Genomic DNA, 57,671 nt, shown 5'->3' with positions numbered 1-57,671 from the left:
GCGCAGGAGCGGAGACAAACCCATTGGCGGCTCCACGGATTTACAGCTATGGCCACCGAAACGTGCAGGGACTGGCGCTACGGCCAGGCACCAGCCAGATGTGGGCGGTGGAGCACGGACCAAGAGTGGACGACGAGATCAACCTGCTGGTTGCCGGCGGCAATTACGGCTGGGATCCGGTGCCCGGCTACAACGAATCCGTACCCATGACCGACCGGGTGAAGTTCCCCCGCGCCGTTGAGGCCAAGTGGTCCTCAGGATCGCCGACGCTGGCCGTGAGCGGCGGCATTTTTCTTGAGGGCAAACAGTGGGGTGTCTGGGAGGGCCGGTTGGCGGTGGCCACGCTCAGAGACAGCCGGCTGCGCCTGTTCGAGTTCACCTCGGAGGGCGCTTTCGTCGGTCAGGTCATCGTCTCCGAGCTGGACCGCTCCTACGGCCGGCTCCGGACTCCGATGATGGGCCCCGACGGGGCGCTGTATGTGACGACTTCGAACGGCGGTGGCAGAGACCTGATCCTCAGGGTCGCCTCGGCGGAATCCACGGAAGAAGTGGTAGATGATCCGGCGGAACTTACCGAGGCCGACCTGGAGGACAGACGGCTGACCTTGAACGTGGCAGGTGAAGGCGGGGCGGCCAGAACCCTCGAGCTACGGTTCGGAGAGGGCAACCGCTTCGAGCAGACCGAGTCGGGAGCCGCCTCCCGATCAGGGACCATTACCTATGAGAAGACGGGCCCGCGCATGGGAACGGTGAGGCTGGACTACGATGACGGGACCTCCTGCGAGCTTCGTTTGAGCTTTAGCGAGTCGGGAGAGGGGACGTTCGCCTATGACTGCGGCGACGGGAGCCCGGACGTGGGAAGCTTCCGGTTGACAACAGGTTCTCTGTTCGTCCCGGTGATCCTCTCCTCGGCGGGCCTGAGACAGTCTTTCTTCACCTCGGAGCTGACGCTCACCAACCGGGGAGAGAAGGAGGTAGAGCTCGACTATACCTACTCGTCCAGGGACGAGCCTGAAAGGAGAAGCGGGAGAGCGTCGGACGTTCTTCCCGCCGGCAGGCAGAAGATCGAAACCAACGCCCTCACTTACCTGGCGGGCCTTGGGATACCGATCCCCGAAGCGGGGAACCAGTTGGGGACGCTGCGGGTGGAGGCGCCGCCGGGTTCCGAGGTGGAGGCGGTGGTGCGGACCACGACGATAGTACCTGACGGGAGAGCGGGACTGGCCTACCCGGGAGTGGCTGAGGAGGAGGGCTTCAGTGAGCCGGTCTACCTGTGCGGGCTCAGGCAGAACAGCCAGGACCGCTCCAACGTGGCCTTCCAGAACATGGGGGCTCCGGGGGAGGGGGCGATCACCCTCAAGACCAGCGTGTATTCGGGGGAGGCGTCCGACACGAGTCCCCGGGAGCTTGACGACATAACGCTGGGGCCAGGAGGGTTTTACCAGTACTCGGGGCTTCTGGGCGGAGTGGAAAACGGCTACGTGAAGGTGGAGCGGGTGGAAGGAGAGGCTTCCTTCTACGCCTATGGGGTGATCAACGACCAGGCCAACTCGGACGGGTCATTCATTTTCCCGGTGACGGCGAGTTCGCTGGAGGGAAAGAGAAGGCAGACCCTGCCGGTGATCGTGGAGACGCGGGACTTCACCAGCGAGCTGACGGTGACGAACTTCTCCGAAGAGCCCAGCACGCTGAACTTCGAGTTTGTGTCGGAGCAAATCCAGGGAGATGATAAGACGGTGGGCTTTCAGATGGAGCTGAAAGCCGGGGAGCAGCAGATTGTTGCCGAATTGGTGGAGGCTTTGCGCCGAGAGGAGATGGCGGGACTGGGAGAGAGACGGGGCTTCTACCTGGGAGCGTTGTTCGTCACGGCGGAAGAAGGCGACCTGAGCGGGGTGGTGATCGGTGCCAGAACGAGCTCGCAGGGAGGGGGAGGACAGTACGGCGTCTTCTACAACGCAGTGCCGGAAGGAGAGGGCTTCGCCAAGGAAGCCTGGGTGGAGGGGCTGCAGCAGAACGCGGAGAACCGCAGCAACCTGGCGCTGGTCAACACGGGAGAAGTCGATGGCAGCCCGAGCGTCTTCCACCTGGAGATCTACAACGGGGAGACGGGGGTGCTGGAGGAGACGGTGGTGACCAAGCCGATCCCGGCCCGGGGCTGGCATCAGATCGACCGGATCCTGCTGAGAGCCAACCCGGAGACCCGGCAGGGGTACGTTCGAATCGAGAAGATGTCGGGGCAGAACCCGTTCCTGGCCTACGGCGTGATCAACGACGGCGGGGCGCCGGGGCAACGTAGTGGCGACGGTGCCTACCTGCCGGCGAGGGAGTAGGAGAAATTTGGGATCGGACCCGAGACATGAGTAATCCAAGAAGGAATCCGCGAAGATCCGCCACGCCGTAAAAAGAGTTATCCACGAAGGGCCACCAAGCGAGACGGATCCGATTCAACGCGCACACAGCCAATTAGTGGATTGAGCTTTTTGCAAAATTCACAGCGGGTCAGGTCATCTTGCCGGCAAACCTGCGGTTCTGCCCTTTGCAATATCCGGTGCGACCTGGTGAAAATGCTGTCTAACCTCAAGAGGCACCCATTGTGTTTTTGTGCCTTTTGTGGCCATTTCCGGTAAACGTCTCGCTGCGGAATTTTGAAAAAGAGTCGATTATTAACATCGATGCACAGGATTACCAACCTTTGGTCTGGGCTGCATGATCCGAGATGGGAGTCTTCATCCCGTTGGGTTCAACCATCGCTTGTTCTTTGACGAGGATTTCTGAGACCGGATTCCAATTGCATCAATCCCTTCACACCCGCCCCCGATCATTGAGCAAGTCCGCTTCCTGTGGAGGAGCTTTTCACCCTGTTAATCCTGTCTATCCTGTGTATCGATGTTTCCTGGTGCAGCCAACCGATTTTCCGTACACCGTTCCTGCTCTCGCCAGGGCATGAACTTCCGATGTTTCACTTTCGCATAATCCAAACGCCAGGGCGGGGAACCGGCTCGCCTGTAGCGGGACGCGATTCACCGGACGGAAATGCAGCTTCACGTACCCCGGTTGCGCGTCCGGCCCAAACCCCGGTTTTTGCCGGGGCGCAAGGCATTTTGGAGTAGGATATCCGCAGCCGCGCCCGGTGAAATTTGAAGCGCGCGGATCCCCTTTCACCAAGTTCGGTTGAAGATCGGAAAGGCCATGGAATCGGTTCCAATCTCAGATCGGCGCAACCTCAGCCGGCGGCAGTTCCTGGCCGGTTCGGCGGTGGCCGCCTGGACGGCCCTGCAGATGGGTGCCTGCGGGCCAGCCGAGAGACCTGACAGGGCCGCGGCCGTGCGGACGGTACTCGGTCGGGTCGCCCCCCAAGGCCTGGGCGCGACACTCATGCACGAACATGCGCCCACGGTGGATTGGTCCGAGCTTTACGCGACCCCGGCGGCTCCCCTGGACTCTCTGCGGGAAAGAATGCTGACTGAGACCTCGGGGATGTTGAACGCCTTTCACCGATCGCTCTCCGCCGAAGACGGCCCCGGAGCCATCGTGGAATGCACTCCCATCCGGGTAGGCCGCTATCCGCAACTGCTGTTGGATCTGGCCAGGCGGACAAAGGTCCATATCATTGCTTCCACCGGATTCTGGTGCGAGGCCCTGGCGCCCCAGCATCCCTGGGCCGTACGGATGGGGATCGAACCCGACGGCGCCGCCAGGATGGCCGACTTGTTTGCACGGGAGATCTCCGAGGGGATGGAAGATCCTCACGGCGGCAGGGGAGAGCGTTTCACCACGATCCGGGCGGGAGCCATCAAGATCGGGACGAGTGCGTTGATGCGCCCCAGCGAGAAGGCGGTTCATATTGCCGCGGCCATGGCCAGCCGGCAAACCGGCTGTCCCGTGACCACCCACACCACCAACGGGGGCGGGCTGGAGCAGGCCAGGCTGCTGCTGGAATCGGGCGCCGATCCCGGCCGGGTGATCATCGGGCACCAGGGCCACATGGACGACGGCAGGAACGCCGAGGCCGGAGACTATCACCTGGAAATTGCAAGGCTGGGCTGCTACCTGCAGTTCGATCGGGTCGGTGCCGGGAATTACGACTGCGACAAGCAGGCCCGCCTGATCCAAAACCTGGTCGCGGGCGGATTCGAGCGGCAAATTCTGGTCAGCCACGATCATGTTCCCTACTTTTACCGGGCGTTTTCGGCGGAAACCAAGGACAGCCAGGGCTGGAGAGAGAATCGGGCGGACTTCACCATCGTGACCACCAAGCTGGCGGCTTCGCTGGAACAACTGGGCGTTTCCCAGGCCCGGATCCGAACCATCCTGGTCGAGAATCCCGGCAGGGTTCTGGCGTTTTAGCCGGTTCCGGCCGCGCTGCCCTGCGGATCATTCGAGGAAGAATGGCAGATCGTTTTGTGAGTTGAACCACGAATGGGCATGAATGAACACGAATAGACAACGAAATGTTTGAACTCAAGACCGTGAAACCCGTCGCTCAGAGAAACCTGTTCAACCTGTCCATCCATGTAAGAAAACCATCGACTCACGCTTGACTTTGAACCGGTTTCCGGCCACCCGGCGCTGGCAATCACTCGTACATTCCCAGGAGGAAAACCATGATACAGGGCATTACGCGACGGAGTTTGCTGCAATCCCTCGCCGGCGGACTGGCCGGCGGGACGCTCACCGCGGGACTGGCGGCCGAGAGTCTGGCCGGTGCGTTGCCGGCGCCATCCGGTTCAGCGTCCCGAAGTGCGCCCATGGAGCGGCTGAGGCGCAGCATCGATCCCGACCGGGTCCTGCTGTGGGAAAACACTCGCAAGGAGATCCGGGAACTGCTGGATAGCGGACTGCTCAAGGCGGCCATCCTGCCGGCGGGTTCCATAGAGCAGCACAACGAGCACATCGCCCTGGTGGAAGATACCGCCCATGCCACCTTCTACGCCAAGCAGATTGCCCTGGAGCTCTACCCGCGGGTCATTGTGGCTCCGCCCAGCTTTTGTGGCTACGCTCCCTACTGGATGTCACGGAAAGGCAGCATCACCCTGCGCCGCAAGACCTTTCAGGACTACATCTTCGACGTGCTCCACTCCTTGAAGACCAACGGGATCCATACCCTGCTGGTGCTCAACGGCCACGGAGGGAACCAGCAGCCGCTCAAGGAAATGGAAGAGACCTGGCGCAGCAAGCTCGGGGTGACCATGGAGGTCGACTCCGTTTGGGCGCCGACCCCACCGGATTTCGTCAAGACGGTCCTGGAAAGCAAGAAGCGTCTGTCGCATGCCGAGGAGTACGAGACTTCCATTGCTTTGGCCGCCCATCCCCACCGGGTACGCCGGGTCAGCATGAAGGAGTACGACGACGCCAATCTCAACTACGAGTCGGGATTCTCCCCCGAAGTGGAGCACTTCCTGCGCATCGACGGGCGCACCTTCATCGACGGCCGCATCAACGAGGAAGGCGAGAATGCCACCGATCGAGCCCGCCAAGAGCAATCGCTGCTGGCTACGGCAGCCAAAGGGGAAAAGCTGATCGCCCGGGTGGTCGAATATTACGTGGAGAAGCTGCAGAAGATGATTGCCGCCACCGAAACAGGTCAGCCCTGGCCTCCCGCCTGAGGGTCGGGCTAGCCCGCATTTCTCACCAGGCCGCTCGATTCATAGAGGAAAGTCCATCTATTTTCAGCACCTCATGGGTCTGATTGGTACGTCTTGCGGTTACACAGGGCGCTGGGCGTGCCCTGGCTTGTCCTTTTTCCCTCAGCGCATCCATGCTCGCTCGACCGTAGTGACGGCTACGCTCTTCGCTCCCGAGCACGCGCTGAGGGGAAAATGCCTGCGCCATGATCACGCCCCCTGGCGAGAAATGCGGGCTAGCGGTTCTCCAGGTGCCAGAACACACCGGTCAAACGCCGGTCGCCGCTTCTGAATCGTCGCAGGGTCAGGAAACGGTTCGGCGACACTTCGATGGTGGCCGAGACGCAGTGGCTGGCCGGGTCGTCGGGGACTATGGTGAATTCCCGAGCCCGGTTGACCTTGGGGGTTCCGTTGGCGGTGCCGTCCGCCCACGTCCGGCCGCCGTCCAGACTGATGCGCACGACTTTGCTGTCGTCGAAGGTGGACTCTCCAATTTCCTGCCCGCCGTTACTGCTGAGCAGGACGACGTCGTTCTCCGTCCAGACGACGCTCCATCGATAGGCTCCGAAGCCCAGCAACCCGCCGGAAACTTCCTCGAAAGTCCGGCCGCCGTCCATCGATTCCAAGATCAGGCCGTTCTTGTAGCACCAGGGAATGTTGGGTGGATAGGGCACCCCGGTGAGGTTTTTCTTGATGGCTTCAGGGTCTTCTCCCGGCAACGCGTGGCGCTGAATTCGGGTGGCCGCCAGGATGTGGTTCGGTTGCTTGGGGTTCAGGGCGTAGGCCGTTTCGGTGGCATGGGGATGAACGATGGTTGGATCGCCCCAGGTTAAGCCGTCGTCGGTGGTACGGACCATCACGTCCCTGATTCCCGGGCGGGACTGGTCCGGTTGCCGGTAGTCCTCCCAGTCCGGGTAGCGCATGCTGCAGGAGAACATGACGGTTCCATCAGGCCTCTCAATGAAGTTGGGATGACACCAGGCGACATCCACTTTGGTGTAGGGGTCCCGGGGCGCCCGGGGGGCGAAACGGCCGAAGTCCAACCTGGTGCTGGTCCAGGTGGCTCCGTGGTCTCGAGAAACGGAGACAAAGGCATCCCGGGGATAGGGTGTGTCTCCTGATCGGTCGGGGGGTTCCTGATGGATGATCCAGAGCGTCCCCGACCGGGTTACGGTGAACCCGGCGACATGTTGGGGCGTCTCGATGTCCTCGAGTCGGATGGGAACCGAACTCCAGGTCTTGCCCCGGTCGCTGCTCTTGAACAATCCGGGATGGGTGGTGGTCGAGTTGATCCAGATGGCGCCGTCCGGTCCTCGCACCATGTTGTTGGCGGAGGCCTGACCGGAAGGGTCAATGACCACCTCCTCGTCCAGGATCAGTTCCAGGTCGACGTAGTGCAGTGGTTGGTCGCCGCATCCAGGAGCAAGGATGCCGCAGGCCAGGGCGAACGCCAGGAGTCCTAGAATCCTTGGCGTCCAGTGGGTTCGAGTCGCTTTTGCCATCGACCCTTGGGGAGCATCAAGCTGAAGCACGGCTGCGATTACGAGGAGTTCCGGTGCCCCGTCTCTGTTGATTGTATAACGAGCGAATTATACTATCGATTCCTGTCGTTGGTTCGGTTCAGCTGGGGGATCCATGGATCTGGGATTGAAGGGCAAGCGAGCCATCGTTACCGGGGGCAGCCGCGGCATCGGCCGCTGTTGCGCTGTGGGGCTGGCCCGGGAGGGCGCCCGGGTCTGCGTGACGGCTCGCACGCAAACCCTGCTGGAGGAGGTCAGGGCGGAGATCGACCGGGCCGGCGGCGAGGGGTGGACGGTCGCCACCGACCTGACCGAGCGGGAGGGATGCAGCCGGGTGGTGGATGAGACGGTGGCACGGTGGTCCGGAGTCGACATCCTGGTGAACTGCGCCGGTGCGGCCAGGATGGCCGATATCCTGGAGCTCTCGACCGAAGTCATCGACGAGGGGCTGGGACTCAAAAGCTACGGCTATCTGCGCATGGCCCAACTGGTCATTCCGCACATGAAGCGGAACCGGTGGGGGCGGATCGTCAACATCGCCGGAGGAGCGGGAGCCAGCCCGACACGAGTCAACATACCGCTGAGCGTGTCCAATATCGCCGTCTTGAACATGACCCGCGCCCTCTCCGACGCAGTCTCCGGGGATGGGATCCTGGTCAACACCATCTGTCCGGGACTGACCAAGACCCAGCGCGCCAGGGATCTGCAGCGCGACAAGGCCGCGGACGAAGGTCGAAGCGTGGACGAGATTCTGGCGGAGATCGGACGGAAGCTGCCGGCGGGGCGTTTAGCCGAACCGGAAGAGATCGCCGGCATGGTGGTTTTCCTGGCTTCGGAACCCTGTTCCTACCTCTTCGGCAGTTCCCTCTACATGGACGGGGGCGATAGACGGGGGATTCCTTGAGGCGGTCCCCTCTCGCCCTCCCCGAGGACGGCGGTCCAGGGTTGAGCTTCTACGGCTCATTGCATTATTCTTTGGTATTCCGATGCAGTCCCGGATGGGTCCCGCGCGGCCTGCGGGAGGCGTCGGATAACCAGCTGACAGAATTGGCGTGAGGTGACCGCATGTTCAACGGCGGCAAGCTGCAGCGCAAGCTTCGGGAAGGCCAGGCAGCCGTGGGCACCATCGCCTACTTCGGGTCTCCGGCCTTTGTGGAGATGGCCGCCGCCGCCGGATACGATTGGCTGTTCCTGGATACCGAGCACGGCCATCTGACCTCCAGCGATCTGCTGCCCCTGCTTCTGGCAGCCAAGGGGACCCCGATCGACGTCATCGTTCGGGTCCCTGGCCTGATAGAGGCTGAGATCAAGCGGGCCCTGGACTGGGGAGCCAACGGCATCGTGGTCCCCATGGTGGAAAATGCCGAACAGGCGGCCCTGGCGGTAAAGTGGTCCAAGTACGCTCCCTTGGGAAGACGGGGTTGCGGACCGCTGCGGGCCGAGTACACCCATCGGACCAACGAGTACTTTGCCCGGGCCAACGACTGGGTCACTGTGGTCGCTCAGATGGAGAGCCTGGAGTCGGTGAGAAATATCGAGGAGATTGTGCGCGTTCCCGGGCTGGACGCCGTCTTTATGGGGATGGACGACCTGCGGCAATCCATGGGATTGCTGGGGGTTCGCGATCACCCCGAGCTGGACGGCAAGGTCGACGAGATCTTTCGAGCCGCCCGGCAAGCCGGTATGCCTTTCGGCACCTTCGTGGGCAGCGCCGAGACCTGCCGGTCCTGGATCGATCGGGGCGCTCTGCTCATGACGGTGGGCTCGGACCTGGAATTCTGGGTGAACGGCCTGGACCGGGAAATGGAACGCTTGAAGGGAGAGGATCGGTCCGGCCGGGAGTCCTGACTCCATTCCACGGCGCCCCAAGATTTTGCCTCAACTGAACCCACTGATCAGGGAATTGCCCATGAATACCAGAACCATTCAGGCGACATCGCAAATCTTTCAGTCCTACATTGATGCCACTCCCATCTCGGCGGAGCTCTACAGGAGGGCGCAGCAGGTCTTTCCCTGCGGCGTCACCCACCAGTCCCGGGTCCTGGAGCCGCATCCCGTTTTTGTCTCCCGGGCTCAGGGATCCCGCAAGTGGGACGTGGACGGGCGTGAGTACGTGGACTATTTCGGCGGCCACGGGGCTCTTATGCTCGGGCATAACCATCCCGTAGTCCAGGAGGCGGTGCGGGAACAGATATCCCGAGGGACCCACTACGGATCTTCCCATCAATTGGAGCTGGAGTGGGCGGAACTGATCCGGTCCCTCGTTCCCAGCGCCGAGCGGGTCCGTTTTACGGTCAGTGGGACCGAGGCGACCCATTTGGCTCTGAGAGTGGCCAGGGCCTATTCCGGCAAGCCCAAACTGGTGCGCTTTGCCACCCACTTCCACGGATGGCACGACCACGTGGCCTTCGGCAAGGAATCCGTCGGGCCCAAGCCGCCGGCGGGCATCCTGCAGGAAATCGTGGACAACGTGCTGGTGTGCCCGCCGGGGGACCTGTCCTTGCTGGACGAGCTCTGCCGGGACCGGGACGACGTGGCCGCGGTGATTCTGGAACCGACCGGGGCCACGTTCGGCAAGGTGCCCCTCGATCCCGCTTTCCTTCCGGAGCTGCGGCAGTGGACCGCCCGGCGGGGAATCCTGCTGATCTTCGACGAGGTCGTGTCGGGGTTCCGTTGTTCCCTGGGCGGGGCTCAGGGTTACTACGGCGTGACACCCGATCTGACCACCCTGGCCAAGATCGTGGGCGGCGGCTACCCGGGCGCCGCCCTGGTCGGCCGGGCCGAGGTGATGCAGGTCATGGACCCCCAGGAGGGGGACAACGGGCCGGCCCCACCCCTGGTGGTGCACTACGGAACCTACAATGCGGCGCCGGTCACCGCCAGCGCCGGCATTGCCACCTTGAAAATCCTGCAGTCCACCGATCTGATCGCCCGGGCCAATGCCAGTGGAGCCAGCCTGCGCCGGGAAATGAACTCGGTCGCCCAACGCCTGGGCTGCGACTGGTGTGTCTACGGCGACTTCTCCGCCTTCCACATCTTTCCCAATCCCGACCACGATCCGGTAAGCCCTGCCGATATCATGGGCGGTCGGGTGGATTCCTGGAAGCTCCGGGGAGCGGCTTCCGCCCAGCTTCAGCACAAGGCCCGGGCGGGGTTCCTCTGCAACGGAGTGGACGTCCTGCCCTGGCCCGGGGGCCTGATCTCGGGAGTGCATACCGACGAGGACCTGCAGCGGACGGTGGATGCCTTCGAGGGTCTTCTGAAGATGCTGGACCGGGAGGGCGAGCTGAAGTAGGGAAGTCCAGGTGGTGCGGCTGTGCCTCAGACCGACACGCCGGGAAAAAAGAAATCCACGAAGGGCCACGATGAACGACGTAAGGAATACGGAGCGAGACGGAGCTGCTTCAACGGAACGCACCGCCCCAAAAGAGTTTCCCCCCGGGAGCGCGGGCGTCCCGCCCGCACCTTGTTTCTTTGGCCTGTGCTGACTTCCGTGCGGTGCTGCAGCCCACCACCCTGTCGGCGTGAACCTCAGCGGCCAGACCGAAGGAGATCCCCGGCGCATGGCCGCGTCCCCCACCGCACTGATCCCTACTCCCGCCAACTTTCGGAAAACTGTTCCCGAGTTCTCAATAGAATGTTGATTTTGTGCATTATAAATGCATAATATCGACTTTTAAACGGTCGAGATCTTCATTACGCAGTGACAAACTCCGCTATTGCATCGGCGACCTGCTCATTCGGAGGCTGCGAACTTGGCAGCGTCATCAGCGATTTGTTCCGTTTCTAGCGGGCAAGACTCGATCCGTGGACATTGATTGCGCCTCTGTAACCAGCCGGAGTACGGGATGCAACATTACATTGAACGGTCGCTGGAGCCGATCCTCGAGAAGGCGGCCGCCGAGTTTCCAGCCGTCGTGCTGACCGGACCCCGGCAATCGGGCAAGACGACCCTTCTGCAACGCCTCTTTGGCAAGCATTGCCGCTATGTTTCTCTGGAGCCGCCGGACGTTCGCGCAATTGCTCTGCAAGATCCTCGCGGCTTCCTGGAAATGCACCGTCCTCCCGTGATCTTCGATGAGGTTCAGTACGCATCCGGCCTGCTGCCTTACGTCAAGGAAAGGATCGATGCCGACCGCAGCCGGAAGGGGCAATATCTCCTCACCGGCTCACAGAATCTCTTGCTCTCGGAGAAGGTGACCGAGTCGTTGGCGGGCAGGACGGCGGTACTGCGCCTGTTGCCACTCTCCGGACGGGAAGCGGAGGGAAGGCCGCACAGGGCCCTTCCGTGGGAACGCAAAGTCGAGTCGTCTTGGAAATCGTCCCGTCTCTTCGACAAGGTGTGGAAGGAATTCCTTCGAGGGGGGTATCCAGAACTTGCAACCCAACCCGGCCGGGGTGTATCGCTCTGGCATTCCGGCTACGTACAGACTTATCTCGAACGGGATGTGAGAATGCTGCGCCAGGTCGGGGACCTGGTTCAGTATCAGAATTTTCTTCGGGTCCTGGCGGCTCGAAGCGCCCAGCTCCTGAATCTGACCGATATCGCCAGGGACCTGGGCGTCGCGGTCAACACCGTCAAGGCATGGCTCTCTCTGCTCGAAGCCACCCACCAAGTGATGGTGCTGCGTCCCTACTTCGCCAATGTCGGGAAACGGTTCGTCAAGACCCCGAAAGTGTATTTCACGGACGTGGGAACTCTTTGCTACCTTGCCGGCCTCAAAGACCCCCTACACGCCGCCTCAGGACCAATGGGAGGCGCCATCATGGAAACGGCGGTGCTCTCAGAGATCGTCAAGACCCTGACGCATCGGGGCCTCGACCCTCGGGTCTATTTCTGGAGGACCGTGGTGGGAACGGAAGTGGACTTCGTGGTCGAGACCGACGGGAGGTTCGTGCCGATAGAGGTGAAGCTGTCCGCGACGCCGCGCCCGGCCATGGCCAACACCATCAGGAGATTCCAAAGCGACATGGCGGGCGCTGCGATGCCCGGGTACGTCGTGCATCCGGGTGACCTGCGCCTGCCTCTCGGTTCCCAAGTGACGGCTCTGCCCTTCGCCGAACTGTAGCGGGCATTCGAGGGTGAAGCAACGGACCCATGGGGCCTTGTGAACAGGACGAGAAGCCGGTGCGCAGCAAGTGGATGTCCACCCGGGGGCGCGGGCGTCCCGCCCGCACAGGTCCTGGCACAGCTTCGGCTATCTCCTCCACTCGGTCGACCGGCAACGGCGCCGGGACTCTGCTTCGGCCGGACCCATGCCGTTCCCGCCGGCAGGGTGGCCGGGTGCCGCATCGCAGGGAAACTGAGCGGCACCGAACGGCAGTGCATGCGGGCGGGACGCCCGCGCTCCCGGGTGGCTCCTCTTCCAATCACACTTGCTCCTCGAAGGGGAGCGCACCCGCTTGCCGCGCCGCAGCCCTGCCAGTGCGGCAGAGCCGTCACGCTTGGTGGCCCTTCGTGAATCTTCGTGTGTCTTCGTGGATAACTCTTTTTTTCTTTTGTTTCAGGCAAGGCCCGCCACTTCCCCCACGATCCCCAGCTTCTCGTCGCTCAGGTGGCCGTAGCGGTTGATCCAGAACCCGTGCCGGCTGGCGCTCCGGGCCGTCCGGAGGCGGCTTCGAAAGTCCGCGGTGGGACCGTAGGCATGCGCCAGGGTGCAAACCGGGGTATTGCCGGCTTGCAGTTGGGCCTGGGCGATCTTGCGGTGCTGGGCGGCCTCTCCCACCGGATGGGGTTCTTCGGGTGTGGGATAGCGGAAGTCCTCCAACCGGGTCGGAGCCGGCTCCTGGCCGGTGTCGAACAGGTGGGCCAGCGCTCTCACCAGAAGCCGTTCGGACACTCCCGGATTGGTCTGGCGCAGGCGCTCCGCGTAGAAACGGAGCATCATGGGCCAGTGCATGGTGTAGAGCTTGACCGAAAGGGCCGAGCTGTACCGGCTTACCCGGCTATAGTCCAGGCCCGAGAGGATATTCCAGGGCGGTGGAAAGGCGTTGGGCCGCAACTGCATGTGTTCGCCGCCGGCTTCGTTCATGGCCTGGCGAAAACCGGCGTGCAGGGACTCGACCAGGCCGGCCTTGAACTGCAACCATTCCTCCAGTCCGGAGGCCGCCGGCAACAGCCGCCGGCGAATCTCGTCCAGGCTGTCGGACTCGGCACAGATCCTCAGGTCTCCGTCCGTGAGCTCCCCGTGGAGGCGGCGGTAGAGAGCGGCGGCGGCGCTTTGCATCCGGTTGAAATCGAATCCCATCCGCCGGGCTTGCCCGCGGGCGTGATCGCCGAAGTCGAGAAATATGGAATCCAGCAGATAGGGTGGATATTCCGGCCAGTCCAGGCGCAGGCCGTCCACGGTCGGATACTGGCGGCAGAGGTCCCTGAGGAGCGCCAGGGCGTAGTCGCGGATGTGGGGGCTGGCCAGGCTGCCGTTGGTCGAAAGTCGGCGCCCTGGAATACTGCCGTCGGGAAGTCGGGGACAGTCGTCGGGTTCCGGCTGACCGAACTGAACCCGGTAGCCGGGCGGAATGGCTGCCTGAACCTGCAGGTAAACCTTCAATCCGCGGGACTGCGCATTGCGGATGAACTCCCCCACCAGGGGACCTTGTTCCCGGGTCAGATCGTCCGCCGCCGGCGGCTGGTAGCGCAACCCCCGATAGAGATCGAGGTCCGGGCGAAAACTGGGGGCCGTGCGCGCCCACAGCTCACGCTTGCCCCACAGGGTCCGGTCGAGCAGCCGGACCTTGCCGGCGCCGGCGTCGATGGGCGGTTCCCGGAAACCGGTCTGCCGGTCTGCCGGCGCCATCACGTAGGGAGAAGTGGTCACCGCGGTGACCCCGGCCAGCCTCTCCAGCCTGTCGAGCACGCCGTTGACCGACTCGCTCTGAAAATATTCCGGCATCACCGTGATGCCAACCAGCATGGGATCTCCTTACCGCTAACCGAACTGCTGGGGAATGATGCCCCCGGTGGCGTTGTCGTCCACGGGCAGCCAGCGAGCCTGGTAGAGGGAAGTCTCGGCATCGAAGATTCGTCCGTCCGGCAACCGGTACTGGTTGGGAGTGGTGGGCTGGATGCCGGAGACAAGTTCCGGGACCCGGTCGCGGTCGGCCCGCAGTTGAGCCATGGCCTCCTCCCAGCCAAAGCCCTGAAAGAGTTGCTGCCGCAGCATGCTGCATCGTTCCGCATGCTCGGGACGTTCGGCCAGGTTGGTCATCTCTTGGGGATCGTTGACCATGTCGAACAGCAGCGGGTTTCCGCCGTGAACATCCACGAATTTCCAGTCGCGGGTGCGGATGGCCCTCCAGGCGCGGGTCGCCTGCCCGATGGGAAGGGCCTGGGTCTTGATTCGGGTTCCCCACTGGCAGTACTGGCTGGGCGCAAACTCGCGAGGGGATTCCCCCCGGACCGGATCCCTCAAGAGCGGACCGAAATCCATCCCGTCCAGCCCCGGGGGAATGGGCAGACCGGCCAGGCTGCAGCAGGTCGGAAAGAGGTCCATCAGGGAGATTACCTCGGACAGTCGGGCGTGACCCGGCTGGACCCCGGGGCCGCTGATGAGAAGGGGAACCCCCATGGATTCTTCGTAGTAGACCGACTTCTGCCATAGTCCGTGAGCCCCTCCCATCTCCCCGTGGTCGCTGGTGTAGATGACCAGGGTATTTTCGAGCAGACCGTTTTGCCGGAGCGTGCCCAGCAGTTCTCCAATGCAATCATCCACATAGTCGACACAGGCGTAGTAGGCTTCCCGTCCTCTCCGAATCTGTTCCTCGGTCAAATGGGAATTAAGCCTGTCGTAGAGGCGGCGGGCGTAGGGTTCCAGGCGGTCCGCGCAGTCAGCGGGTTGCTGCAGGGGCGGAATCCGGTCCCGGTAGCGGCGGATGTAACGGCCCGGCGCGGTGAAGGGGGCGTGGGGCCTGCCGTAGCCGGCGCAGAGGAACCAGGGTTGGTTCGGGTTCCGGTCCTGGTGTTCCAGAATGAAGGCCTGGGCTTCGCGAGTGACAATGACGTCCTGAATCAGGCTTTCGGGGATTTCGGTGACTCCCGCGCTCTCGGCGCCGTGGTAGCTGGGGAAAAAGCTCAGCGGCTCCGGCTGATGGGAAAGACCGTGGTGGAAATCCCCGTAGGGTCGGTTTTGAAACCCGTGCAGCTGATCCTTGCCCCCGAAGTGCATCTTGCCCACCAGGCAGGTGGCATAGCCGTGCTCGGCGAAGTGCCCGGGCCAGGTCACCTGCTCGGGGAAGATGATCCAGTGGTTGGCCCAGGCCGCGCAGCGGTGCGGTTCCATGGCGGTCAGCAGGCACATCCGCGAAGGAGTGCAGGCCGGTGAGGCGCAACTGGCGGTTTCGAACTGCAGCGACCGCGAGGCCAGGTTGTCCAGGTGGGGGGTACAAACCACGGGGTCGCCGGCAAACCCGGCTACCCGGGGTGTGTGCTGGTCGGTCAGGATGAAGAGGATATTGGGCTTGGAACTCATGAAAGCACCTCGGGGTGAATGATGCAGCTTTGGGGCGGGCGGGGATGACCTACCTGTCTATCCGGCTCAGGATATCGACCAGCAGGGCATCGTCGGCAGGGAAGACGGTTCTCAGATCCAGCAGGACGGCTTCCCGGTCCAGCCGCGCCAGCACGGGCGGGTCCGAACGCCTCAACCGTGACTCCAGCCCGGCAGCCGAGGTTCCGGGTGTACGCAGCCGGAGCAGCCAGGTTGGCAGGCTCTGGGAGGGTGTGGACCCTCCTCCGATAACGGAGACGCCCTCGACCGCCTCCACTGTCAGGTCGGTTCGAAGCCCGGACAGGCGAACCGCCAGGTCGCTCGCCCGCTCCCGCAGACGGCCGGCATCCGTCCGAATCATCCGCACCACTGGGATCTCCAACTCCTCCCGGCGGGTCAGGTAGGCAATCAATGTGGACTCCAGGACCGCCAGGGCCAGCTTGTCCACACGCAGGGCCCTGAAGAGGGGATTTTGCCGGATTCTCTGCACATGGCGGGAGCTTCCGGCGATGATGCCGGCCTGGGAACCACCCAGCAGCTTGTCTCCGCTGAAGCAGACCACATCGGCACCTCGGGAGAGGCTCTCCCGAGGATGGGGCTCGGCCTCGATCCGCTCGGCCTCGAGGTCGATCAGGCAGCCGCTGCCGAGGTCCTCCACCAGAGGCACGGACCTGGAGGCGCAGAGGGCTGACAGCTCCTCCAGGCTCGGTTTGGAGGTGAAGCCCGAGATCTTGAAGTTGCTGGGATGCACCCGGAGAACCAGCCTGGTCTTGTCGCTGAAACCCTGCCGGTAGTCGCCGAGATGGGTCTTATTGGTGGTGCCGACCTCCTTCAGTCGGGCGCCGCTCTTGCGCAGGATGTCGGGAACCCGGAAGGAATCGCCGATCTCGATCATCTCCCCCCGGGAAATCAGGACCTCGCCCCCCTCGGCCAGGGAGTTGAGAATGAGAAACACGGCCGCCGCGTTGTTGTTGACCACCAGTGCCCGAGGGCAATTCAGAATCGTTTCCAGGAGACGGCCGGCAATGACGTCTCGCTTGCCTCGGCTGCCGCGGGCCAGGTCGAATTCAAGGTTGGAGTAGTTGGAGGCGACTTCTTCCAGTTGCCTGCGGGCGGCATCTCCCACCGGCGCCCGTCCCAGGTTGGTGTGCAGAATAACGCCGGTGGCGTTGATGACCTTCTTCAGGCTGGGGCAGGCCCAGGCGCGAAACTCCTGATACAGGGTCTCCTGGATGCGTTTCTCCAGTTCCGGGGCCGGCCACTCCCTTTCGGGACTCTCCGCCAGATCCCGGCGCAGGTTCTCCAGGACCCTGCGGACCAGGAAGGTGACGAAGGGGCGGCTGGTGCGGCTGACGAGGTCCGCTGCCTGGGGACTGTCGACAATCCTGTCCACTGCCGGAATCAGGCGGTATACGGGCGAAGAGGTTCGAGCCATGACTGGTCTAGGATACCTAGTGAAGTTTGAAGTGTGAAGTTTGAAGGAGGAAGTTTGAAGGATGAAGGATGAAGTTCGAAGGATGAAGGAGGAAGTTTGAAGTGTGAAGGAGGAAGGGTGGAGGGTGGAGAGCGATCCGGTTTACGGGTTTGCAATTGTCCATCGATTTATGGCGGGCGAACAATATCCAGTATGAGCCATAAGACAGCATTCGGTGCTTTCTTGCTCCCAAGACTCTCTACCAACCACACTTCACTTCGAGCAGTGAGGGTGATTTTGTTAACGCATTGAGCATAGTGTTGATCGTGGTGCAAACGTTCAACGAGTTCTCTGAAGTCTCAGAGATGATTGCTTCCAGCCTGGCGCAGAGCCCGTAAATCGACTCCAAAACCCTTCCCCCTTCAAACTTCACCCTTCATCCTTCAAACTTCACCCTTCATCCTTCAAACTTCACCCTTCATCCTTCAAACTTCCTCCTTCAAACTTCATCCTTCATCATCCTTGCGGACCGGTGGCTTCCAGACTATGATGGCGCTTCTTGTGGACAATTGAACCAAGGGGAGGGTCTGACTTGAGTCGCCGAGTGCTTGTGAGCGTCTCCGACAAGGAGGGTCTGGAGGACTTCGTCAAGGGTCTGTTGCGCCTGGACTACGAAATTGTCTCTACGGGAGGAACGGCCCGGTTTCTGCGGGAGAGCGGGGCGCGGGTCACCGAGGTGTCCGAAGTGACGGGATTCCCGGAGATCCTGGGGGGGCGAGTCAAGACGCTGCACCCCAAGATCCACGGGGGCCTGCTGGGGATCAGGCAAGACCAGGAGCACCGGCGGCAGATGCGGGAGCAGGCCATCCATCCCATCGACATGCTCGTGGTCAACCTCTATCCCTTCCAGCAGACCGTCGCCAAGCCTGGAGTTACTCTGGAGGAGGCTATCGAACAGATCGACATCGGCGGGCCCGCCATGGTGCGCTCGGCAGCCAAGAACTTCAGGGACGTGGCCGTGGTGGTTCGAAAAGAGGACTACGGCTGGATTCTTCAGGAGCTCGAGGCCCAAGGAGGAGCGCTGACCCTGGAGTCCAGGTTCCGTCTGGCCCAGCAGGCCTTCAGCCTGACCGCCCGTTACGACACGGCAATCTCGAGCCATCTCTCGCGCATGGAAGCCTCTGACGGAGCCATTCAACCAGGTCCGGGCACGTTTCCGAGCCGGTTGAGCATTGACCTGGAAAAGGTGATGGACCTGCGCTACGGCGAGAATCCCCATCAGCAGGCGGCCTTCTATCGAGAGCTGGCTGGTGGGGCCAATCTGCTGCCCGACAGCGTCCAGTTGCAGGGCAAGGAGCTGTCGTTCAACAACCTGCTGGATCTCAACGCGGCCTACCAGTTGTCGGCTGAATTCGCGCTCGCCTGCGCGGTCATCATCAAGCACAACAACCCCTGCGGCGTGGCCGTATCCCGGGTCGGCCAGGCCGACGCCTATCTCAAGGCCCGCCAATGCGATCCCGTATCGGCATTCGGCTCTGTCCTGGGATTCAATCGGACGGTCGACTCCGAGACGGCCCAGGCTATCGCCTCGACCTTTGTGGAAGCGGTGATCGCTCCGGGCTACCAACCCGAGGCCCTCGAGCGGCTGAGCGCCAGGAAGAACCTGCGGCTGCTTCGACATGGGGCAGAGAGGAACTCTGCTTCACGCTGGGACTACAAGAGAGTTGAAGGCGGCCTGCTGGTGCAGGAAGTGGATCGAGCGACGGAGGATGAGGAGGGATGGAAGGTGGCTACCGACCGCTCCCCCGCGCCCGAGGAGTGGGAGGCCCTCCGATTTGCCTGGATCGTAGGCAAGCACATCAAGTCCAACGCGATCGTCTATACCAGCTCCGATCGGACCGTGGGGATCGGCGTGGGACAGATGAGTCGGGTGGATTCCGCCCGGTTGGCCATTTCCAAGGCACTGTCGCCCCTGGAGGGCTGTGTCATGGCCTCCGACGCCTTTTTCCCCTTTCGGGACGGGATCGACATTGCAGCCGAGGCCGGCATCCGGGCCGTCATCCAGCCCGGCGGATCGGTCAGAGACGGCGAAGTCATCCAGGCAGCCAATGAGAACCGGATGGCCATGGTATTGACCGGGAGGCGCCACTTCCGCCATTAGACCGACACGGGAATCCCTCACGGAATTCCCTGAGAATTACCGGGTATTTCGGTGAACCGGTCGCTCCCGCCAACGGCGGCGGGAGTTTGACGGGGTCCATGCCGCATGAGATAATTCCGAAGGGTTAGGAAGTCGAGGAAACGGATGAACCATTCAAGGCCGGGTTTCATGAAGAAGAGCCTGCTGACCGCACTGGCGGTCTTCTGGGCGGCTGCGGCTCAGGCCCAGGGGGACACCACACCGGTCGGCCAGGCGGAAGCGCAGCCGGTGAATCGATCGGCCGCCTACTACCACTTCAGCCTGGGGCGTCTCCTCGAGGAAAGCGGGAGCTTCTTCAAGGCCGAGGCGGAGTATCTGAAAGCGCTGCGCCACGATCCTCAATCCTCCCAGCTCCATACGGAAGTTGCCAGCGCCTACCTTAGAAACAACCGTATCCTGGAAGCCATTCAGCAATTCGAAACGGCAGCCCGCATCGACCCGGACAACTTGCGCGCCCGCAAGCGCCTGGGAGCCATCTATTACGAGCTGCTGGCCAGCGAAAGAAGGGGTCACCGAATCTCCTCCGGCGACACCTTGAGCAAGGCAATCCGCGAGTATGAGGCCATTGGGCGACTGGACCCTCAGGACGGCGACTCGCTGCTGGTGCTGGGTCGCCTCTACGGTCAGTCCGGGCGCTCCCGGGAAGCCATCGCCACCCTGGAGAAGCATCTGGAAGCGGCTCCCTCCTCCGAAGAGGCCCTGAGCATGCTCGCCGAGCTCTATCGCAGCCAGGACGAGCTCAAGAAAGCCGTCGAATATCAGGAACGAGCCGTCGGGATCAACTCCGGTTCTCCCGTGCTACTTCGAGGATTGGGATTGGTTTATGAGCAATCCGGTAATTTCAAGAAGGCGGCCGAGACCTATCGCAAAGGCATGAACGTCGAGGCCGCCAATGTGACCCTGGTGACCCTGCTGCGCAGGGACCTTGCTCGCGCCCTGATCCTCGACGGACAGATCGACCCCGCCGAGAAGGAATACCGCAAGATCCTGGAAGTCGATCCGGACGATGGGGAGGCTCACCTGGGTCTTGGGAGGGTCAGTCGCACCCGCCACCGCTACCAGGAGGCCCTGGAGCATCTGAAGAAAGCCGATGCCTCGCTCCAGAACAACGTGGAAGTCATCTTCGAATTGGCCAGGCTTTACAACGATCTGGGCCGGTTTGAGGAAGCGGAGGCGGGTTTTGAAAAGATGCTGAGTCTGTTCCGAGATCCGGGCGACAACTTCGGTGCCGTGCGCAACCGCAGCATCTCGCTGACCCATCTCGGCCTGGCGGCTCAGGAGTTGGGAAATTTCGACAAGGCAGCCGGTCATTTTCAGGAGTTGCAACGGCTTGGGGAAACCTATATCGGCCATGATCGGGAAAACCTGAAGGTGCTGGGCAAGGAAAACAGGCACCGGGCCAGGGTCTTGCTGATTGGACTCCATCGAGCAGCCAGGCAGGTTCCGCGAGCTCTGGCCGTCTGCACGGCCGCCAAGGAGCAGAGCGCGAATCGAGCCGTCAGTGCCCTTTGCGCCGACGTGCTGGCGGAGAGTGGAGAACCCGAACAGGCTTTGCGGAAACTGGAAGAGATGCTCAAGGGTAACAAGGAAGACCTGGAGATATACCACTACATCCTGCAGGTCTACCAGAGAGAAAAGCGATTCAAGGAAGCCGAAAAAAGGCTCTACGAAGCCGAAAAATATTTCGAGCACGAAAAGTCCTTTTACTTCATGCTGGGAGCCCTGCAGGAGCGTCAGAAGGAATACGACAAGGCGGCGGCGACTTTCAGAAAGGTCATCGCCCTGGACCCGAAGCATGCGTCCGCCTTGAATTACCTGGGCTATATGTGGGCCGACCTGGGCGTCAACCTGAACGAGGCGCTGGAACTGATCAAGCAGGCGGTGGCCTTGGATCCCAACAACGGCGCCTATCTGGATAGCCTGGGTTGGGTCTATTTCAAAATGGACCGCATCGAGGAGGCGGAGCGCTACCTGGTGAGCGCCTTGGATCGGGTTCGCCGGGATCCCACTATTCACGACCACATGGGAGACCTGTACTACCGGAAAGGGAAATACCGGCAAGCTCGCTCGTCCTGGCAGCACTCGGTGGCCTACGGGCAGGACGAGGAGGAGACCCGGAAGGTCAGGAAGAAGATGGCGGATCTGGACACCAAGCTGGCCTTGTCCGCCGAAGATGAGTAGGCGGCGGATTCGACCCAGAAAGCCCAATCTCGACGGATTGGGCTTTTTTGTGTCCGTGCTGTTGGAAACTCAACCATGAAACCGGAGCGAATCAAGCTGCGCAGCTACGCCAAGGTGAACCTGGGACTCCATATCCTGGGAAAACGAGAGGACGGCTATCATGAGATTCGCACCATCCTTCAAACCGTCGGTCTGCATGACACGCTGGAAATTCGTCGCACCCAAGGTCAAGGAGTATCCTTCCATTGCGACCGGGACGAGTTGAACACTGGTGACAATCTGGTGGTTCGAGCCATGGAAGCCGTTTGCCGCCATGCGGGGCTGGAGGCGGGGCTGGAGGCTCGCCTGGAAAAGAGGATTCCCCTGGGCGCCGGCCTCGGCGGGGGAAGCAGCAATGCCGCCGCTGCCGTTATGGGATTGGACGAGCTGCTGGGGTTGAGGATGTCCCGCCAGGATCGGTTTGAGATCGGGGGTGCATTGGGGTCGGACGTCCCCTTCTTCTTTGTGGGTGGACAGGCGCTCGGAGTGGGCCGAGGCTCCGAAGTCTATCCGTTGGAGGACACGGTTCCCTGCCACGTTCTGATCGTCGTCCCGCCCCGGCCGATGCATACCGCCGATGCCTATCGGAGGGCGAGTTTGCGGTTGACAACCCCTGTGAACAAAAGTAAGATTCCGCTCTTCTGTCCAGCCTATTTGGACGCGTTGGAGTCAGGGGATGGGCTGGAGAACCACTTCGAAACGGTGGTTTTCAGGGATCAGCCTGACCTGAAGCGCCTGAAGCAGAGGCTCCTCCAGTGGGGCGCCAGGAAAGCCGGCCTCACCGGGAGCGGTTCGGCGCTGGTAGGCCTATTTGACGAAAAAGGAGCACTGACACAAGCTCATGCAGCCCTCCGGGCCGTGAATGTTCGCATCCTGGCGACTCGAACCCTGCCCCGGGACCAATATCGGCACTCCCTTGTCGAATGTCTCCAGCGGGCCATCGGATAATGGGGCGTCGTCAAGTGGTAAGACACGGGTCTTTGGAACCCGCATTCGGAGGTTCGAATCCTCCCGCCCCAGCCAACTGTTTCCCCGATACATCGACTATTGACGGGCCCCTGAAATTCAAGATTCAGAGGTGAAGGTCTCTTGACTAACGGCATGAAGATCTTTACGGGAACCGCCCATCGGGCCTTGGCCGAAGAGATCTGTCAATCGCTGAATGTCCCCTTGGGCGAGGCATCCGTTTCCAGATTCAGCGACGGTGAGGGGTACTTTCAGATTCTGGAGAACGTGCGGGGCGAAGACGTCTTCGTGATTCAGCCGACCTGTCGTCCGGTAGACCGGAGCCTGATGGAGTTGCTGCTGATGATCGATGCCTTCAAGAGAGCCTCCGCCAGGCGGATCACGGCGGTCCTGCCCTATTTCGGGTATGCCCGCCAGGACCGAAAGGACAAGCCGCGAGTTCCCATTTCAGCCAAGCTGGTGGCCGACCTTCTGTCGACAGCCGGGGCCAGTCGGGCTCTTACCATGGATCTGCACGTGCCTCAGATTCAGGGGTTTTTCGACATTCCGGTGGATCACCTCTACGCTGCGCCGGTAATGATGGGGTACTTTCAGAAGTTGCACCTGCCCGACCTGGTGGTGGTCTCTCCGGATGCCGGGGGCACGGAAAGAGCCCGGGCTTACGCCAAGAAGCTGCACGCCAGTCTGGCCGTCATCGACAAGCGCCGCGTCAAGCCCAACGAGGCGGCAGTGGTCAATATCGTCGGCGAGGTGGAGGGCAGGACGGCGCTCATCGTGGATGATCTGGTGGATACGGCCGGCACCCTGGTCAAGTCGGCCGAGGCGCTGGCCAAGCAGGGAGCCACCCGGGTCTACGCCTGCTGCACCCACCCGGTCCTCTCCGGTCCGGCCACCCAGAGAATCGCCGGGTCCAGCTTGACCGAGTTGGTAGTGACCAATACGATCCCCTTGTCGCCCGGGGCCTCCCAGTGCCGGGACATTCGAGTCCTGAGCGTAGCCGGCCTTTTGGGCAAGGCCATCCAGTCCATTCATGAAGAGAGTTCCGTCAGTTCGCTGTTCATCTAGCGAAGCGGTGCCTCGAACTGACAAGCAGGAAAAAGGTTCCCGACAAGGGGCACGAAGAATCATGAAGAGACCGATTATAGAGAGTTACCGATGAAATCAATCCAAGTGTCAGCCGAAGTCCGATCCAGTTTTGGAAAGAACGCCGCGCGCCAGGTGCGAATGCGGGGCAGGATTCCTGCCGTGCTCTACGGCCAGCAGGAAGCGGCGCTCTCCTTGACTGTGGATCCCAAGGATCTTTTGGCCATCCTGCACTCGGCAGCGGGACACAATACAATCCTGTCGCTTGACGTCAAGGATCAGGGATCAACCAGCGTCATCCTGAAAGAGTGGCAGTTGGATCCAATCAAGGAGACCCTGCTGCACGCCGACTTTTTGCGAATCGCGATGGACAACGCCTTGCAGGTCAGTGTGCCGGTACTGCCGTTGGGTATGGCCAAGGGGGTCAAGGATCAGGGAGGCATCTTCGAGTTTGTCCTCAGGCAGCTTGAAGTGGAGTGCCTGCCGGCGGACATCCCGGAGCACATCACGGCCGATATCTCCGATCTCGAGATCGGCTCCAACCTGAGAGTGGCCGACCTGACCGTGAGTCCCAAGGTGAAGGTCTTGTCCGATCTCGATCTGGTGGTGGCGCACGTGGTTACGCCGAAGGAAGAGGCGGTCGAGGCCGAAGAGGTCGCCGAGCCGGGACTTGAGGAGGAAGAGGAACCGGAAGTGATCCGGAAGGGCAAGGGCGAGTCGGAAGAGGGTAGTGAAGGGTGAAGTTTGAAGTGAGAAATTTGAAGTTTGAAGGAGGAAGTTTGAAGTTTGAAGGAGGAAGTTTGAAGTGTGAAGGATGAAGGGTGAAGTTTGAAGGAGGAAGGGTTTTGGAGATGATTTCCATGCTCTGGGCCAAGTTGGAAGTAATCATCTCTGAGACTTCAGAGAACTCGTTGAACGTTAGCACCGCGATCAGCACTATGCTCAATGCATCAACAAAATCACTCTCACTGCTCGAAGCGAAGGGTGGTTGGTGGAGAGTTTTGGGAGCAAGAAAGCACCGAATGCTTTCCTAAGGCTCGTACCGGAAATTGATCGCCTGCCATAAATCGATGGACAATTCCAAACCCGTAAACCGAATCACTCTCCACACTTCTCACTTCAAACTTCCTCCTTCAAACTTCAAACTTCTCACTTCAAACTTCACACTTCAACCATGAAGCTCGTGGTCGGTCTCGGCAATCCCGGGCCGCGTTATGCTCACACGCCCCACAACGCGGGTTTCGCCGTGGTCGACCAGCTTGCCTCGCAGGGAGGCGGTGGCTGGAAGCCCGACCCCTGTCTGGCTCGGGTGGCCACCTTCGGTTTGTCCGGGACTTCCCTATTGCTGGCCAAGCCCCAGACCTACATGAACCTGAGCGGCCGCGCGGTCAGCCTGCTTCTGTCCGAGTATCGGCTGTCCCTTGACGACCTGATCGTAATCTGCGATGATTTGGCGCTCGCCCTTGGGCGGATTCGGATTCGAGCCAGGGGCGGTGACGGAGGCCACAACGGCCTCAAGTCCATCATGGAGGTCCTGGGCACACGCGAATTTACCAGGCTTCGCTTGGGTGTGGCTCCGGAGGCGGAGATTGCGGATGCCGCTGAATTTGTTTTGACTCCGGTGCCTCCGGACCGTGCCGCGGCGTTTCGGCAGATGATTCGGAAGGGTGCCGAGGCCGTGGAGGCGATCTGCCTGGCCGGGGTTGACGATGCCATGAACCGGTATAACCCGGGGGAGGGCTAGCCGTTCCCAGCCGAGTGTTTTCGGCGGTAGGGATGGCGGAGATTATTGGGAACAGGGATTCATGAGACGTTACGAAGTCATGTTCATCGTGCACCCTTCCTCCAATGAGGAAGGGATCGACCGGATCACGGGCCAGATGGAGGAAGTGGTCCGGAGCTACGACGGCGAGGTGCACGCTGTCGACCGATTGGGCAAGAAGAAGCTGGCCTATGAGATTCAGGATCTGCACGAAGGAATCTACATGCTGCTCACCATTGGCGCCGGCGGGGATTGTATCAAGGAGTTGGAGCGGCGCTTGAGGGTCAACGACCGGGTCTTGCGCTATATCACGGTGAGAGTGGATGAACATCTGAAGAAGGCGGAAAAGGTCAAGGCGGCCCGCCTCGCGAAGAAGGCCCGCCGCAATCGTGGAACCGAGCCCGAGGCGGTTGCTCCCGCCATTTAGCCGGCAAACAGCAATCCGCCCCCTCGGACATACATCAAGGAGCCGTTGCAATGCCCCCAAGTCGGAGTTCCGGACGCTCGGGCGCAAAGCCGAGAAGAGGCCGCAGGCGACACTTCGTCCGGCGGAAAAAGGTGTGTCGGTTTTGCGCCGAGAAGATCGACTATATCGACTACAAGGACACCCGTTTGCTTTCCGCCTTCATCCCGGAACGGGGCAAGATCCTGCCCCGGAGAATTTCCGGAACCTGCGCGCCCTGCCAACGTAAGCTCATGGAGGCTCTCAAGCGAGCCCGCAATATTGCCCTGCTTCCCTTTGCCGCTGGGTAGGCAGAAAACTTGAAGGGGTTTTTGCCTCTTCTCACCGGCCGGCTCGATCGCCCGGAGTTAGCACGCCATGGACGTGGTCCTGAGAGAACGAATCGAGAAGCTCGGAGATCGCGGCGAGGTAGTCGCCGTCAAGCCCGGCTATGCTCGCAACTACCTGTTGCCCAAGCGAAAGGCTGTTCTGGCCACCCCCCACAACGTACGCCAGGTGGAACAGGAAAAGGCCGCGGCCGTCCGCCGCGAAGCCATCGAGAAGAACGAGTCCGAGATGCTGGCACAGCAAATTGCCGAGGTTTCTCTCCAGTTTACCCGCAAGGTCGGAGAGCAGGACGTTCTCTACGGCTCGGTGACTTCGCTGGAAATCGCCGAGTCGCTGCACGAAAGAGGCTTTGAGATCGACCGCCGCAAGATCGACCTGGAGGAGCCCCTCAAGTCTCTGGGCGGGCACAACGTGCCCATCAAACTCCACAGAGAAGTGACTGCAGTCGTCAGCGTCGAAGTGCTCCGGGAAGAGTAGTCTATCCGCCTGCCCGGCACATTGTTCCGACCGCGTTCCTGCCCGGGAATCCTCCCCGGAAGGCCATCCCCGTTTATCCGCGAGCCGTACCCATGCCTGCCGACGCCGTGCCGGAAAAAGGACTTCCCCAGAATATCGAGGCCGAGCGCTGTGTTCTGGGAGCCATCCTGCTGGACAACCAACTCGTCAACCAGGCAGTCGAACTTCTGAGTCACGAGGACTTTTATCTCAGCAGCCACCGGGTTCTCTTTCAGCAAATGGAGTCGCTGCTCGAGAGCTCCAAGGCTATTGACCTGGTAACCCTGGCCAATGCCGTTGACGGTGTCGGACAGTTGGAAGCCATTGGCGGTCGTTCCTTCATATCTTCCCTGATTGACGAAGTCCCCCGCCTGACCAACCTGGAGCATTACGCCCGCATCGTGCAGGAGAAATCCACCCTGCGCAGCCTGATCAAGCGGTCCAACGAGATCATCTCCACCTGCTACGAACAGCAGGATCAGGTGGAGAACGTGCTCGACAACGCCGAGAAGGCGATCTTCGAAATCGCCGAATCGAGGATTGGGACCGGCTTTGTCAGTCTGGGCCAACTGGCCAAGACCAGCTTCCAGAAGATCGAAGCCGCCGCCGGTCAACGCCAGATGGTGACCGGAATCGCCTCGGGTTTCACCCGGCTCGACGAGCTGACCTCCGGATTCCAGTCCTCCGATCTGGTGGTATTGGCGGCCAGGCCTGCCATGGGCAAGACGTCTCTGGCCCTCAACATTGCCAGCCACGCTGCCCTGAAATCCGAGAAAAGCGTCGGGATATTCAGCCTGGAGATGGCGGCCGATCAATTGCTGTTGCGAATTCTCTGCTCGGAAGCCCGAATCGATGCCCATAAGCTGCGCACCGGATTCCTGACCAAGGAAGATTGGGACAAGATTGCCGGCACGATGGGTGAATTTTCCTCATCTCGAATCTTTATCGATGACACCGCGAGCATCGGCCTGCTGGAGATGGGGGCCAAGGCCCGGCGTCTCCAGGCCGAGAGGGGGTTGGACCTGCTGATCGTGGACTATCTGCAGTTGGTTTCGGGAGGCGGAGGGCGAAATGACAATCGCCAACAGGAAATCTCGAACATCTCGCGGGGTCTGAAGGCACTGGCCAAGGAGCTGAACATTCCGGTGATCGCCCTCTCCCAGCTCAGCCGCGCCCCGGAGCAGCGAACCGAGAGCCACGAACCGAGGCTCTCGGACTTGAGAGAATCGGGCTCCATCGAGCAGGACGCCGACCTGGTGACCTTCATATTCCGCGAGGAAATGTACAAGCAGACCGATCAAAACAAGGGGGTTGCCGATTTGATCATCGGCAAGCAACGCAACGGTCCCACCGGAAGGCTGAAACTGGCCTTTCTGCGAGAATTCACCCGCTTCGAAAACCTTTGGGAGGAGTAGTCCGGGGACAATCCCGCGCTCCCCCACCGTAGGGGCAACCCTTGTGGTTGCCCTCTGTTCGCGTTCGCCCGGTTACCCCCGAATTGGGCACCCACAAGGGGTGCCCCTACGGTCCCACATGGAATCCGGGCGTGATTCGGGCACCGTGACGCCAATGAATCGAACGGGCAGACCTACCTGGGTAGAGGTCGACCTGGCGGCCGTCCGGGCCAACCTCCGGGCCCTGAGCGATTTTCTTGGCGAGGGCGTTGGCGTCATTGCCGTGGTGAAAGCCGACGCCTACGGTCACGGGGCGGTGCCGGTGGCGCGCTGTCTGGAAGAGACGGGGGCCGACGCCCTGGCCGTGGCCATTCTGGAGGAGGCCCTGGAGTTGAGGCGGGCGGGTATCGGACTGCCCATCCTCATCCTGAACGGGTTCTGGCCGGGAGAGGAGGCCGAGATCATACGCCGGGACCTGACGCCGGCGGTTTATGACGAAGGCATGGTGGTGCGCCTGGCCCTTGAGGCTCGCCGCCTGAAGACCCCGGCTGGCTACGCCGTCAAGATCGATACCGGGATGACCCGCCTGGGTATTCCCTTCGAGCAGGCGGGCGAGGTGGTTCGCCGCTGCCTGGATAGGGAGTGGGTCCGCTGCCAGGGTCTCTACACCCATTTCAGTTCGGCCGATGAGCCCGGCCGTCCGGCCACTCGTCGACAGATCGGCCGGTTCAGCCAGGTGCTGGCGGAGCTGCCCTCCCAGAAAGCGGCGGGATTCCGCAATCACATGGCAAACAGCGCCGGCATTCTCGGTTTTCGCGAGGCCTGGTGCGATGCGGTCCGTCCCGGGCTGATGCTCTATGGGATCAATCCATTGAGTCGGCCGGCTCCACTGACCTTGAGTCCGGCGCTGAGCTTCAAGACCTCGATCGTCCAGATCAAGACGGTGAAGGCCGGGGCCGAGGTCGGATATGGCGGCGACTACGTGGTTTCGAGAAGCACCCGGATCGGCATCCTCCCAGTGGGCTATGCGGATGGAGTCAACCGGCTGCTGGCCCCCAACGGGAGGGTCCTGCTGCGCGGCCGCCGTATTCCCTTTGCGGGCAGGATCAGCATGGATCTTACAGCGGTGGATATCGGGTCGGCTCCGGAGGCCGGCGTGGGAGATGAGGTCTGCCTGATCGGTCGCCAGGGAAGCGAGGAGATCACAGTCGGGGAGTTCGCCGCCGCCTGCTCCACCATCCCCTACGAGGCGCTGTGCCGGATCGGTCCAAGGGTTCCGAGGATCTACCGGTAGCCGTCTTCCCGGGCCCTCCGGGGAGAAGTTTGGATTGTCATTGCCCGGGTGGCGTCCCATAATTGTGGCCTTTGGCTTCGGCTGGCGGCCGGATCACGATGGCAGCCGATCCAGACCGGCATCGGTTGGGCGCCGGCCGGAATTCAGGAGGTGTCATGTCTGAAAATCCTTCTCCCCGTCCCCGGGAGTCGGGCTGGGTGGCGGCCAGCTCCAAGTTGACTTCGGCGGCCGTCATTGCGTTCACCGAGGGCCCGGCCGCGGATGCCGAGGGCAACGTCTTCTTCAGCGATATCGCCAACAACCGCATCATGAAGCTTTCCGCCGCCGGGGTTCTCTCGGTCTTTCGGGAGGACAGCGGTCGCACCAACGGCAACATGTTCGATCGGCAGGGCCGCCTGGTGAGCTGCGAAGGGAGTGAATCAGGCCCGGGGGGACGGCGGCGGTTGGTGCGGACGGATATGGAAAGCGGCGAGATCGAGGTGTTGACCGACCGCTTCGAGGGTCGGCGTTACAACAGTCCCAACGACCTCGTGATTGACGGTCGGGGCCGGATCTACTTTACCGATCCCTGCTATGGCGACCGATCCATCATGGAGATGCAGGAAGAAGGGGTCTATCGGATCGACCTCGACGGCTCAGTGGCTCGGGTGCTGCAGCAACCGGCCATACAGCGTCCCAACGGAATCACCCTCTCACCTGACGATGGGACGCTCTACGTGGTGGACAGCAACCATCAGCCCGGCGGCAACCGCAAGATCTGGGCCTTCGACATTCAGGACGACGATGGGCTGGCCAATCAGAGGGTGGTCTACGATTTCTCCCCGGGTCGGGGCGCGGACGGGGTTCGCGTGGATGCCCAGGGGAATCTCTGGGCCGCGGCCGGGATCAAGATGCCCAGGGGGGTGGGAGAAACCGGCTTGAATCCGCCAGGGATCTATGTGGTGAGCCCGACGGGTGAGCTGCTCGGCTTTATCGACGTTCCCGAAGACCTCATCACCAACATCACCTTTGGCGGCCCCGGCAAGCGCACAGCCTATATTACCGCTGGAAAGACGCTGTTCAAGATCGATCTCAGCGTCGCCGGCCATACGGTTTACCCCTGACCGGGCTGCAGATGGAGCGGGAGGAAAGCAGTGAGCAAGATCAAGGTGGGCGCGGCCCAGATTCCCCAGACCACCGACGTGGAGGTCAATACGGCCAAGGCGCTTGAGACCATGGAGAAGGCTGCTCGGGAAGGGGTGGATCTGCTCTGTCTCCCCGAGACGCATCTCTCCGGTTACCGGGTGGGTCTTCTGGCTTCCGAAGCCGCCTGTCCCGCCCAGGCTCTGGAAAAGGCGCTGGAGAAGATTGCCGGAGGTTGCCGCCGACTGAACATGGGCGTGATCGTGGGCACCGAGACGCCCAACGGGTCCGCCAAGCCCTTCAACAGCGCCGTGATCCTGGACCGGGAGGGGAAGACCCTGGCGGTCCATCACAAGAGCCGGCTAACCCCCAAGGACGCCGAAGGCTACTCCCCCGGGACAGGCCCCACCCTGTTTTATTTTGACGACATCTGCATGGGGATCGTCATCTGCTTCGAAGGCTTCCGGTTCCCCGAAAACGTTCGGGAGCTGGCCAAGGCCGGCGCCACCGTCGTATTTCACCCTCAGTTCAACCACCTGTACAGCGACATGGCCTGGAAACGGCCCATTCAGGAGGCCCTGCTGATGGCCCGAGCCGGCGAGAACACCATCTACTTCGTTTCCGCCAACATGTGCCATGCCAACAATAACTGCCGCTCCTTTATCATCGGACCTGACGGGCTGGTGATTCAAGCCTCGGAGCTGGGCCAAGAAGTGCTGCTGGCGGCCGAGTTGGATACCGATCGCGCCACCCACGCCTTCCTCAAGCAGGATCCCGTCACCATGATGAAAGCCCTGGCCGAGATGTAGCCGGGCTCACCGCTTGCCGAACCCGTATTCCTCCAGCAACTCGCTCACCTTTTGGCGCTTGGCCCGGGGACTGAGGTCGGCCTGGCGCATGAAGCGGTGGGCATCCTGCTCGAAGGATCGCATCCGGATGGCCATGGCCGGGAGCCGGTCCAGGCAGGCGGAGGGGATTCGAATCACGCCCTCATCGTTGGCGTGGAGGACGTCGCCGGTGCGGATGGCGATGCCTCCGACCTCTATGGGCTGGTTGATGCGGCCGTAGTTGAGGGCGCAGTGGTGGATGGTCCTGCCCTTGCAGTAGGCGGCGAATGGGATGCTCATCAGTCCGGCCACGTCCCTGACGCCGCCGTCGGTGACCGCCCCGATGCAGCCGGCGGCGGCCAGCGTCTTGGCCATCCCGTCTCCCAGCACGCATTCATGGTCGGGTCGGGAGCCCACCGTCTTTACCACCCAGATCACCGGCTCAGCGATCTGGCAGATCTGGTCCAGTTGACGCAGGTAGGGCTCGGGCGTTGCCTGGTTGTGGGGGGTGCTGCTGTCGAGCTCGCAGGTCACGGCAACACCCACCGTCGGTCCGAGGGAGGGCGTGACCGACTGGATGGAGCCGCCCATGTAGTACTCGTGGGGTGGAGTGGGATCGATGTAGCCGATGGTGTTGGCGATCAGGGCGGTGTCGAATTCACAGAGTTCATGCAGCAAGCTGGTCAAGGACATGAGTAGTGTTCCGGTTTCCGAATATGACACTCCGCCGGCTGGCAGGCCGCGGTCCCGGACAGTCGTCCCGGAGATAGTGAATCTACTCTCAAAATGGAGGTGGCGCAAGGACGGTTCTGCCGTCCCTGCAGTGACCTGCCAGGAACCGGTCCTGCTGCAGGCGAAATTGAAATTGACATTCAAATTCTTTTAAGTGTAATGTTTTCAACAATTTAGGGGTTGACATCCCATGGTATTCCGGATAGGCTGAACTCGACTGGCGGCAGATCCGGTTAACCCTAGAACCCAGGCTGCACATCTCACGACCGACTCGAAGCCGTCGAGGCAACCGGAAGCCCAACTGCAGCCGGGCAGTCCGGAAATCCAATGAGAGGGACCTCAACCATGGCAAATCACCACAAACTGATCGAAATCCTCAACCAGGCCGTTTCGCTGGAGTACACGGCCATAGTCCAATACAACCAGCACAGCATGCTCCTGACGGGACCGGACAAGGAGGTGTTCGAAGAGCTTTTCTCCAAGCAGGCGGAGGAAGCCCTCACCCATGCCAAGACCTGGGGGGAGAAGATCGTCTATCTGGGCGGTGTCCCGACCGTCGAGTTGGGAGAGATCCACCAGTCCACCGACCTGACCGAGATGCTGGAGATGGACCTGGAGCTGGAAACCCGAGCCGTGGAAGCCTACAGCCTGGCCAGGGACGTCTGTGACCACGTGCCCACGGCCTACCTGCTGGAAGACCAGATCATTGCCGAGCAGGACGACGTGGAGCGGCTGGCCAAGATTCTGGGCCAGGTCAGGGTTGCCCGGGGTGGGGTGAGGGCTCCATCGGCACAGGCGGTTTGACCGGCCGGATCGGAATGCAAGATTTACACCAACCGACGCTTTTCCGCTTCCGGTCGCGACTTTGCCCGGTGCCGACCTTCCTGCAGGCCATGGCCCTCAACCGGTCGTGGCCGCCCCCGGGGCCTGCTACGGGTTGAGGCTCGCCCTTCCCGGCCTTGCCGATAAGTTGGGCGAAGACCCCGTCCCTTCTACCTCCCTACGCGGCAGGAGAGCCCGATGATTCAGCATGTGATCTACCTCTATAAATTCAATCTCGGCGTGTCCGCCAGGCTGGTCGGGGATCTGACCCCGCGGCAGATGGTGGAGCAGCCGGCCGGTGTGGTCAACCATCCCGCCTGGTCGCTCGGCCACTTGGCCATGACCGCCAACCGCCTGGCAGGAATGTTCGGCCTCGAGTCACAGGCTCCCGAGGGATGGCCGCAGATCTTCGCCACCGGCGGAGTTCCCTCGGGAGACCCCTCCCTCTATCCCTCCAAGGAGGAGCTGCTTTCCTTCCTAACCGCGCAGCATGAGCGCGTTAGCGCCGCCGTGCTCAAAGCCGACCCGGACTGGTTTACCACCCCACTTGCCGACGAACGACGACGCAAATTCTTCCCCACGGTAGGCGACATGGTGACGATGATGATGACCTCGCACGAGATGAACCACCTGGGACAGATATCGGCCTGGCGCCGAGCCATGGGGCTGGGACCACCCCCCAGGCCGTAGCTGCACCCCACATTCTCGACGTGGTGTTCGCCCCCTCCGCCTCGACTGCGGGCTGAGACTCCTAAGTGGCGACCCTGCTAATTCCGTCCCCCCCACCGGTTCGACTGCGGGCACGCCCTTGTCTCACCGACTCCCCCTCCAGGGGGGAGTGCTTGAGGCCTGCCACAACCTCCCTGCCCAATGCCCGGGCGAGAGTAGGGGACCTTGTCCAATGGGCTGACGCCCACGGCTCGACTGGAATCTCCGAACTGCCACCCGGGGAATGATTCCAATAAATAAGCACGCTTCCCCTTGCAGTGTTGTGGGTTTGGGGAGAGCTGCGAATGCTGCGGTTGACGTGGGTTACCCGGCGAGACGCCACCTACGGACCATCCTTATAGAGCTGCGTAGCTGCGGCTCAGGGTCGCCTGCGGGGTGAGCCCGGAGAATCCTGGAGAGGTCGCGTTTGGCAGCGAAATCGGCGTTCTCCTTGCGGCGGAGGCGGCAGCCCGGGGTCGTTTCGGTTCTGCGCCAACCTAGCCGCGAATGCGGCGAATAGAAAGCACCCGTCCCCGAACGCAATGCCTCTGTAAGAAAAAACTCTAAACCCCTGCACTGACGCAGCCGAGTAGGCGGCGATTTGGTCGCATCCTCCCGAAACGCATAACCCGTCCAAACTGGTACCAAGCACGTACCAGCCGAAAGCCCGTCGAGAGTCGTGGTTTGCAAAACCACGGTGAAGCGTGGGGGAAACGCTTTTCGGTGTAGAATGGCCCTGGCTTGCCGGACGGATCCTGGCGCCAGCGGCGCCGGGCAGGTTGCAATTCCCGGGAGTCAGGGCACAGCTATACTGGGTACGGTTGAGGTTGACGAGAGAAATGCCGGATAGGAGACTTTCAGACTTAAGGCAGGGAGATGAAGGCGTTCTGGATCGCCTGGAGGTCGCGGCGGATGTGGCGCAGCGGCTGATGGAACTGGGGTTTCTGGCCGGCGTTCGGGTGAGCGCCGCGCGGCCGGCGCCCGGCGGAGACCCCATGATCTTCCGGGTCGACGGCTCGGAGGTCGCACTCAGACGCGCTACAGCTCAGTGCTTGATATTGAGCGATTCCGATCAGGCAGAAAAGGGGGACAGTGTCTGATCTTCAGGCCGCTTCGGCTGCCAAATCTCCATCCGCCGAACCTGAGTCCTCCGGCCTCTATTCCCTGGTCGCTGTGGTCGGCGCTCCCAATTCCGGAAAGACCACGCTCTTCAACCGGCTCACCGGACTCCGACAGAAGGTGGCCAACTATCCGGGAGTCACGGTAGAAAAGCGGTTGGGCAAGGTCAGGATGGACGAAGGCCGGGAGATCACCCTGGTGGATCTGCCGGGCATATACAGCCTCGCGGCCAGATCGGAAGACGAACGGGTGGCCCGAGGGATGTTGCTTGGCGAGATACCGGGCCTGCCGGCTCCCGACGCCATCCTGCTGGTGGTCGATTCCACCAATCTGAATCGCAACCTGAGCCTGGCAGCCCCCATCCTGGCTCTGGGACTCCCCACTCTGATCGTCCTGAACATGTCCGACGACCTGCGCAGCCGGGGCGGCCGGGTGGACGGGGAGCGCCTGTCCGAGCGTTTGGGGGTTCCGGTGGCCCAGATCAGCGCCGCCAAAGGGGAAGGGTTGGAGGGCGTCCAAGCCTTTCTGTCCGGTCACTCCGACGCCCCCCGGCGGCTGGAGTTGCCGGTAATTCAGGATATCGGGAGCTGCCGCAGTTGGGCGGCCCAGGCCGCCGGCCAGTCGGGTTATCACGCGCCCGCCGCCGCCGTCTGGACCCGGCGCCTCGACTCGGTGCTTCTGCACCCCTTGGCGGGGCCGCTGATTTTTCTGGTGGTAGTGGTGGCCGTTTTTCAAAGCCTCTTCACGCTTGCGGAGCCCCTGATGGACGGCACCGAGGAGGTCATAGCCGTCTCGGGTCAGTGGATGGGAAACCTGCTGCCCGATTCCTGGTTCCGCGACCTGGTCCTGGAGGGGGTTTGGGCCGGGGTCGGCTCCGTCCTGGTGTTCCTCCCCCAGATCCTTTTTCTGTTTCTTCTGATCGGCCTCATGGAGGATTCAGGCTACCTGGCTCGGGCTGCCGTGATCGCCGACCGCACCATGGCTCGGGTCGGCCTGCAGGGCAAGGCCTTCATCCCCCTGCTGTCCGCATACGCCTGCGCCATCCCGGCCATCATGTCCACTCGCACCATCGAGAGCCGGCGGGAGAGGCTGGCCACCATACTGATCGCCCCTTTCATGACCTGCTCGGCCAGGCTGCCGGTCTATGTCCTGGTGATCGCTGCCTTCCTGCCCGAAAAACCCCTGCTGGGGCCCTTGCTGGGCACCCGGGCCGCTGCCATGATGGGGCTCTACCTGCTGGGGTTCCTGGCTGCCTACGCCACCGCCCGCCTGCTGAAATCCACCCTCCTGAAGCGGGAGAGCCCCCTGCCTTTCACCCTGGAGCTTCCTCCCTACCGCTGGCCGACCCTGCAGTCCATCGGCCTGCGTCTGGCGGACCGTTCTCTCATATTTCTCAAGCGCGCCGGCACCGTGATCCTGCTGGTGGCGGTGGTGCTCTGGTTTTTGGCCAGTGTGCCTCGCACCGACGGTCAGCCGCCGGAGATTTCCCAGAGTCTGGCCGGCAGTATCGGAAAGGCGGTCGAGCCGGCCATCGAGCCCCTGGGATTCAACTGGAAGATCGGCATCGGGTTGATCACCTCTCTGGCGGCGCGCGAAGTGATCGTGGGCACCCTGGGAACCATTTACGGTATCGAGGGGGCAGAGGAAGAAGGAGACGAAGGCTCACCGGGTTTGCAGCAGGCCCTGAAGCAGGATCTGACCCCGGGGGGAGCGGTGGCGCTGCTGATCTTTTTCGCCTTTGCCCTCCAGTGCATGTCCACGGTGGCCGTGGTTCGGAGGGAGGCCGGGGGGTGGAGCCTGGCCCTGCTGCAATTCGCCTACATGTTGGTTCTTGCCTATATGGGCGCCTGGCTGGGGAAGACCCTGGTGGAAATCTGGATTTGATCCGGTTCGCGGAAAGCGCGGTCTCAAACCGACAGGCAAGGAATTGTTGATTGTTGCGCCTTTTGAAAAATTCGGCAGCGGGACGTTTGCCGGGAATGGCCACAAGGGGCACAAAAATATAATCTGTGAATTTTGTGCTTTTTGTGGCTAGACAGCATTTTCATTAGGTCGCACCCGAAACTGAAAAAGGCAGTGTTGATTGGGGACTAAGGACTACTCGTCTGGGCTAAAATCCCAAATCCACGTCAACTGACTCGACTGTCATTGTCGTTTCGCCCCAAGAAATCGATCCAGGACAGAAAGCCATGGAAACATCCTACGAAACCGTCCACCGCCGTTCCCTGGAGGAGTCGGAAGCTTTCTGGGCCGAGGCGGCCGAGGCTGTGCACTGGGACCGCAAGTGGGACCGTGTCCTGGATGTCTCCCGAGGGCAGTTCGTCCACTGGTTCAAGGGCGGCAGGGTCAACACCTGCTACAACGCCGTGGACCGGCAGGTGGAGAGTGGGCGGGCGGCGCAGGTCGCCCTGATCTACGACAGCCCCGTCACCGGGATCGTCCGCCAAATTTCCTATCGTGAACTTCAACAGGAGGTCTCACGCTTCGCCGGAGCGCTGCGTGCCGCCGGCCTGGAAAAGGGGGACCGGCTGATCGTCTACATGCCCATGATCCCCGAAGCGGTGGTTGCCATGCTGGCCTGTGCCCGCATCGGCGTGGTGCACTCGGTCGTCTTCGGCGGCTTCGCCTCCCAGGAACTTGCCATACGGATCGACGATGCCCGCCCCAAGGCTATCGTGACCGCTTCCTGCGGGATCGAGGTGCAGCAGGTAATTCCCTACAAGCCCCTGCTGGACGAGGCTATAGACCTTGCCGAGCACAAGCCGTCGGTATGCGTGGTCTACCAGAGGCCGCAGGCGCTGGCATCGCTCCTTCCGGGACGAGACCGGGACTGGCAGGAAATGATGGCGTCTGCCGATCCGGTGGACTGCCTGTCACTGGAGGCGACCGACCCCCTTTACATTCTCTACACGTCAGGGACAACCGGGAAGCCCAAGGGTGTGGTGCGAGACAACGGGGGACACGCGGTGGCCTTGAGGTGGAGCCTTGAAAACATCTATGACGTGCAGGCGGGGGACGTCTTCTGGGCGGCTTCCGACATCGGTTGGGCGGTGGGGCATTCCTATACGGTTTACGGTCCCCTGATGCACGGCTGCACCAGCGTGCTCTACGAGGGAAAGCCGGTGGGGACGCCTGACGCGGGAGCCTTCTGGCGGGTGGTGTCGCAGCACGGGGTGAATGTTCTGTTCACGGCCCCGACCGCGTTCCGGGCCATCAAGAAGGAAGATCCGGAGGGGGAGCACCTCAAGGACCACGACGTCTCCTGCCTGCGCTATCTCTTCCTGGCCGGTGAGCGGCTGGATCCGGACACCTTTCACTGGGCCGGGCGCCTGCTGGGGATCCCGGTCATCGACCACTGGTGGCAGACCGAGAGCGGCTGGCCGATGGCCGCCAACTGCATGGGGCTCTCCCCCCATCCGCTCAAGGCAGGCTCGGCCGGTAAGCCCGTTCCCAGCTACGACATCCAGGTGCTTGACGGCGAGGGCCGGGTTCTGGGACCCGGAGAGGAAGGACTGATCGCCGTCAAGCTCCCGTTGCCCCCAGGCTGCCTGCCGACCCTGTGGAACGACGACCGGCGCTTTCTGGAGTCCTATCTCAGCCGTTTCCCCGGCTACTACTTTACGGCCGACGGCGGCTTCAAGGACGAGGACGGATACCTCTTCGTCATGGGGCGGGTGGACGACGTCATCAACGTTGCCGGCCACCGCTTCTCCACCGGCAGAATGGAGGAGGTGGTCTCCGGTCATCCCGACGTGGCCGAGTGCGCCGTAGTCGGAGCCCGGGACGAGCTCAAGGGGCAGATCCCCATGGGATTCGTGGTGCTCAAGGCCGGCGTGGAGCGCCAGTGGGGTGCCATCGAAGCGGAGATCATCCGGGAAGTCCGGTCGGACATCGGAGCCGTGGCCAGCTTCAAGAAAGCGCTGCTGGTCAAGCGTCTACCCAAGACCCGCTCCGGCAAGGTCCTGCGCCGGACCCTTCGGGACCTGGCCGACGGCCGGGATTACGCCATTCCTTCCACTATCGACGATCCTGCCATTCTTGGAGAAATCGAGGGCGTGCTGCAGGACTACCGAAGTTCCTGAGACTCCGGGAGTGCTCACTCCCGAGGCGCGAAGAGATCAGTCCATATCCTCCGAGGCCGGATCGTAAAAGACCACCTCTTCGTTGGTGCTGGGGTTGTTGCGGGCCACGATGGCCCGGGCCGGCTCCCGGTCGCTGAGGTTGACGGGCTGATGCGGCACGCCGGGCGGAATGAAAAGGAAATCTCCCGGGCGATGGGTCACCCTCCGGCTCAGCCCCTTCCCGTAGCGGGTCTCGACACTCCCTTCCAGCATGTAAATCGCGGTTTCGAAACCTCGATGGTAGTGGGGCTCGGCCGCTCCGCCCGGGGGGATGACCACCAGGCTCATGGAGATTCCCCGTGCTCCGGAAGTCTCGTCCGAGACTCCAAAGAAATAGGGGAGGCGCTGCTTGGACATCACCTCCTCGGTGGGACGCACGGTCACGATTTCCGTTGGGGGCGCTTCTTCCTCGGGTGTTGGGGTGGCTTCGGCAGGGGATGGGTCTTGGGATTTCATGGCAATTCTCCTCATATGCTCGCTGGACGGCCGCCTCCGCCTCCTGCGGCGGACTCGGTCATATCCAGCCTTCTTTCTTCAACAACTCCCGGATCTTTTGCACGTCGCCTCCAGCCTCCCGGCAAATTCGGCTGACGGCCGAGTAACCCCGAGCCTTCACCAGCTCGGTCAACAGGGGGATGATGGAGTCGGCGTTCCGCCGGTTGGTTTCCGGCACCGCCGTCACTCCTTCAAGGCAGCGCTCGGCCAGGGTGTTGGCCGCGTTTACCAGCAAGCCTATCGAATCCAACACATTGAACAGCAGGACGCTCTCCCAGATGTTCAGGTCCAGTTCGCCGTGGTCCAGGGCGCCGGCGCAAGCCGCATGGTTTCCGATGACTTGAAAGCAGCACTGAACGACAAACTCGGGAATCACCGGATTCACCTTGCCCGGCATGATGGAGGAGCCGGGTTGAACAGCGGGGAGCCGGATCTCCCCCAGGCCGGCCTCGGGGCCGGAACTGAGGAGGCGCAGGTCCTTGGCGATCTTGACGAGGGCCCGGGCCAGCAGTTCCAGGCCGGATGAGACGGCCACCATGCCGTCCGGGTTCTGGGCAGCGTCGAAGAGGTCGGGGGCCAATCGGTAGGCCGGGTCCCCGCTGACTTCCCGAAGGCGGGGAAGGATCTGCTTCCGGTAGCTCTCGGGAGCATCCTGGGGACGACCAACGATGGTTCCTCCCAGGTTTACGGCGTGCAGCTGTTCCACGTCGCGGGCGATCCGATCGGCGGCTCTGGTCAGGGCGGTCCTATAGCCCCCGAACAGGTCTCCGAAAGTGACGGCCACGGCATCCTGAAGGCAGGTTCTGGCCACCCGGGGCTCGTCTCCAAACCGGGACGTCCGGTCTCGCACGACCTGCCCCAACCGTGCCAGGCCTTGGGCCAGAGAGGGCCAGGAAGCGATCACGGCCATGCGGCAAGCGGTTGGGTAGACGTCGTTGGTGGACTGATGGAGGTTGACGTGATCGTTGGGATGCACCCGCCGGTACTGGCCCCGGCGTCCTCCCAGAAGTTCTTCGGCCCGGTTGGCCAGCACTTCGTTGGCGTTCATGTTGGCCGACGTGCCTCCGCCTCCGTGGAAGCGATGGATGGGAAAATGGCGGCCGGCATCCTCGCCGATCAGTTCCCGTGCCCCCTGGACAATGGCCCCGGCCACCCCGGCGTCCAGGAAACCCGCCTTCCGGTTGGCCGCGGCAGCCGCCCACTTGATGCTGAGGAGCGCCTCGGTCAGCACCGGATAGTCGCCGATGGAGCGTTCCCCCGACAGGGGAAAGTTTTCCAGGGCGCGTTGGGTCTGGGCTCCGAAAAGGGCATCCCTCGGGACCTGGACCGCTCCCAGGAAGTCGTGCTCCACGCGGCAGGGGTTGCGGGACATGGTCAATCCTCGCTGGGGGAGGCCTGAGTTTCCAGGAAAGACAGCAGAGCCCGGCTCAACAATTCCGGCTTCTCCAGCATGGGGAAGTGTCCGCAGTCTTCGATCAGGGCCAGTCGGGCGCCGGGGATCAGCTCGGCCAGGCGGCGGCTTTGGCCGGGAGGAGCCGAGTCGTCCGATCGCGTGCCGATCACCAGCGTCGGCCGAATAATCTCTCCCAGCCGGCGAGTGAGGTCGAAGCGGCTGTAGGCGTCGACCAGTTGCAGGCCGAGGTCGTCGGGGGTGGATCGCATCTGCCTCTTGACCCAGTCGCGGACCGCATGCGGAGCGCCGGGAGAGAACCAGGCGTCGAAATGGCGGTCGAAAGCACCGGAGAAACTCATTCGGCGGGCATCGGCGGCGATTCTCTTGGAGATCAGCCGGTCTTCCGCATCGGCGGCGATGGTTGCCACCAGCACCAGCGCGGCGGTCTGCTCCGGCCGCTCCAGGCAGAATTGCTGCGCCACCATGCCCCCCATGGAGTGACCCACGATAACAGCGGGACCTATCTCCAGAGCCGCCATCATGGCGCTCAGGTCGCCGGCCAGTTGCTCGATGGAATAGCCCTCGGCGGGCGCTTCCGAGTCCCCGTGCCCGCGAAAGTCAACCGCCAGGCAGCGGAAGTTTCGGCCCGCCAGCTCCCGGCACTGCCGTTGCCAGAAGGTTCGGTTGCACATCCAGCCGTGCAGGAAAACGACATCGGCTCCTTGGCCGCGCAGGGTGTAGGCCATTTGGACGCCGTTGACTTCGACACGGTCCAATGTGGAGATGTCAGCGTTCATGAAATGTCCCGGCTCCTGCGGAAATAGTATGCCAAAGGCTTTGGGGGAGCAAGGAGGGGCACTTGCGCTTGCGCCCGGGGACCCACTAATTACTCCACGCCCAAGGGGGAGGCGTGTTCATAGTTTCTTTGAGAAGGCCCTGCGTTCCCGAACGATGCTACTAATTCGCCGCGTACGCGGCTGCGGCAGCGCAGGATCAGACGCCCCCGGGCTCCCGCCCGGGGCTACCCTGAGCCGCAGCTACGCTGCTCCATAAGGTTGGCCGGTAGGAGACGATTCCTCGATTGACCTACGTCAACCGCAGCTACGCAGCTCCCTCCTAACCTACAACGCTGCCTGGGAATAGGATTTTTTACAATTGTCTCTGGCTGAGGGCCCGGGATTCCGCTAGCTCTCCAACAGGGAGGATCCTCTGGATTTGTGTTGATCCGTGTCCGTTGGTGTTCATTTTCATTTGAGATCGGTCGTTCCTCCTCGAATGAACCGCACGGCAGGGCAAGGGCGGATTAAGACTCGAACGGTGTCAAGAGTCTGATTATTCACAAAATTCCCTTGCTTCATGCGGGATCCTGATTTTGGAAAGAACGGTGAAGCCGTGGTTGACCTGGGTTGCCGAGAAAGCGGTTCCTACGAGCCATCCTTATAGAGCAGCGTAGCTGCGGCTCAGGGTAGCCCCGGGTGGAAGCCCGGGGTCGTGTGTACCCGGCACTCCCGTAGCCGCGTACGCGGCGAAATAGTAGCATCCCTTCGAAACGCGCTACCCTTCCAAGCGGCCCAGCCCCTGTTCGGCACCCGCCATCCGTCCGAGGCACCCCCCCGGCTCCAATCTTTTTTGTTGATGGCGGCAGGCCGCGAATCTATGATGGCGGGGACTCTGCAAGCTGGCCCGTCAGCCCGCGCCTATAAGGCATATGTGGAAGTATTTCGACAATCTGCCGCTGAAGGACAAACGTAATATTGCCTCGCTGGGAGAGGGCGACACCGCCCTGGTCCACAGCCGTCAGATCGGGCCCTCGCTGGGGTTGGACCAGCTCTATTTCAAGTTGGAGTTCCAAAACCCCTCGGGGTCCTACAAGGACCGTTTTGCCAGCATGGCCGCCTCCCTGATGGTCGAGGAGAAGCGCGACCGCATGCTGGCCACCTCGTCCGGCAATACCGGCTCGGCCCTCGCTGCCTTTGCGGCCCGCTTCGGCTTCGGGCTGGATCTTTATGTGCTGGAGACGGCCTCCCGCCAGAAGCTGGTCCAGGCCGAGGCCTACGGCGCCCGGGTGATCCGGGTTCGGGAGTTCGGAGTCACCGAGTCAGGAACCAACTCGGTGGTGGAACGACTCAAGGCCAGGGCCCGCACCAGCGAGGCCGTCCTGCTGATCTCGGCCACCTGCATCAGCCCGCGGCAGATGGCCGGAGTGAAGACCATCTCCTTTGAAGTTTGCGAGCAGCTCGGCGCCGCCCCCGATCACGTCTTCGGTCCCATTGGCGGGGGAGGCCTCTTTTACCAGTGCTACCAGGGATACCGGGACTGGTTCCAGCAGGGTCGCATCGACCGGGTTCCCAGGATGCACGCCGCCCAGCCCCAGGGGTGCGCCACGGTGGTGGGACCGCTGAGCAGGAACGAAACCCGCGCCCGGGCCGTTACCTGCACCAGCCAGATTTCCGGGCTCCAGGTGGCCGCCGTGCTGGACGCCCAGGTGGCCCTGGACACGGTGCTGTCCAGCGGCGGCTCGGGCCAGATGATGCCCGATGAGGCGGTATATTTTTGGCAGCGCCGCCTCATCCGGGAGGAAGGCATCTATACCGAGCCCGCGGGCGCCACAGCGCTGGCCGGCCTGGAGCTGGCGGTGAAACAGGGGCTGGTGAAGTCGGCCGAGAAGGTGGTTTGCCTGGTTACCGGGGGTGGCTTCAAGCACCTGGAATCCATCGACGCCATGCTGGAAGGCGCCTCCATGCCTCTCATCAACGTCGACGAAATCTGATCTGAAGGGCAAGCGCAAAATGGCCAAGAGACGCATCGGGGTGGTCGGCTGCGGGTCCATCGGGCGCAGGCACGCCCGGGTGTTGTCGGCCCGTCCGGAGCTTTCGGTGGAGTTGTGCGAATCCCACCCCGACCACTTGCAGCGGGCCTTGCGTGAGGTGGGCGAAGTTCCGACCCATGCTTCCCTCGAGAGCCTGCTGGCCACCCGTCCGGAAATGGTGGTGATCGCCACCCCCCACCGATTGCATGCCGAAATGGCGATTCGGTCGCTCCAGGCCGGTTGCCACGTGCTCTGCGAAAAGCCCATGAGCGACAGCCTGGCCGGGGCCCGGCGCATGCTCCAGGCGGCCGAGGCCAGTTCCCGGGTCTTCAGTGTGGGGTTCACCTACCATTTCCATCCGGTGATGCGGCACCTGAAGGAGCTAATCCAGGAAGGAGCCTTCGGGCGCATCCTCTCGCTGCACTTCCACGTGGGGACCTATCTCACCCTGATGAACTCCATCTCCCGGCACCAGGCCGAGGTGGAGGGGGCCATCGCCATGGACTATGCCCACCAACCCGACCTGTATCACTGGTGGTTGGGGAAGACTCCGGTCAGGGTCTATGCCGCCGGTTGCCGGGGAGGCGATCTGCCCCTGCAATCCAATCCCAACCTGATGGCAGTCACCCTGGAGTACCAGGAGCCGCTGATCGCCACCATTCACATGAATTACGTGCAGCATCCCGATCACGGCTCCTGCGAAGTAATCGGGGACAAGGGCTGGGCTCTTTTCGACCTGCGCTCCGGCTCGCTACGCCTGGGCAATCGCGATCCCGAGTCGGAAACGGTCCGCACCTTCGAACTGGAGAGGGACCCCTTGATGGCCGACGAGCACCAGGCCTTCCTGGATGCGGTGGCGGGCCGCCGTCCGCCGGAGAGTCCGGCCCGAGAGGCCATTCAGTCCATGCGCATTGTCGAGGCCATCATCCAGTCCTGGAGGCGGGGCGCACCGGTGACCCTGGAGGAGTAAAGTATGGCGAGGCCGTGGAACAGAACGTCAAGCAAGGGATTGTTGATTGGCGGGTGAGAACTGAATTCACCTTGAAATCCAGAGTGCAAAATCTACAATCGATCTGAAATCCTAAATTCACGAGCTATTTGCAAAATTCGCAGTGGGGCAGGGTATCTTGCCGGCAAGCCTGAGGTACTGCCTTTATCAATATCGGGTGCGGCCTGGTGAAAAATACTGTCGAACCACAAAAAGCACAAGAGTCGCAATTTGTGTTTTTGTGCCTTTTGTGGCCATTCCCGTCAAACGTCCCGCTGCCCAATTTGCAACAGGCTCTCACGACACTTGACTCGTCTGTCAATGTTGTTCCGACTCAAGTGATCCAGCCGCGGCAATAGCGGTCCTGCAGTTTTTAGAGTGACTTGGCCCTACGGAGAAAGAGTCTAATGAGCCGTGCACCTGAATTTGACATCGATGCCATCGGCAGGGAAACCAAGGAGATCCGTTCCTTTTCGGTGGACCTGCCCGAGGGGCTGGGAGACTTGGCCCGGCAGAGCTTTCTGGCCTCCAGCGGCTTTTGTCCGGAAGACCGCATTGCCGCCGAGATGGCCCTGCAGTTCGATGGCGAGACATTGTCGATGCCCGTCCTGACGGCCAGGGGCCGCAAGAACGGGCCCACGCTGGTGGTGACGGCCGGGGTTCATGGAGACGAGTACGAGGGGATGGAAGCCATCTACCGGACCTACGAAGCCCTGGATCCCGACAGGCTGAATGGGACTTTCGTGGCCGTGCCCATCGTCACCCTGACGGCTTTCTGGCTCGGCATCCGCTGCAATCCCGTCGACTCCCTCAACATGGCACGGGTGTTTCCGGGCAGTACCGACGGCAGCTTCAGCCAGCGGCTGGCCCAGGCCGTGCTGCAGCGGGTGTTGCGCCATGCCGACTTCTACATCGACCTGCACAGCTCGGGGCGCAACTATCACATGTTGACCCTTTGCGGCTACTCCATGCTGGGCGAGCAGGCCGCCGTCGCCCGGGAAGCCGCCCTGGCCTTTGGAGCCCCGGTGGTCTGGGCTCATCCCAACACGTCTGCAGGGAGGACCCTCTCGGCCACCCTGGACCTCGGCATTCCTTCTCTCTATACCGAGGCTTATGGAGCCGGCCACGTGCGGCCCGAGGACGTGGACTGCTACACCCAAGGGCTGGCCAACCTGTTGAAATTTCTCGACATGACGGTATTGGAAGGCGCCGGCCTTCCCGCGGGCTATCGGCCCTGGCTGCTGGGGGGATCCGGAGACATGGACGTGGCCATCAAGTGCCGGCAGGGCGGATTGTTTTTCGCCTCCCTGGAGATCGGTGCGCGAGTGCGCCGGGGAGACCTGCTGGGCATCATCCGCAGCCTGGACGGCAGGGTGATCGAAGAGGTCACGGCCCCGGCGGAGGGTGTGCTGATCCTGATGCGAGCCACGCCTCGCATCTACCCGGGCGAGAATATCGCTGCCCTGGCTTCCGAAGCCTGAGGATCGGGAAGCTGCCCTTGGAGGCGCAGCCGCCGGCAGCGGGGGCTATACGAGGGTTGCAGGAGGGCAAACCATGAAACTGAAGGACAGAGTGGCCATCATCACCGGCGGAGGCACCGGTATCGGCAAGGGGATCGCCAAGTGCTTCGCCCGCGAGGGGGCCCGCTTGATGCTGGCTCAACGCCGCCTGGAGGTGGCCGAACGGACGGCGGGAGAGCTGGGAGGCCGGGCCCTGGCCTGTGACGTCTCTTCCCGGCCTCAGGTGGAACGGCTGTTGGAGGAGACGCTTCGCCATTACGGGCAGATCGATATCCTGGTCAATAACGCCGCCGTCACCGGATTGCCGGCGCTCACCCCTTTTCTGGACTGTTCGGAGGAGGCCTGGGACAACATCCTGGATGTGAACCTGAAGGGCACATTTCTCTGCTCCCAGCTCGCCGCCCGCCACATGGCCTCCCGGGGGAAAGGCGTCATCATCAACATCTCTTCGGTAGGGGCTTACGCGGCCCAGAGCTGGGCGGCTGCCTATTGCGCCAGCAAGGGGGGGATGGAGGGATTGACCAAGGCCATGGCCCTGGAGCTGTCCTCCCAGGGCATCCGGGTGGTGGGGATCGCGCCAGGCGACATCGTGGTCGAGAAAAACCAGCAGCTCGGCCAGGAATTGGAGGAGCTGGGGGTGGACCGCACCTATGTTCGAAAGACCCCGCTGGCCCGCCGCGGGCTGCCGGAGGAGATCGGGGGCGCCGCCGCCTTTCTGGCCTCCGACGACGCCAGCTTCGTACAGGGAACCACGTTGATCGTGGACGGCGGCTTTCTCAGCTACTGACCGGGTTCGGTGGGTCCATCCTGCTCATCCATGTGAGACAATAGTCGAAGCTATCCGACAAACCAACCAACGCCACTGTCTGAGGAAGTGAGGACGCCATGCCAGCTTTCGAACCCGTCGTCTATTTTCGAGACGCCATCGTTCCGGCCTCTCAAGCCAGGGTTGCATACTACGACTGGGGCATCATCATGGGGGCCACCGTGACCGACCTGGTGCGGACCTATGGTCACAAGCCCTTTCGCCTGGACGACCATTTGACCCGCTTCTATGCATCCTGCAAGTACGCCCGCATCCAGCCGCTCCTGACCCAGGAAGAGACCCGCGAGGTCACCCTGGAGCTGCTGGAGCACAACCTGCAGGGAATCGGCCAGTCGGACGACCTGGCCATCGTCTACTTCGTTACCCCCGGGGAGAATGCCGTCTACGGCGGACTGCCCGAGGGAGCCGTGCACCAGGCGCCGACCTTCTGCATCCACACCTATCCCATGCAGTTCGCCACCTGGCAACCGCTGTTTCGGGAGGGCGCCCACGTGGTCATTCCCTCCATTCGGCACGTGCCCCCCGAGTGCCTTGACCCCAAGGTCAAGAACCGCAGCCGGCTCCACTGGTGGCTGGCGGAACAGGAGGCCCGCCTGGTCGATCCCAGGGCCATCACCGTGCTGCTCGACCTGGATGGCAACATCAGCGAGGCCAGCGGCGCCAACTTCCTGATCGCCAAGAACGGAAGGCTGCTGTCGCCCACCAGCCGCAACATCCTGGGCGGAATCAGCCTGCTCAATGTGAGCGAGCTGTGCCAGGAACTGCAGATTCCCTTCGTCGAGAAGAATCTGCAGGTTCACGACGTGGTGAATGCCGACGAGGCCTTCCTGGCCACCACTCCCTACGGCATTGCTCCGGTCACCAAGGTGAACGGGTTGACCATTGCCGACGGGAAACCGGGTCCGCTATTCGACCGCCTGACCGGGGCCTGGAGCCGGCAGGTGGGCATGGACGTCCTGGAGCAGATCATGAGCCCGGAGAAGGTTCACTGAGCTGCTTTGACGGCGCGGCCGAACCGCAGCACTGGAGATCTCCCCCGAGAATCGGCTAAAATACCGATTCCAACGTCATTTCTTGGAGGCAAGACGGTGAGGGTTGTTACTGGTGCCGTAGTGGTCCTGGCGGCGGTGCTTCTGGGGGTGGGCCGCTCTCCGGCCGAGCCACCTGCGTCGGGCGCAGCCAGCGTCGACTTCCAGCGTGACGTTCGTCCCATCCTCTCCAACCACTGCTTCGAGTGCCACGGTCCGGATGCGGCCACCCGCATGGTGGATCTCCGGCTGGATACCCGGGAGGGAGCCTTCTCCGAGCGGCCCGGCGGCAGCTTGATCGTCCCGGGCGATCCCGAGTCCAGCCTGCTCTACCAGCGCATCTCCCATGCCGAGCCGGCCCTGCAGATGCCGCCGGCCCATTCCAAGAGGCCTCTGAACAGCCAACAGATCGACACCCTCACGCAGTGGATCCGGCAGGGAGCCGCCTGGGACCAGCACTGGTCCTTCAAGTCCATCGGCAGGCCTGAACCGCCACCGGTGAAAGATCCCTCCTGGGTGCGCAACCCCCTGGACCGCTTTATTCTGGCCCGGCTGGAGGCCGAGGGACTGGAACCCGCTCCCGAGGCCGACAAGAATACCCTGGCCCGCCGCCTGGCCCTGGATCTGACGGGACTGCCTCCCGATCCGGGAACCCTGGCCGCCTTCCTGGCGGACGACTCCGACAACGCCTATGAGACCCTGGTCGACCGCCTCATGGAGTCGAGGCACTGGGGCGAGCACCGGGCCCGCTACTGGCTGGATGCGGCCCGCTACGGGGACACTCACGGGATCCACATCGACAACTTTCGGGAGATGTGGCCCTACCGCGACTGGGTGATCCGGGCCTTCAACCGGAACAAGCCCTTCGACGAGTTCACGGTCGAACAGATCGCGGGCGATCTGCTGCCCGAGGCCGGCCTGGAACGGCTGGTGGCCACCGGCTTTCATCGCTGCAACATCACCACCAACGAGGGCGGCGTCATCCCCGAAGAGTACGAGGCCATCTATGCCAAGGACAGGGCCGATACCACCGGCCTGGTCTTTCTCGGCCTCACCGTGGGGTGCGCCACCTGTCACGACCACAAGTTCGATCCCATCACCCAGCGGGATTTCTACGCCCTGACGGCCTTCTTCAGGAACACCACCCAGTACGTGATGGACGGCAACATCTCCGATCCTCCGCCGGTGCTGGTGGTGCCGGAGGCTCAGGACCTGGAACGCTGGCACCGGCTTCGCCGGGAAGCCGCTGAAGTGGAGGTAGGGATCGAGAGCCGTACCGCCTCCGTAGAAGGAGCCTTCTCCGACTGGCTGGTAGAAGACCGCCACCGCTCTCTGCAAACGCCGCTGGAAGGCTCGGCGGAGCTGTTGCGGCTCCGGCTGGGCCGCAAGGCCTCCGCGGAGATCGAGGGGAAACGAAAGAAGGTCGTCCTGCGCCAGGGAGCAAGGGTGCGCGAGGGGCCCGCAAGGAACCAGCGCTCGCTGCGGTTCGGCGAGGAGTCCTGGGCGGCGCTGCCCAGCCTGGAGCTCGACACCGACACGCCCTTTTCCATCGCCTTGTGGTACTACCAGCCCAAGGTGGTGGGGACCTTTTCCGTGATGGGCCAGTCCGACCCTGACGACCATTCCCGCGGCTGGTCCCTGATCAGCCGCTCGCGGCAGCTCGTCCTCACCCTGACGGGAGAAAAGCCGGCCCCCGATAAACCGGCCAGCTCGGTGCAGATTCGTCCCATCAACACCCGGCGGCTGCCTCCGGGAGAGTGGACTCACATTGTCTTGACCTATGACGGCTCCGGAGAGCGGGCCGGTCTGGCGCTCTACTGGAACGGCGAGACCATCGAGTCCCAGGGCAGCGAGTATTTCACCCGGGTCGAGGGCAGTATCCGGAACGACCAGCCGCTCTATCTGGGTCGGGGTCTGACCAAGGTGGGGGACCTCGCCGTTCCCGAGGTGAGCAGCTTTTCAGGGGGCGGCATCGCCGATCTCAGAATCTTCAATCGCGCGCTCTCGGCCCCGGAGGCCAGGCTGGTTTCGCTCTGGCCCAGCCTGGAGGGCGCCCGCAACAAGAAAGCCCAGGCTCTGACCCCCGAGGAGCGGTCGGCCTTGCGCCTCTACTACCTGGCCGTTGAGGATGAGCAATATCGCCGTCTGATGGCTGGCGCCCTGGAGATCGAGAAGGAGTGGCGGGAGGTGCGGCGACGAGGCGGGATCACCCACGTCATGCAGGAGAAAGCCGATAGCCAACCCGAGGCCCATGTCCTCTATCGCGGCCTCTACGATCAGCCGCGCGAGCTGGTGAAGGCCCGGACGCCCTCGGCTCTCCACCCCATGTCGGCTTCCTGGCCCCGCAACCGGCTGGGGCTGGCCCGCTGGCTGGTGGACGACTCCAACCCTCTGACGGCCCGGGTGGTGGTGAACCGCTACTGGCAGGAAGTGTTCGGGACGGGGCTGGTGGAAACCAGCGACGACTTCGGCTCCCAGGGGAGGCGGCCCTCCCATCCGGAGCTGCTGGACTGGCTGGCGGTGGAATTTCGCCAGTCGGGTTGGGACATCAAGCGCTTCTTTAACACCCTGGTGACTTCGGCCACCTATCGCCAGGCGGCGGCGCTCACCCCCGAGAAGCTCGAGAAAGATCCCCGCAATCTGCTGTTGTCTCGTGGGCCGAGCTTCCGCATGGATGGGGAGATGATCCGGGACTACGCCCTGGCGGCCAGCGGCCTGCTGGTTCGCAAGATCGGGGGGGCCAGCGTCAAGCCCTACCAGCCGGAAGGAGTCTGGGAGCGGGTGGCCATGCCCACCAGCAATACCCGGACCTACCAACCGGACAGCGGCTCCAGGCTCTACCGCCGCAGCCTTTACACCTTCTGGAAACGCTCGGCGCCGCCGGCCTCCATGGAAATCTTCAACGCTCCCACACGCGAGCACGCCACCGTGCGCCGGGAGCGGACCAATACGCCGCTGCAGGCGCTGGTCACCATGAACGACACCCAGTTCGTGGAGGCGGCCCGCTACCTGGCTCAGCGAGCCATGCGGGAAGCCGGCGCCGACTTTGACCAGCGTCTGGACTTCATCACCACCCGGTTGCTGGCCCGCGAGATGAAGGCGGCAGAGCGGGTCGTGGCCCGCCGGACCTACCGGCAGTTTGTCGAGCACTACGGTTCGAATTCCCGCGAGGCCGGTAAGCTGCTGGCCACAGGCGAGTCGGCGCCCGACGAGGCGCTGCCGTCGGCCGAGTCGGCCGCCTGGACCATGCTGTCCAGCCAGTTGATGAACCTGGACGAGGCCCTGAACAAGTAAGGACCGGCCGGGCCCCGAAAGGCCCCGACGGTGACCGGAACCCCGGGGAGCCACCCGGTCTCCGGCCCCCGTCTTCAATGGGAGGGATTCGAGATGCATCCACACCAGGAAGCCATCCTGACGGAAACCAGGCGCCATTTTTTCCTTCGGGGAGCCAAGGGGATCGCCGGAATCGCCCTCGGCAGCCTCCTGGCCGAAGATCTCCTGGCCACCGGCGGTGGGGCCGATGGGGTCGGCGGGTTGGCCCATCTGCCCCACTTCGCCCCCAAGGCCAAGCGCTGCATCTACCTGCACATGATGGGGGCGCCGCCTCAGATGGACCTGCTGGACTACAAGCCCAAAATGAGGGAGTGGTACGACAAGGACCTGCCGGAATCGGTGCGCCGGGGGCAGCGCTTGACCACCATGACTTCGGGTCAGGCGCGCTTTCCCATTGCCCCCTCCGTCTTTGATTTCAAGCAGCACGGCGGCAGCGGCGCCTGGATCTCGGAGCTGCTGCCCCACACGGCCAGCATGGTGGACGACATCGCCATCGTTCGCTCCATGCACACCGAGGCCATCAACCACGAGCCGGCCATCACCTTCATCCAGACCGGCCGGCAGATTCCCGGACGGCCCTGCATTGGCTCCTGGATCTCCTACGGCCTGGGAAGCATGAACCGGGACCTCCCCACCTTCGTGGTGATGAATGCCGAGAAGAGCCACCCCAAGGCAGGGGTTCAAGCCATCTCGGCCAAGCTTTGGAGCTCAGGATTCCTGTCCCCGAAGTACGCCGGCGTGGGGCTGCGCGGAGGAGACGATCCGGTGCTCTATCTGAAGGACCCCGGCGGCGTGTCCCGCCAGGTGCGGCGCAAGATGCTGGACGGCCTCGGCGAGCTCAATCGGATGCGGCACCAGGAGGTGGGGAACCCGGAAACCCTGGCCCGCATCGAGCAGTACGAGATGGCCTTCCGCATGCAGACCTCGGTGCCCGAGATGAGCGACCTTTCCAGTGAGCCGGAAAGCACCTTCAAGCGCTGGGGGGAGGAAGCCAGGCAGCCCGGCAAGTTCCAGAACGCCGCCCTGATGGCCCGCCGGCTGGTGGAGCGGGGCGTACGCTTCGTGCAGATCTACCACCGCGGCTGGGACGTGCACTCGTCCGCGCCCGAAGTGCTTCCGGCGCAGGCCCGGGACGTCGACAAGGCTTCCTGGGCGCTGATTCAGGACCTCAAGGAGCGGGGCATGTTCGAAGACACGCTGGTGATCTGGGGCGGGGAATTCGGCCGCACCATCTACTCCCAGGGTGAGTTGACGCCCACCAACTACGGACGCGACCACCATCCCCGCTGCTACAGCTTGTGGATGGCCGGGGCCGGCATCAAGGGCGGCGTGGTCCACGGGGAGACCGACGACTTCTCCTACAACATCGTCAAGGACCCGGTCCACATCCGGGACTACCAGGCCACCATCCTGCACCTGTTCGGCATCGACCACGAGCGCTTCACCTACCGCCACCAGGGCCTGGACGCCAAACTCACCGGCGTCGAGCCCGCTCACGTGGTGAAAGCACTACTGGCCTGATAACCTTTCCTCACAACTCCCGAATCTCGATATTGCGGAAGTGCACCGGCGCCCCTTCCGACTGAAGGGCGATCGGTCCCTGGCGGACGGGATAGGGGCCACTCTCGCCGATGAACACGCCGTTGAGCTTGGCGCCGATCACGCCGTCCCGCGAGGTAATCTCGAGCTGGTTCCATTCGGTGTGGGGCTTGCGGGCCCGGGTTCGCGCTTCCTCGTCGCCGTCGCTCCTGGGACCCTCGGCGCCCCCGAGGGGAAAGATCTGAGCCAGCCGCTGGTAGAGGCCTTGGACCTCCACGCAGGCCGGCCAGACCTTGTGCTCTCCGGAGATGTAGTTGAATACGCCGCTGTTGCCGGCCTGCTCGGGGAAGCGGAACTCCAGCGTCAGAACATAGTTGGAGTAGGATTTCCGGCTGCAGAGGTATCCGTTGGGGGTGCCGGTGCACTTGAATACGCCGTCCTCGGCTTTCCAGGAAGCCGGATCTCCAAAAGCCACGAAAAAGTCCTTCTCAAAGTCGTCGAGCATGTCGACGGCGCCCGACTGCACCGTCGTCGGGGATTGACAGCCCAGGCCGAGTGAAAGGACTGCAAACGCCACCAGGATGTGAATACGCGAGAGCATGGTGTCTCCTTGATGAGTCCGTTCCGATGGGTGAATGGCATCCAGTATACCTGAAGCTGGATAGAAGGGACCGGATGGGTGCTCGTTGGGATGGGTGGTACTCATGCGCCTCATGCAAGCCGAGTATCACTCCCCCCTGGAGGAGTCGGTGAGACAAGGGCCCCGCCCGCAGTCGAACCGGTGGGGGGCAACACAGCGCCGCCTAAGGACCACAACGTCCCCGGTTTTCCCGGGCCACCTCGCGCTGTCCCCCAAACGTAGGAACAACCCTTGTGGTTGCCCGGTTGTTCGCGGCGGACGGGAGACGGAGGCAGGGGATCAGGGCAAGGATTCATGGCGCCAAGAGCGAGCCTGTCGGGGTATACTTTTGGAAGTATTGTTGCGCCGGCGCTGATCGGTCCTGGCCGTCCCTGGCGTGGCCGTACTTTTCTCCCTCTTTGGATTGAATCGTTTCCATGGGTTGGGTCAGTGGAATCACCCCATCCGGAAAGGGAGAAAATTGATGCCGACCTCGTCCAAACCTGAAACCAGCGCAATCCATCGGGTCTTGATCGACAGCGGCGCGGACCCCAAGCTGATTCATCCCGCCATCGAGGAGATACGCCATTTGAGCGGCCAGAACGTCATCACTGCCATCGGAGCTCAGATCACTGAACTTCGGTCCGACATGCAGACTCAGATCAACGGGCTGCAGGCTCAATTCACCGCTCTCCGAGCGGAGATGAATAACCTCACCAAGATCATCTGGACGCTCGTCAGTCTGCTGTTCATTCCCATGTTCGGCTTGCTTTACAAGATCCTCACGCCGTGACCCAAACCGATTTTGGCCAGGATAAAATAAGGCGACGTTGTTGATATATTATTCAATAATGTCCCTCAATTTCGTCCGCCTATAGGGTGGCAGCCCGCAGCATCGTAGGAAACTCAGCGGCGGCTAAAAGGGCCGCATGCGGGCGGGACGCCCGCGCTCCCGGGGGCCGTTCCAGCGGCGCAGTGGGTGGAAACCGGGCCGTCAGGCTTGAGAACGAAGGAGAAATTCCATGGCACGCATCCGTCTCGTCGACCAAGGGGTCGTCTACCGCAATACCAATCCGGGCTACGAGTTCCATTTCGCCTGCCACAGCTATCTGGTTCAGTTGGCGGCTCAGGAGCTGCTCTGCACCTTTCAACGGGGGCAGGCCCTCTACAGCGTGGACTCGGTGATGGTGCAGGCGCGTTCCAGTGACGGAGGGCGGAGCTGGCAGACCGAGGGATTGATCCATGACGCCTCCGGGGACGACCGGGCCTATTCCTACCACGCCCCCATGGGCACTTGTCTGCCCGACGGCTCCCTGCTGATGACGGCCCAGCGCTGGGACCGGTCCGATCCGACCCATCCGTTGTTCAACGAGCAGACCGGTGGCATCTTCCCGGCCGACACTCTCTTCTACCGGTCCCGAAACAAGGGGGGCAACTGGTCGGGGCCGGAGGTTCTGCAGGTTCCCGAAGGCATGGTGATCACCCCCAGTTGCTCCATGGTGGTCTTGTCGAACGGCGACTGGTTCCAGGCCTTCGACCAGTGGCACGCTTACCACGACCCCGGTCCCTACGAGCCCCGGACGGTGGGGCTGTTTTCTTCGGATGAAGGCCGAAGCTGGGGAGATCCGGTGATCTTCGGCGTCGGATCGGGGACCGGCAAGGGCCACTGGCACGGCAGAGTCATCCGGCAGCGCGACGACAGCCTGTTTGCTTTGTTCTGGACGGCCGATCTCGAGTCGGGGGAGCACCTGACGCTGCACGCTTCCACCGGCACCCCGGACGGGCGGGAGTGGTCGGAGCCGGTCCCGACCAACATTCCCGGACAGACCAACTGGGCCGTGGACCTGGGCGAGGGCCGTATGGCGGTGGTCTATACCGTGCGGGAGACCGACCCTCCAGGGTTTTTCGCGGCCTGCTCCCGGGACGGGGGCCTCACCTGGGACCTCGACAACCAGATCCAGGTCTGGGACGCCACCGGCCGCGACAAGATCGGAACCGATGCGCCCGAGTCCTACCCGCGGTCCCATGACAGCATCGCCTTCGGGGCTCCCATGGCGACCGTGTTGGACGACGGCGACATCCTGGCCACCTTCTGGTGCACCGAGGTGTCGGTCACCCAGATCCGATTTGTCTGTCTGAGAGTGGAGTAGGCGGTCAGGGCGGTCTTACCGGGACTGCAACTCGACCCGCTGAGCCGTGGAGGACTCCTTGTAGCGGGCTCTGGCTGCCTCGTTGATGGTGGAGGAAGCGGCGTCGTAGACGATGGCCAGAGCCCTGCGGGAAATCCGGCTGGGGTTGGCGTCGGCACGGTGAATCATGTCGCAGTGGTGAGCCAGCAGATCGCCCGGGGAAGCCAGGGCCTTGACTTCGGCCGCTTCATCCTCGGGGCCCCAGTCGCTCAGACCCTGGGAAAACCCCAGGATGTTCGACACGTTGTGAGGACGGATGCCCTTCCGGTGTGAGCCCCGCACGTAGCGGATGCACCCGTTCTCCTCGCTCACCGGATCCAGCGGGAACCACAGAGTGACGGCGTGGCTGGGGAGCAGGCAGAAATAATACCCGTCCTGGTGGGGTGGCGTGGGCTTTCCGATACCGGCCGGCTTGTTGAACAGCTCCACTCCGCGGAGAACGACCGGCGTGCCGAGCAGGGCCTCAGCCAGCCTGGCGAACTTGGGCAGAACGGTTATGGACTGGAAGAAGGGGTCGTGTGTCTCCATTTGCTGCATCTGCTTGAGGGTTTCCGCGCGCCCCTGGATCTCGTAAAAGACGTCGGTGGGGGGCAGGCCGGGCGCGATCTCGCCAATGTAGCGCTGCAGATTCTTCTCCAGATTTTGCACTTCCGCGGGCGCCAGATAGCCCTTGAGCCTGACGAAACCGTTCCTGGAAAATTCCTTGTGATACTGTGAATAGGGATTCATGACCGGCTGTTTCCTCCGTGCGATGAAGTAGGATGCGGGCTTGCGCGAGCCCAAGCTACGCTGCCTTCCTGGAAGTCCATTAAAAGTCACTAAACTTCAATTGACAGTCGAAGCAAAACCATACACCATGGCTGTCCCGTTGGCAAACTGCTGCCTCGGCCCGATTTGCGGCCTTCCGGTTGCGCCCGTCTGCCCGGAGCGGAAGCTCTCCTCCCACCCCCCTTTCGAGAGGATCCATTCATGATCGAGGTCATAGAAGACATCACCATCTACGACAATCCCAGGCCTCAAGTCCACAGTCGCCACGGGATTTTCCCCGGCCTGGTGGAGTTGGCCAGCGGGGAGCTACTGAATCTGTTCGTGCTTGGAGAAGCCTTCGAGTCGCCCAATTCCACCACCCATGTCTCGCGCTCCCGGGACGGCGGGCGAAGCTGGACCCTGCAGGGGCCGCTCTACGACAAGTCGGTGGACCCGGTGGTGACCAGCGATTGCCTGAAGGCCACCCGGCTGCGGGACGGTCGTCTGATCGCGGTCGGCTATTGCTTCTACCGCCACGACCTGGAGCAGGGCATCAGCGTCGAAGAGACGGGAGGAATCCTGCCGGGAGATGACATCGTCTCCTTCTCCCAAGACGACGGGAGGACCTGGACCGTCCCTCGTGTCATCCCCCGGAGTCACCCGGAGCTGCTGGAGATCTCGGGTCCCTGCATTCAGACCGCCGATGGCGACCTGCTGGCCGTGGCCGGAATATTCAAGATGCCCGACGGCTCCAACCCCTCCGGCCAGTACGGCGTGTTGTTCAGAAGCAGTGATGGCGGGGAAACCTGGGACGATAAGGGCCGCTTCTTCGACCTCCCCGGCAGGGAAGTGACGGCCTGGGAGTCTCGGATCTGCGAGATGCAGCCCGGACGGGTGGTGGCCATTACCTGGGCCTACGACTTTCCGGCCTCCAAACACCTGCCCAACTACGTGGCCATTTCCCGGGACAACGGCCACACCTGGCTGGATCCCATCAACACCGGCCATCAGGCCCAGGCTTCCAATCTGATGTGGCTGGGTGACGACCTGCTGTTGACCATCCACTGCCACAGGGAGGGGGATCTGGGCGTCTGCGTCCGGATCGTCGACCTGGCGGGAGACCGTTGGAAGACCTTGGAGGAGAAGTTCATCTGGAATGCAGGCCAGTCTCTGGCGACCGATTCCGGCCAGGTGATCCACGACATGTTCCAGTCCCTGCGGTTCGGCCAGGCCTCGCTGCTGCCCCTGCAGGACGGCACGATTTTGGCCGCCTACTGGACCATCGAGGACGGCCAGGGCCGGGTCAAGGCCCACCGCCTGAAAGTCAGCGCTTGATAAGCGGTCAGTGATCAGTAGTTGGGAGGCACTGCGGTCGGGTCGGCCGGCGTCGCCCCCCACCGCATCAGCCTTCGCCATTCGGCTCGGCTTCTGCGACTCCCCCTCCAGGGGGGAGTGATTGAGGCCAGCACAAGGCTTCCAGTAGAAC

General features: G+C 62.6%; 45 protein-coding genes and 1 tRNA gene (1 of these 46 running past the window's edge). 36 read left to right on the top strand and 10 right to left on the bottom strand.

Translation table 11 applies throughout. The annotated features are described in order from the left end of the window. From OXI69_14680 to OXI69_14670, 3 genes are all read left to right on the top strand, one after another. On the top strand, positions 1 to 2,330 hold the 3' portion of the coding sequence (locus tag OXI69_14680) for a PQQ-dependent sugar dehydrogenase (GenBank protein ID MDE2667387.1). 1,129 nt of this gene lie to the left of the window's left edge; the window shows 2,330 of its 3,459 coding nt (coding positions 1,130–3,459); its start codon lies off the left edge, out of view; its stop codon occupies positions 2,328 to 2,330. A gap of 859 nt (positions 2,331 to 3,189) precedes the next feature. Then, positions 3,190 to 4,347: a hypothetical protein gene (locus OXI69_14675; protein ID MDE2667386.1), complete on the top strand. Its 1,158-nt coding sequence runs from the start codon at positions 3,190 to 3,192 to the stop codon at positions 4,345 to 4,347. A gap of 257 nt (positions 4,348 to 4,604) precedes the next feature. After that, positions 4,605 to 5,606, top strand: a complete 1,002-nt coding sequence (locus OXI69_14670; protein ID MDE2667385.1) for a creatininase family protein — start codon at positions 4,605 to 4,607, stop codon at positions 5,604 to 5,606. A 254-nt stretch (positions 5,607 to 5,860) separates the two neighbouring features. Here the strand turns inward: OXI69_14670 and OXI69_14665 are convergent, their stop codons facing one another. Then, a complete protein-coding gene (locus tag OXI69_14665; GenBank protein MDE2667384.1) occupies positions 5,861 to 7,126 on the bottom strand; it encodes a sialidase family protein in 1,266 nt (421 codons plus the stop codon). A gap of 133 nt (positions 7,127 to 7,259) precedes the next feature. On the opposite strand from OXI69_14665, the gene OXI69_14660 reads away from it, so the two are divergent. From OXI69_14660 to OXI69_14645, 4 genes are all read left to right on the top strand, one after another. Further along, positions 7,260 to 8,048, top strand: a complete 789-nt coding sequence (locus OXI69_14660; GenBank protein ID MDE2667383.1) for an SDR family oxidoreductase — start codon at positions 7,260 to 7,262, stop codon at positions 8,046 to 8,048. A 161-nt stretch (positions 8,049 to 8,209) separates the two neighbouring features. Further along, a complete protein-coding gene (locus tag OXI69_14655; GenBank protein MDE2667382.1) occupies positions 8,210 to 8,992 on the top strand; it encodes an aldolase/citrate lyase family protein in 783 nt (260 codons plus the stop codon). A 61-nt stretch (positions 8,993 to 9,053) separates the two neighbouring features. Continuing rightward, on the top strand, positions 9,054 to 10,439 hold the full coding sequence (locus OXI69_14650) for an aspartate aminotransferase family protein (GenBank protein ID MDE2667381.1): 1,386 nt from the start codon (positions 9,054 to 9,056) through the stop codon (positions 10,437 to 10,439). 553 nt (positions 10,440 to 10,992) lie between these two features. Next, entirely contained in the window at positions 10,993 to 12,213 is a 1,221-nt protein-coding gene (locus OXI69_14645; protein MDE2667380.1) for an ATP-binding protein, read from the top strand. Positions 12,214 to 12,648: 435 nt separating this feature from the next. On the opposite strand, the gene OXI69_14640 is transcribed toward OXI69_14645, so the two are convergent. The 3 genes from OXI69_14640 to selA are packed head-to-tail and all read right to left on the bottom strand — an operon-like array spanning position 12,649 to position 17,065. Further along, positions 12,649 to 14,058, bottom strand: a complete 1,410-nt coding sequence (locus OXI69_14640; GenBank protein ID MDE2667379.1) for a hypothetical protein — start codon at positions 14,056 to 14,058, stop codon at positions 12,649 to 12,651. Positions 14,059 to 14,073: 15 nt separating this feature from the next. Further along, a complete protein-coding gene (locus OXI69_14635) occupies positions 14,074 to 15,612 on the bottom strand; it encodes a sulfatase-like hydrolase/transferase (protein MDE2667378.1) in 1,539 nt (512 codons plus the stop codon). A 49-nt stretch (positions 15,613 to 15,661) separates the two neighbouring features. Further along, positions 15,662 to 17,065, bottom strand: coding sequence for an L-seryl-tRNA(Sec) selenium transferase (selA, locus tag OXI69_14630; protein ID MDE2667377.1), 1,404 nt, complete (start codon positions 17,063 to 17,065; stop codon positions 15,662 to 15,664). A 571-nt stretch (positions 17,066 to 17,636) separates the two neighbouring features. Here selA and purH point away from each other — a divergent pair. The 14 genes from purH to OXI69_14560 all read left to right on the top strand — a co-directional run bounded on the left by purH (position 17,637) and on the right by OXI69_14560 (position 31,179). Further along, entirely contained in the window at positions 17,637 to 19,205 is a 1,569-nt protein-coding gene (gene purH, locus OXI69_14625; GenBank protein MDE2667376.1) for a bifunctional phosphoribosylaminoimidazolecarboxamide formyltransferase/IMP cyclohydrolase, read from the top strand. Between the two features lie 144 nt (positions 19,206 to 19,349). Next, positions 19,350 to 21,425 carry a tetratricopeptide repeat protein gene (locus tag OXI69_14620; protein MDE2667375.1) on the top strand — a complete coding sequence of 692 codons (2,076 nt, stop codon included), beginning with the start codon at positions 19,350 to 19,352 and terminating at the stop codon, positions 21,423 to 21,425. A 75-nt stretch (positions 21,426 to 21,500) separates the two neighbouring features. After that, positions 21,501 to 22,412, top strand: a complete 912-nt coding sequence (gene ispE / locus OXI69_14615) for a 4-(cytidine 5'-diphospho)-2-C-methyl-D-erythritol kinase (GenBank protein ID MDE2667374.1) — start codon at positions 21,501 to 21,503, stop codon at positions 22,410 to 22,412. After that, a tRNA-Gln gene (locus OXI69_14610) sits at positions 22,413 to 22,487 on the top strand. 78 nt (positions 22,488 to 22,565) lie between these two features. After that, entirely contained in the window at positions 22,566 to 23,495 is a 930-nt protein-coding gene (locus OXI69_14605) for a ribose-phosphate pyrophosphokinase (GenBank protein ID MDE2667373.1), read from the top strand. A gap of 90 nt (positions 23,496 to 23,585) precedes the next feature. Then, positions 23,586 to 24,254, top strand: a complete 669-nt coding sequence (locus OXI69_14600) for a 50S ribosomal protein L25 (protein ID MDE2667372.1) — start codon at positions 23,586 to 23,588, stop codon at positions 24,252 to 24,254. A gap of 433 nt (positions 24,255 to 24,687) precedes the next feature. Further along, complete coding sequence (gene pth, locus OXI69_14595) at positions 24,688 to 25,257, top strand: aminoacyl-tRNA hydrolase (protein ID MDE2667371.1); 570 nt, start codon at positions 24,688 to 24,690, stop codon at positions 25,255 to 25,257. A gap of 61 nt (positions 25,258 to 25,318) precedes the next feature. Further along, positions 25,319 to 25,702 carry a 30S ribosomal protein S6 gene (gene rpsF, locus OXI69_14590; GenBank protein MDE2667370.1) on the top strand — a complete coding sequence of 128 codons (384 nt, stop codon included), beginning with the start codon at positions 25,319 to 25,321 and terminating at the stop codon, positions 25,700 to 25,702. Between the two features lie 50 nt (positions 25,703 to 25,752). After that, on the top strand, positions 25,753 to 26,028 hold the full coding sequence (rpsR, locus tag OXI69_14585; GenBank protein ID MDE2667369.1) for a 30S ribosomal protein S18: 276 nt from the start codon (positions 25,753 to 25,755) through the stop codon (positions 26,026 to 26,028). 67 nt (positions 26,029 to 26,095) lie between these two features. Then, on the top strand, positions 26,096 to 26,542 hold the full coding sequence (rplI, locus tag OXI69_14580) for a 50S ribosomal protein L9 (GenBank protein MDE2667368.1): 447 nt from the start codon (positions 26,096 to 26,098) through the stop codon (positions 26,540 to 26,542). Positions 26,543 to 26,634: 92 nt separating this feature from the next. Next, on the top strand, positions 26,635 to 27,975 hold the full coding sequence (gene dnaB / locus OXI69_14575; GenBank protein MDE2667367.1) for a replicative DNA helicase: 1,341 nt from the start codon (positions 26,635 to 26,637) through the stop codon (positions 27,973 to 27,975). A gap of 154 nt (positions 27,976 to 28,129) precedes the next feature. Further along, a complete protein-coding gene (gene alr / locus OXI69_14570; GenBank protein ID MDE2667366.1) occupies positions 28,130 to 29,248 on the top strand; it encodes an alanine racemase in 1,119 nt (372 codons plus the stop codon). A 155-nt stretch (positions 29,249 to 29,403) separates the two neighbouring features. Then, complete coding sequence (locus OXI69_14565; GenBank protein MDE2667365.1) at positions 29,404 to 30,351, top strand: SMP-30/gluconolactonase/LRE family protein; 948 nt, start codon at positions 29,404 to 29,406, stop codon at positions 30,349 to 30,351. Positions 30,352 to 30,381: 30 nt separating this feature from the next. Further along, entirely contained in the window at positions 30,382 to 31,179 is a 798-nt protein-coding gene (locus OXI69_14560) for a carbon-nitrogen hydrolase family protein (GenBank protein MDE2667364.1), read from the top strand. 6 nt (positions 31,180 to 31,185) lie between these two features. Here OXI69_14560 and OXI69_14555 read toward each other — a convergent pair whose 3' ends face one another. Next, complete coding sequence (locus OXI69_14555) at positions 31,186 to 31,890, bottom strand: RraA family protein (protein MDE2667363.1); 705 nt, start codon at positions 31,888 to 31,890, stop codon at positions 31,186 to 31,188. Between the two features lie 384 nt (positions 31,891 to 32,274). On the opposite strand from OXI69_14555, the gene OXI69_14550 reads away from it, so the two are divergent. From OXI69_14550 to OXI69_14530, 5 genes are all read left to right on the top strand, one after another. Continuing rightward, entirely contained in the window at positions 32,275 to 32,733 is a 459-nt protein-coding gene (locus OXI69_14550; protein ID MDE2667362.1) for a ferritin-like domain-containing protein, read from the top strand. 216 nt (positions 32,734 to 32,949) lie between these two features. Further along, a complete protein-coding gene (locus OXI69_14545) occupies positions 32,950 to 33,441 on the top strand; it encodes a DinB family protein (GenBank protein MDE2667361.1) in 492 nt (163 codons plus the stop codon). An 857-nt stretch (positions 33,442 to 34,298) separates the two neighbouring features. Continuing rightward, positions 34,299 to 34,559: a FeoA family protein gene (locus tag OXI69_14540; GenBank protein MDE2667360.1), complete on the top strand. Its 261-nt coding sequence runs from the start codon at positions 34,299 to 34,301 to the stop codon at positions 34,557 to 34,559. Then, on the top strand, positions 34,552 to 36,462 hold the full coding sequence (locus OXI69_14535) for a ferrous iron transporter B (GenBank protein ID MDE2667359.1): 1,911 nt from the start codon (positions 34,552 to 34,554) through the stop codon (positions 36,460 to 36,462). Before OXI69_14540 ends, OXI69_14535 begins: the two co-directional genes overlap by 8 nt. A gap of 263 nt (positions 36,463 to 36,725) precedes the next feature. Further along, complete coding sequence (locus OXI69_14530) at positions 36,726 to 38,660, top strand: propionyl-CoA synthetase (protein ID MDE2667358.1); 1,935 nt, start codon at positions 36,726 to 36,728, stop codon at positions 38,658 to 38,660. Between the two features lie 36 nt (positions 38,661 to 38,696). Here the strand turns inward: OXI69_14530 and OXI69_14525 are convergent, their stop codons facing one another. Genes OXI69_14525 through OXI69_14515 form a run of 3 tightly spaced genes read right to left on the bottom strand, consistent with a single transcriptional unit; the run spans position 38,697 to position 41,384 of the window. Then, complete coding sequence (locus tag OXI69_14525; protein ID MDE2667357.1) at positions 38,697 to 39,155, bottom strand: cupin domain-containing protein; 459 nt, start codon at positions 39,153 to 39,155, stop codon at positions 38,697 to 38,699. A 58-nt stretch (positions 39,156 to 39,213) separates the two neighbouring features. After that, positions 39,214 to 40,566, bottom strand: a complete 1,353-nt coding sequence (locus OXI69_14520) for a lyase family protein (GenBank protein MDE2667356.1) — start codon at positions 40,564 to 40,566, stop codon at positions 39,214 to 39,216. Positions 40,567 to 40,568: 2 nt separating this feature from the next. After that, positions 40,569 to 41,384 (bottom strand): alpha/beta fold hydrolase, encoded by an 816-nt coding sequence (locus tag OXI69_14515; GenBank protein ID MDE2667355.1) that lies wholly within the window; start codon positions 41,382 to 41,384, stop codon positions 40,569 to 40,571. Positions 41,385 to 42,295: 911 nt separating this feature from the next. Here OXI69_14515 and OXI69_14510 point away from each other — a divergent pair. The 7 genes from OXI69_14510 to OXI69_14480 all read left to right on the top strand — a co-directional run bounded on the left by OXI69_14510 (position 42,296) and on the right by OXI69_14480 (position 52,612). After that, positions 42,296 to 43,357, top strand: a complete 1,062-nt coding sequence (locus OXI69_14510; GenBank protein MDE2667354.1) for a pyridoxal-phosphate dependent enzyme — start codon at positions 42,296 to 42,298, stop codon at positions 43,355 to 43,357. Positions 43,358 to 43,376: 19 nt separating this feature from the next. Continuing rightward, the gene (locus tag OXI69_14505; GenBank protein ID MDE2667353.1) at positions 43,377 to 44,366 is read left to right on the top strand and encodes a Gfo/Idh/MocA family oxidoreductase; all 990 of its coding nucleotides are present in this window, start codon (positions 43,377 to 43,379) and stop codon (positions 44,364 to 44,366) included. Positions 44,367 to 44,791: 425 nt separating this feature from the next. After that, the gene (locus tag OXI69_14500) at positions 44,792 to 45,865 is read left to right on the top strand and encodes a M14 family metallopeptidase (protein ID MDE2667352.1); all 1,074 of its coding nucleotides are present in this window, start codon (positions 44,792 to 44,794) and stop codon (positions 45,863 to 45,865) included. A 73-nt stretch (positions 45,866 to 45,938) separates the two neighbouring features. After that, positions 45,939 to 46,691, top strand: a complete 753-nt coding sequence (locus tag OXI69_14495) for an SDR family oxidoreductase (GenBank protein ID MDE2667351.1) — start codon at positions 45,939 to 45,941, stop codon at positions 46,689 to 46,691. A gap of 98 nt (positions 46,692 to 46,789) precedes the next feature. Beyond that, positions 46,790 to 47,722 (top strand): aminotransferase class IV, encoded by a 933-nt coding sequence (locus OXI69_14490; GenBank protein ID MDE2667350.1) that lies wholly within the window; start codon positions 46,790 to 46,792, stop codon positions 47,720 to 47,722. 96 nt (positions 47,723 to 47,818) lie between these two features. Beyond that, complete coding sequence (locus tag OXI69_14485; protein ID MDE2667349.1) at positions 47,819 to 51,052, top strand: DUF1553 domain-containing protein; 3,234 nt, start codon at positions 47,819 to 47,821, stop codon at positions 51,050 to 51,052. Positions 51,053 to 51,145: 93 nt separating this feature from the next. Further along, positions 51,146 to 52,612 (top strand): DUF1501 domain-containing protein, encoded by a 1,467-nt coding sequence (locus OXI69_14480; protein ID MDE2667348.1) that lies wholly within the window; start codon positions 51,146 to 51,148, stop codon positions 52,610 to 52,612. Positions 52,613 to 52,622: 10 nt separating this feature from the next. Here the strand turns inward: OXI69_14480 and OXI69_14475 are convergent, their stop codons facing one another. Then, positions 52,623 to 53,231 carry a DUF1080 domain-containing protein gene (locus OXI69_14475; protein ID MDE2667347.1) on the bottom strand — a complete coding sequence of 203 codons (609 nt, stop codon included), beginning with the start codon at positions 53,229 to 53,231 and terminating at the stop codon, positions 52,623 to 52,625. A 502-nt stretch (positions 53,232 to 53,733) separates the two neighbouring features. Here OXI69_14475 and OXI69_14470 point away from each other — a divergent pair. Together OXI69_14470 and OXI69_14465 are read left to right on the top strand one after the other, a co-directional pair. Then, the gene (locus OXI69_14470) at positions 53,734 to 54,042 is read left to right on the top strand and encodes a hypothetical protein (GenBank protein ID MDE2667346.1); all 309 of its coding nucleotides are present in this window, start codon (positions 53,734 to 53,736) and stop codon (positions 54,040 to 54,042) included. A gap of 229 nt (positions 54,043 to 54,271) precedes the next feature. Beyond that, positions 54,272 to 55,399: a sialidase family protein gene (locus tag OXI69_14465; protein MDE2667345.1), complete on the top strand. Its 1,128-nt coding sequence runs from the start codon at positions 54,272 to 54,274 to the stop codon at positions 55,397 to 55,399. Positions 55,400 to 55,414: 15 nt separating this feature from the next. On the opposite strand, the gene OXI69_14460 is transcribed toward OXI69_14465, so the two are convergent. Beyond that, positions 55,415 to 56,167, bottom strand: a complete 753-nt coding sequence (locus OXI69_14460) for a phytanoyl-CoA dioxygenase family protein (GenBank protein MDE2667344.1) — start codon at positions 56,165 to 56,167, stop codon at positions 55,415 to 55,417. A gap of 240 nt (positions 56,168 to 56,407) precedes the next feature. Here OXI69_14460 and OXI69_14455 point away from each other — a divergent pair, with 240 nt between their 5' ends. After that, positions 56,408 to 57,520 (top strand): sialidase family protein, encoded by a 1,113-nt coding sequence (locus OXI69_14455; protein ID MDE2667343.1) that lies wholly within the window; start codon positions 56,408 to 56,410, stop codon positions 57,518 to 57,520. Positions 57,521 to 57,671 lie beyond the last annotated feature (151 nt).

Source organism: Acidobacteriota bacterium, from assembly GCA_028875575.1.
Taxonomy (GTDB): domain Bacteria; phylum Acidobacteriota; class Terriglobia; order Versatilivoradales; family Versatilivoraceae; genus Versatilivorator.
Note: the sequence above shows the minus strand (reverse complement) of the source record. Positions and strands in the feature narration are given on the sequence as shown.

What these genes read in the sequence shown, in the direction of transcription:
- OXI69_14620 (MDE2667375.1), top strand. Translation starts at nt 19,350, where the DNA reads ATGAACCATTCAAGGCCGGGTTTCATGAAGAAGAGCCTGCTGACCGCA.
- OXI69_14500 (MDE2667352.1), top strand. Translation starts at nt 44,792, where the DNA reads ATGAGCCGTGCACCTGAATTTGACATCGATGCCATCGGCAGGGAAACC.
- OXI69_14650 (MDE2667381.1), top strand. Translation starts at nt 9,054, where the DNA reads ATGAATACCAGAACCATTCAGGCGACATCGCAAATCTTTCAGTCCTAC.
- OXI69_14665 (MDE2667384.1), bottom strand. Translation starts at nt 7,126, where the DNA reads ATGGCAAAAGCGACTCGAACCCACTGGACGCCAAGGATTCTAGGACTC.
- OXI69_14475 (MDE2667347.1), bottom strand. Translation starts at nt 53,231, where the DNA reads ATGCTCTCGCGTATTCACATCCTGGTGGCGTTTGCAGTCCTTTCACTC.
- OXI69_14480 (MDE2667348.1), top strand. Translation starts at nt 51,146, where the DNA reads ATGCATCCACACCAGGAAGCCATCCTGACGGAAACCAGGCGCCATTTT.
- OXI69_14460 (MDE2667344.1), bottom strand. Translation starts at nt 56,167, where the DNA reads ATGAATCCCTATTCACAGTATCACAAGGAATTTTCCAGGAACGGTTTC.
- dnaB (MDE2667367.1), top strand. Translation starts at nt 26,635, where the DNA reads ATGCCTGCCGACGCCGTGCCGGAAAAAGGACTTCCCCAGAATATCGAG.
- rpsF (MDE2667370.1), top strand. Translation starts at nt 25,319, where the DNA reads ATGAGACGTTACGAAGTCATGTTCATCGTGCACCCTTCCTCCAATGAG.
- OXI69_14505 (MDE2667353.1), top strand. Translation starts at nt 43,377, where the DNA reads ATGGCCAAGAGACGCATCGGGGTGGTCGGCTGCGGGTCCATCGGGCGC.
- pth (MDE2667371.1), top strand. Translation starts at nt 24,688, where the DNA reads ATGAAGCTCGTGGTCGGTCTCGGCAATCCCGGGCCGCGTTATGCTCAC.
- selA (MDE2667377.1), bottom strand. Translation starts at nt 17,065, where the DNA reads ATGGCTCGAACCTCTTCGCCCGTATACCGCCTGATTCCGGCAGTGGAC.
- rpsR (MDE2667369.1), top strand. Translation starts at nt 25,753, where the DNA reads ATGCCCCCAAGTCGGAGTTCCGGACGCTCGGGCGCAAAGCCGAGAAGA.
- OXI69_14640 (MDE2667379.1), bottom strand. Translation starts at nt 14,058, where the DNA reads ATGCTGGTTGGCATCACGGTGATGCCGGAATATTTTCAGAGCGAGTCG.
- OXI69_14550 (MDE2667362.1), top strand. Translation starts at nt 32,275, where the DNA reads ATGGCAAATCACCACAAACTGATCGAAATCCTCAACCAGGCCGTTTCG.
- OXI69_14660 (MDE2667383.1), top strand. Translation starts at nt 7,260, where the DNA reads ATGGATCTGGGATTGAAGGGCAAGCGAGCCATCGTTACCGGGGGCAGC.
- OXI69_14495 (MDE2667351.1), top strand. Translation starts at nt 45,939, where the DNA reads ATGAAACTGAAGGACAGAGTGGCCATCATCACCGGCGGAGGCACCGGT.
- OXI69_14465 (MDE2667345.1), top strand. Translation starts at nt 54,272, where the DNA reads ATGGCACGCATCCGTCTCGTCGACCAAGGGGTCGTCTACCGCAATACC.
- OXI69_14605 (MDE2667373.1), top strand. Translation starts at nt 22,566, where the DNA reads ATGAAGATCTTTACGGGAACCGCCCATCGGGCCTTGGCCGAAGAGATC.
- OXI69_14455 (MDE2667343.1), top strand. Translation starts at nt 56,408, where the DNA reads ATGATCGAGGTCATAGAAGACATCACCATCTACGACAATCCCAGGCCT.
- ispE (MDE2667374.1), top strand. Translation starts at nt 21,501, where the DNA reads ATGAAACCGGAGCGAATCAAGCTGCGCAGCTACGCCAAGGTGAACCTG.
- OXI69_14540 (MDE2667360.1), top strand. Translation starts at nt 34,299, where the DNA reads ATGCCGGATAGGAGACTTTCAGACTTAAGGCAGGGAGATGAAGGCGTT.
- OXI69_14600 (MDE2667372.1), top strand. Translation starts at nt 23,586, where the DNA reads ATGAAATCAATCCAAGTGTCAGCCGAAGTCCGATCCAGTTTTGGAAAG.
- OXI69_14675 (MDE2667386.1), top strand. Translation starts at nt 3,190, where the DNA reads ATGGAATCGGTTCCAATCTCAGATCGGCGCAACCTCAGCCGGCGGCAG.
- OXI69_14525 (MDE2667357.1), bottom strand. Translation starts at nt 39,155, where the DNA reads ATGAAATCCCAAGACCCATCCCCTGCCGAAGCCACCCCAACACCCGAG.
- OXI69_14470 (MDE2667346.1), top strand. Translation starts at nt 53,734, where the DNA reads ATGCCGACCTCGTCCAAACCTGAAACCAGCGCAATCCATCGGGTCTTG.
- OXI69_14510 (MDE2667354.1), top strand. Translation starts at nt 42,296, where the DNA reads ATGTGGAAGTATTTCGACAATCTGCCGCTGAAGGACAAACGTAATATT.
- OXI69_14555 (MDE2667363.1), bottom strand. Translation starts at nt 31,890, where the DNA reads ATGTCCTTGACCAGCTTGCTGCATGAACTCTGTGAATTCGACACCGCC.
- OXI69_14635 (MDE2667378.1), bottom strand. Translation starts at nt 15,612, where the DNA reads ATGAGTTCCAAGCCCAATATCCTCTTCATCCTGACCGACCAGCACACA.
- OXI69_14490 (MDE2667350.1), top strand. Translation starts at nt 46,790, where the DNA reads ATGCCAGCTTTCGAACCCGTCGTCTATTTTCGAGACGCCATCGTTCCG.
- OXI69_14515 (MDE2667355.1), bottom strand. Translation starts at nt 41,384, where the DNA reads ATGAACGCTGACATCTCCACATTGGACCGTGTCGAAGTCAACGGCGTC.
- OXI69_14645 (MDE2667380.1), top strand. Translation starts at nt 10,993, where the DNA reads ATGCAACATTACATTGAACGGTCGCTGGAGCCGATCCTCGAGAAGGCG.
- OXI69_14545 (MDE2667361.1), top strand. Translation starts at nt 32,950, where the DNA reads ATGATTCAGCATGTGATCTACCTCTATAAATTCAATCTCGGCGTGTCC.
- OXI69_14655 (MDE2667382.1), top strand. Translation starts at nt 8,210, where the DNA reads ATGTTCAACGGCGGCAAGCTGCAGCGCAAGCTTCGGGAAGGCCAGGCA.
- OXI69_14520 (MDE2667356.1), bottom strand. Translation starts at nt 40,566, where the DNA reads ATGTCCCGCAACCCCTGCCGCGTGGAGCACGACTTCCTGGGAGCGGTC.
- alr (MDE2667366.1), top strand. Translation starts at nt 28,130, where the DNA reads ATGAATCGAACGGGCAGACCTACCTGGGTAGAGGTCGACCTGGCGGCC.
- OXI69_14670 (MDE2667385.1), top strand. Translation starts at nt 4,605, where the DNA reads ATGATACAGGGCATTACGCGACGGAGTTTGCTGCAATCCCTCGCCGGC.
- OXI69_14565 (MDE2667365.1), top strand. Translation starts at nt 29,404, where the DNA reads ATGTCTGAAAATCCTTCTCCCCGTCCCCGGGAGTCGGGCTGGGTGGCG.
- rplI (MDE2667368.1), top strand. Translation starts at nt 26,096, where the DNA reads ATGGACGTGGTCCTGAGAGAACGAATCGAGAAGCTCGGAGATCGCGGC.